This window comes from Streptomyces sp. NPDC088350 (genome assembly GCF_044753545.1).
GTDB lineage: Bacteria > Actinomycetota > Actinomycetes > Streptomycetales > Streptomycetaceae > Streptomyces.
Map to the genome: position 1 here is coordinate 169,840 of NZ_JBIVNL010000004.1, position 57,671 is coordinate 227,510.

46 protein-coding genes and 1 tRNA gene (2 of these 47 only partly in view) are annotated in these 57,671 nt (G+C 71.2%); 23 read left to right on the forward strand and 24 right to left on the reverse strand.

Annotation, left to right across the window (positions count from 1 at the left end; all coding sequences use genetic code 11):
• Positions 1–154 carry the 5' portion of a DUF397 domain-containing protein gene (locus ACIQBL_RS14645; RefSeq protein WP_401941086.1) on the reverse strand. Its footprint begins 71 nt before the window's first position, so the window shows 154 of its 225 coding nt (coding positions 1–154); its start codon is at positions 152–154; the stop codon falls past the left edge of the window.
• Positions 151–1,020 (reverse strand): helix-turn-helix domain-containing protein, encoded by an 870-nt coding sequence (locus ACIQBL_RS14650; protein ID WP_401941089.1) that lies wholly within the window; start codon positions 1,018–1,020, stop codon positions 151–153. Before ACIQBL_RS14650 ends, ACIQBL_RS14645 begins: the two co-directional genes overlap by 4 nt.
• Before the next feature lie 147 nt (positions 1,021–1,167).
• On the opposite strand from ACIQBL_RS14650, the gene ACIQBL_RS14655 reads away from it, so the two are divergent.
• From ACIQBL_RS14655 to ACIQBL_RS14685, 7 genes are all read left to right on the forward strand, one after another.
• Positions 1,168–1,656 (forward strand): ATP-binding protein, encoded by a 489-nt coding sequence (locus ACIQBL_RS14655; protein ID WP_401941092.1) that lies wholly within the window; start codon positions 1,168–1,170, stop codon positions 1,654–1,656.
• 172 nt (positions 1,657–1,828) lie between these two features.
• Positions 1,829–4,156, forward strand: coding sequence for an McrB family protein (locus ACIQBL_RS14660; RefSeq protein ID WP_401941094.1), 2,328 nt, complete (start codon positions 1,829–1,831; stop codon positions 4,154–4,156).
• 197 nt (positions 4,157–4,353) lie between these two features.
• Positions 4,354–5,649, forward strand: a complete 1,296-nt coding sequence (locus tag ACIQBL_RS14665; protein ID WP_401941097.1) for an McrC family protein — start codon at positions 4,354–4,356, stop codon at positions 5,647–5,649.
• Positions 5,650–5,761: 112 nt separating this feature from the next.
• Positions 5,762–7,405 (forward strand): TIGR02677 family protein, encoded by a 1,644-nt coding sequence (locus ACIQBL_RS14670; RefSeq protein ID WP_401941099.1) that lies wholly within the window; start codon positions 5,762–5,764, stop codon positions 7,403–7,405.
• Complete coding sequence (locus tag ACIQBL_RS14675) at positions 7,398–8,618, forward strand: TIGR02678 family protein (protein WP_401941103.1); 1,221 nt, start codon at positions 7,398–7,400, stop codon at positions 8,616–8,618. The genes ACIQBL_RS14670 and ACIQBL_RS14675 overlap by 8 nt, the downstream gene beginning before the upstream one ends.
• A complete protein-coding gene (locus tag ACIQBL_RS14680; protein WP_401941105.1) occupies positions 8,615–12,820 on the forward strand; it encodes a TIGR02680 family protein in 4,206 nt (1,401 codons plus the stop codon). The genes ACIQBL_RS14675 and ACIQBL_RS14680 overlap by 4 nt, the downstream gene beginning before the upstream one ends.
• A gap of 28 nt (positions 12,821–12,848) precedes the next feature.
• Positions 12,849–14,117, forward strand: a complete 1,269-nt coding sequence (locus ACIQBL_RS14685; protein WP_401941108.1) for a TIGR02679 family protein — start codon at positions 12,849–12,851, stop codon at positions 14,115–14,117.
• 263 nt (positions 14,118–14,380) lie between these two features.
• Here the strand turns inward: ACIQBL_RS14685 and ACIQBL_RS14690 are convergent.
• Positions 14,381–14,453, reverse strand: a tRNA-Arg gene (locus ACIQBL_RS14690).
• A gap of 323 nt (positions 14,454–14,776) precedes the next feature.
• On the opposite strand from ACIQBL_RS14690, the gene ACIQBL_RS14695 reads away from it, so the two are divergent.
• The 7 genes from ACIQBL_RS14695 (at position 14,777) to ACIQBL_RS14725 (ending at position 23,816) form a co-directional block, all read left to right on the forward strand.
• Positions 14,777–16,384 carry a dynamin family protein gene (locus ACIQBL_RS14695; protein ID WP_401941110.1) on the forward strand — a complete coding sequence of 536 codons (1,608 nt, stop codon included), beginning with the start codon at positions 14,777–14,779 and terminating at the stop codon, positions 16,382–16,384.
• Between the two features lie 3 nt (positions 16,385–16,387).
• Positions 16,388–18,418 (forward strand): GTPase, encoded by a 2,031-nt coding sequence (locus tag ACIQBL_RS14700; protein ID WP_401941113.1) that lies wholly within the window; start codon positions 16,388–16,390, stop codon positions 18,416–18,418.
• Positions 18,419–18,617: 199 nt separating this feature from the next.
• The gene (locus ACIQBL_RS14705) at positions 18,618–19,121 is read left to right on the forward strand and encodes a single-stranded DNA-binding protein (protein WP_401941115.1); all 504 of its coding nucleotides are present in this window, start codon (positions 18,618–18,620) and stop codon (positions 19,119–19,121) included.
• Between the two features lie 270 nt (positions 19,122–19,391).
• Positions 19,392–20,807, forward strand: coding sequence for a Cys-Gln thioester bond-forming surface protein (locus ACIQBL_RS14710; protein WP_401941118.1), 1,416 nt, complete (start codon positions 19,392–19,394; stop codon positions 20,805–20,807).
• Positions 20,808–21,071: 264 nt separating this feature from the next.
• Positions 21,072–22,736, forward strand: a complete 1,665-nt coding sequence (gene ettA / locus ACIQBL_RS14715) for an energy-dependent translational throttle protein EttA (protein WP_401941119.1) — start codon at positions 21,072–21,074, stop codon at positions 22,734–22,736.
• Positions 22,737–22,740: 4 nt separating this feature from the next.
• Positions 22,741–23,151, forward strand: a complete 411-nt coding sequence (locus ACIQBL_RS14720; protein WP_401941121.1) for an acyl-CoA thioesterase — start codon at positions 22,741–22,743, stop codon at positions 23,149–23,151.
• Positions 23,148–23,816, forward strand: coding sequence for a hypothetical protein (locus tag ACIQBL_RS14725; protein ID WP_401941123.1), 669 nt, complete (start codon positions 23,148–23,150; stop codon positions 23,814–23,816). The genes ACIQBL_RS14720 and ACIQBL_RS14725 overlap by 4 nt, the downstream gene beginning before the upstream one ends.
• A 35-nt stretch (positions 23,817–23,851) precedes the next feature.
• Here the strand turns inward: ACIQBL_RS14725 and ACIQBL_RS14730 are convergent, their stop codons facing one another.
• Complete coding sequence (locus ACIQBL_RS14730; protein WP_401941125.1) at positions 23,852–24,256, reverse strand: globin; 405 nt, start codon at positions 24,254–24,256, stop codon at positions 23,852–23,854.
• Positions 24,257–24,341: 85 nt separating this feature from the next.
• Here ACIQBL_RS14730 and ACIQBL_RS14735 point away from each other — a divergent pair, with 85 nt between their 5' ends.
• The gene (locus tag ACIQBL_RS14735) at positions 24,342–25,307 is read left to right on the forward strand and encodes a methyltransferase domain-containing protein (RefSeq protein ID WP_401941127.1); all 966 of its coding nucleotides are present in this window, start codon (positions 24,342–24,344) and stop codon (positions 25,305–25,307) included.
• Positions 25,308–25,319: 12 nt separating this feature from the next.
• Here ACIQBL_RS14735 and ACIQBL_RS14740 read toward each other — a convergent pair whose 3' ends face one another.
• From ACIQBL_RS14740 to ACIQBL_RS14805, 14 genes are all read right to left on the reverse strand, one after another.
• Complete coding sequence (locus ACIQBL_RS14740) at positions 25,320–27,350, reverse strand: FHA domain-containing protein (RefSeq protein WP_401941129.1); 2,031 nt, start codon at positions 27,348–27,350, stop codon at positions 25,320–25,322.
• 61 nt (positions 27,351–27,411) lie between these two features.
• Entirely contained in the window at positions 27,412–28,758 is a 1,347-nt protein-coding gene (locus tag ACIQBL_RS14745; protein ID WP_401941131.1) for a VWA domain-containing protein, read from the reverse strand.
• Positions 28,759–28,857: 99 nt separating this feature from the next.
• A complete protein-coding gene (locus ACIQBL_RS14750) occupies positions 28,858–30,210 on the reverse strand; it encodes a PP2C family serine/threonine-protein phosphatase (RefSeq protein ID WP_401941134.1) in 1,353 nt (450 codons plus the stop codon).
• Positions 30,211–32,757 carry a tetratricopeptide repeat protein gene (locus tag ACIQBL_RS14755; RefSeq protein WP_401941136.1) on the reverse strand — a complete coding sequence of 849 codons (2,547 nt, stop codon included), beginning with the start codon at positions 32,755–32,757 and terminating at the stop codon, positions 30,211–30,213. It abuts the gene before it with no gap.
• A gap of 26 nt (positions 32,758–32,783) precedes the next feature.
• Positions 32,784–34,112 carry a hypothetical protein gene (locus ACIQBL_RS14760; RefSeq protein WP_401941139.1) on the reverse strand — a complete coding sequence of 443 codons (1,329 nt, stop codon included), beginning with the start codon at positions 34,110–34,112 and terminating at the stop codon, positions 32,784–32,786.
• Between the two features lie 62 nt (positions 34,113–34,174).
• Positions 34,175–35,236, reverse strand: coding sequence for a glutamate ABC transporter substrate-binding protein (locus ACIQBL_RS14765; protein WP_401941141.1), 1,062 nt, complete (start codon positions 35,234–35,236; stop codon positions 34,175–34,177).
• 14 nt (positions 35,237–35,250) lie between these two features.
• A complete protein-coding gene (locus ACIQBL_RS14770) occupies positions 35,251–36,696 on the reverse strand; it encodes a hypothetical protein (protein ID WP_401941143.1) in 1,446 nt (481 codons plus the stop codon).
• A gap of 185 nt (positions 36,697–36,881) precedes the next feature.
• Entirely contained in the window at positions 36,882–37,853 is a 972-nt protein-coding gene (locus tag ACIQBL_RS14775; protein WP_401941145.1) for an N-acetylglucosamine kinase, read from the reverse strand.
• Positions 37,844–39,109, reverse strand: a complete 1,266-nt coding sequence (locus ACIQBL_RS14780; RefSeq protein WP_401941148.1) for a 6-phospho-beta-glucosidase — start codon at positions 39,107–39,109, stop codon at positions 37,844–37,846. Before ACIQBL_RS14780 ends, ACIQBL_RS14775 begins: the two co-directional genes overlap by 10 nt.
• A gap of 7 nt (positions 39,110–39,116) precedes the next feature.
• Positions 39,117–40,010, reverse strand: a complete 894-nt coding sequence (locus ACIQBL_RS14785; protein WP_401941150.1) for a carbohydrate ABC transporter permease — start codon at positions 40,008–40,010, stop codon at positions 39,117–39,119.
• Between the two features lie 3 nt (positions 40,011–40,013).
• Entirely contained in the window at positions 40,014–40,982 is a 969-nt protein-coding gene (locus ACIQBL_RS14790; RefSeq protein WP_401941152.1) for a carbohydrate ABC transporter permease, read from the reverse strand.
• Positions 40,983–40,989: 7 nt separating this feature from the next.
• A complete protein-coding gene (locus ACIQBL_RS14795) occupies positions 40,990–42,327 on the reverse strand; it encodes an ABC transporter substrate-binding protein (protein WP_401941153.1) in 1,338 nt (445 codons plus the stop codon).
• An 82-nt stretch (positions 42,328–42,409) separates the two neighbouring features.
• Positions 42,410–43,621, reverse strand: a complete 1,212-nt coding sequence (locus ACIQBL_RS14800; protein WP_401941156.1) for an ROK family protein — start codon at positions 43,619–43,621, stop codon at positions 42,410–42,412.
• Between the two features lie 191 nt (positions 43,622–43,812).
• Positions 43,813–44,646 carry a hypothetical protein gene (locus tag ACIQBL_RS14805; protein ID WP_401941159.1) on the reverse strand — a complete coding sequence of 278 codons (834 nt, stop codon included), beginning with the start codon at positions 44,644–44,646 and terminating at the stop codon, positions 43,813–43,815.
• Between the two features lie 351 nt (positions 44,647–44,997).
• Between ACIQBL_RS14805 and ACIQBL_RS14810 the strand changes: the two genes are divergently transcribed.
• Positions 44,998–45,462 carry a hypothetical protein gene (locus ACIQBL_RS14810; protein WP_401941162.1) on the forward strand — a complete coding sequence of 155 codons (465 nt, stop codon included), beginning with the start codon at positions 44,998–45,000 and terminating at the stop codon, positions 45,460–45,462.
• A 597-nt stretch (positions 45,463–46,059) separates the two neighbouring features.
• Positions 46,060–46,371: a hypothetical protein gene (locus tag ACIQBL_RS14815; RefSeq protein ID WP_401941165.1), complete on the forward strand. Its 312-nt coding sequence runs from the start codon at positions 46,060–46,062 to the stop codon at positions 46,369–46,371.
• 21 nt (positions 46,372–46,392) lie between these two features.
• Here the strand turns inward: ACIQBL_RS14815 and ACIQBL_RS14820 are convergent, their stop codons facing one another.
• Both ACIQBL_RS14820 and ACIQBL_RS14825 read right to left on the reverse strand, forming a co-directional pair.
• Complete coding sequence (locus tag ACIQBL_RS14820; protein ID WP_401941168.1) at positions 46,393–47,028, reverse strand: Uma2 family endonuclease; 636 nt, start codon at positions 47,026–47,028, stop codon at positions 46,393–46,395.
• A gap of 179 nt (positions 47,029–47,207) precedes the next feature.
• Positions 47,208–48,302, reverse strand: a complete 1,095-nt coding sequence (locus ACIQBL_RS14825; protein ID WP_401941170.1) for a mechanosensitive ion channel family protein — start codon at positions 48,300–48,302, stop codon at positions 47,208–47,210.
• Positions 48,303–48,625: 323 nt separating this feature from the next.
• Between ACIQBL_RS14825 and ACIQBL_RS14830 the strand changes: the two genes are divergently transcribed.
• Entirely contained in the window at positions 48,626–49,162 is a 537-nt protein-coding gene (locus ACIQBL_RS14830) for an HNH endonuclease (protein ID WP_356017467.1), read from the forward strand.
• Positions 49,163–49,261: 99 nt separating this feature from the next.
• On the opposite strand, the gene ACIQBL_RS14835 is transcribed toward ACIQBL_RS14830, so the two are convergent.
• The 3 genes from ACIQBL_RS14835 to ACIQBL_RS14845 are packed head-to-tail and all read right to left on the reverse strand — an operon-like array spanning position 49,262 to position 51,848.
• Positions 49,262–50,623 carry an ABC transporter permease gene (locus ACIQBL_RS14835; RefSeq protein WP_401941173.1) on the reverse strand — a complete coding sequence of 454 codons (1,362 nt, stop codon included), beginning with the start codon at positions 50,621–50,623 and terminating at the stop codon, positions 49,262–49,264.
• Positions 50,620–51,318: an ABC transporter ATP-binding protein gene (locus tag ACIQBL_RS14840; RefSeq protein WP_401941175.1), complete on the reverse strand. Its 699-nt coding sequence runs from the start codon at positions 51,316–51,318 to the stop codon at positions 50,620–50,622. The genes ACIQBL_RS14835 and ACIQBL_RS14840 overlap by 4 nt, the downstream gene beginning before the upstream one ends.
• Positions 51,315–51,848 carry a PadR family transcriptional regulator gene (locus ACIQBL_RS14845; RefSeq protein WP_401941178.1) on the reverse strand — a complete coding sequence of 178 codons (534 nt, stop codon included), beginning with the start codon at positions 51,846–51,848 and terminating at the stop codon, positions 51,315–51,317. Before ACIQBL_RS14845 ends, ACIQBL_RS14840 begins: the two co-directional genes overlap by 4 nt.
• 182 nt (positions 51,849–52,030) lie before the next feature.
• Between ACIQBL_RS14845 and ACIQBL_RS14850 the strand changes: the two genes are divergently transcribed.
• The 3 genes from ACIQBL_RS14850 (at position 52,031) to ACIQBL_RS14860 (ending at position 54,892) form a co-directional block, all read left to right on the forward strand.
• On the forward strand, positions 52,031–52,342 hold the full coding sequence (locus ACIQBL_RS14850; RefSeq protein ID WP_401941181.1) for a hypothetical protein: 312 nt from the start codon (positions 52,031–52,033) through the stop codon (positions 52,340–52,342).
• A complete protein-coding gene (gene malQ / locus ACIQBL_RS14855) occupies positions 52,343–54,562 on the forward strand; it encodes a 4-alpha-glucanotransferase (protein ID WP_401941183.1) in 2,220 nt (739 codons plus the stop codon). It begins immediately after the preceding gene.
• Between the two features lie 66 nt (positions 54,563–54,628).
• Positions 54,629–54,892, forward strand: a complete 264-nt coding sequence (locus ACIQBL_RS14860) for a hypothetical protein (protein ID WP_401941185.1) — start codon at positions 54,629–54,631, stop codon at positions 54,890–54,892.
• 77 nt (positions 54,893–54,969) lie between these two features.
• Here ACIQBL_RS14860 and ACIQBL_RS14865 read toward each other — a convergent pair whose 3' ends face one another.
• Complete coding sequence (locus ACIQBL_RS14865) at positions 54,970–55,464, reverse strand: MarR family winged helix-turn-helix transcriptional regulator (RefSeq protein WP_401941186.1); 495 nt, start codon at positions 55,462–55,464, stop codon at positions 54,970–54,972.
• Positions 55,465–55,570: 106 nt separating this feature from the next.
• Here ACIQBL_RS14865 and ACIQBL_RS14870 point away from each other — a divergent pair, with 106 nt between their 5' ends.
• Complete coding sequence (locus tag ACIQBL_RS14870) at positions 55,571–56,509, forward strand: EamA family transporter (protein ID WP_401941189.1); 939 nt, start codon at positions 55,571–55,573, stop codon at positions 56,507–56,509.
• Positions 56,510–56,528: 19 nt separating this feature from the next.
• Positions 56,529–57,671: the 5' portion of a sigma-70 family RNA polymerase sigma factor gene (locus ACIQBL_RS14875; RefSeq protein WP_401941192.1), read on the forward strand. The gene runs 192 nt beyond the window's last position; 1,143 of the gene's 1,335 nt are visible here — the first part of the coding sequence; its start codon is at positions 56,529–56,531; its stop codon lies off the right edge, out of view.

The window sequence follows — 57,671 nt, forward strand, 5'->3', positions numbered from 1 at the left end:
GGCCGGGGTTCTTGGAGTCCCGGACGGCCCTTGCGCCGTTGGGGAGTTGGGCGACCTCGACGCAGTTGCCCTCTCCGCCGCTGGCTGACGCCTTGTGCCATACGGCCGTGGTCAGATCGACGGCGTACAGATCCGACTTGGAGTAGTCGCTCACTTGCGTTGGTTCTCCTCGATGCGAGAGATCAGTGCCAGTGAATCATCGGTCGGCAGCGCCGCCGCGACGATGCGTTCGAAGGCGTCGGCGAAGGTTCGAACGTCGCCGACGCCCTCAACGTAGGACGAGCCGATGAGATTCTCCAGTAGTACTACGTCCGGCATCGGCGGAGGAAAGGCGACCAGGCTGAAGCCGCCGACGTTGCCGGGGTGCGGAGTGGCGTCGAGCGGCATCACCTGAAGTGTCACGTGCGGCATCTCGGCGACGTCCAGCAGGCGTCGTAGCTGCTCGCGCATGGTGGTGGGCCGGAGCACGAAGCGCTGGTGCAGTGCCGCCTCGTGGATCACGGCCCAGAGCTTCAGTGGGCCGTCGGGCCGGGTGAGGACGGCTTGCCGGGCTTGGCGTACCTCAGCCAGCGCCGCGACCTCTTCCGGCGTGCGGGTGATGGCGTTGGCCGCGATGCTCTCGCGAGCGTAGGCGGCGGTCTGCAAGAGCCCGGGGATGAGTAGCGGCGCGAACTCGCGAATGCCGTCGGCGTCCGACTCAAGCGAGATGTAGTCGGCGTAGGAGGGGGAGACGATGCCGCTGTAGGTCTGCCACCAGCCTTGTTTGCGCGCGCCCTTGGCCAGAGCCTCCAACGCTTCCACGACGTCGGCGTCCACTACTCCGTACGCCTTGAGCAGGGGCGCCACTTCGGCAGGGCGAACGTAGCCGTTCGCGGTCTCGATCCGCGAGAGCTTGGGGCCGATCCAGCCCATCGCCTGCGCGGCGACATCAAGGCTGAGGCCGGCGGCGTTGCGGTACTGCCGCAGGGCTTGGCCCAGGCGTCGGCGGCGAACAGTGGGAATCGGGCGCGCATTTGGCATGGCGGCAGCATGACACCGTTCGGAGGCGACATCGACGGGAGTGAAGAGGCGATCATGCAATTCGGGTGACAAGGTTGCGAATTACTTCGTTGGTCCGTCGCGCTGAAGTCAAGTCGAAGCACTCAGAGTGCAAACGGCCGACTGGACATGCCTGCGTGCGCAAGGAGGCGTCATGCACCCCACCCCAACCCACCACCCCACCACCCCGCCACCCCCGGTTTCTACCTCCGCCCCCGCCCCCAGGGCTTCGCCGCCCACATCTGCGCCTCGTCCTCGAACCTGCGCGCCGTAAGGGAGTTGACCCGCACCGAACTCCTCACGCAGGGCCTCGCCCCCGGCGTCGTCGACTCCGCGCAGCTCGTCCTGTCCGAGCTGGTCGGCAACTCCGTACGGGCCTGCGGGGACCACGTCCCGCTCGTCGCGGAGGTGTACGTGACGTCGTACGGCATCGCGCTGAACGTCCACGACCCGGACCCCGGCGTGCTGCCGAGGCGGCGTGCGATCCCGCTCGACAGCGCGGAGGCGGAGGGCGGGCGGGGGCTCGGGCTCGTCGACCTGCTCGCGCCGGGGTGGCATGTGCGGTGCGCGGCGATCGGGAAGCAGGTGCGGTGCCGGGTGCCCGCCGAGGAGCCGTGAGCGGAACCGGCCGACCCGCGACGGTGATGTCCGGAAGCGCACCGTTCCTCCGGGGCGGCAATGACACCGGACGTGTGTTGTCAGTGGCGGCGGTTAAGTTGGAGGCGCTGGAGTCGAGCTGTTCGGGGAGCCGCGTGGGTGGCCGGTCGTGGCCCACGGGGAGGGGGATGTCATGAGTGCCGTCATGGAGTTGAGCGCGCGGTCGGTGTACGCCGCCATGCAGGTCCTGCACCGGCTGCCGGCCGGGCACGGGCTGACCTTCGCCGAGGTGTGGGAACGGGTGCAGGAGATCGATTCCACTCTGAAGGCGGAGTGGGACGAGGAGTTCCCGGACCTCGCCACCAACGCCCGGACGAAGTTGCGGTACGACAGCATCAACCTCGTGAAGGCGGGCTGGCTCCGTAAGACGGGCCGGAAGTGGTGGCTGACCGGGCCGGGGCGCCAGGCGTTCACCGCGTACGAGGGTGACAAGGACGCGCTTCTGGCGCGCGCCTTCGAGCGGTACGGGTACTGGAGCACCGAGCGCGCGGCCTTCAACCAGGCGGCGGAGTTGCTGGAAATGCTGCCCGACTCCAGTCAGTGGGTCGCGACCGCCGACCTCGCGGCAGCCATCGGGCTGGAAGAGGAACCGCTGCGGGCCTGGATCCAGGCCGGCCGGACACACGGCTGGCATCTCGCTCTGGGGCAGGACGGAGAGGTGCCCGAGCAACTTGAGCTGACGGAGGGCGAATACGACGAGTGGCGCATCCTGCTGGAGGAGAGCCGTGTCTACGACCTCGCGGCCTCCGGCGGGCGGGCCGTGCGAGCGAAACTCAATCGCCAGTTGCCGACCGATCAGCTGGCCGAGCTGGTGGCCGAGCAGGGCACCGCACCAGCGAAGACCGAACCGCCCCGTCGCGCCTGGCTGATCCGCGGCATGGATCTCGCTGGGGCGCCTCTGATTCGCTCCCTCTGGAGGGACAAGGGCGTCTGCACCCTCTCCGCGGACCGTATCCCCACCCTCGGGCAGGTGACGGATCCGGAGGAGATCCGCGAGATCGTCGACACCTACTACTTCGATCTGAGCCAGGCCCGTCGGAGCGAGACCGCCACTTCCTTCCAGGCGTTCCTCTCGCGGATGCGGCCGAACGACATCGTCATCACGACCGACGGCGACCGCATCTACCTCGGCGAGGTCGGGGAGGGCGAGGTGACGCAGACGGCCACCGGCGACGGGACGGTACTGCAGCGTCCCGTGGAATGGGCCAACCTCAAGGACAAGAAGCCGCTCACCCTCGACGACCTGCCCCGCCACCTCACCGGCCCCCTGGGCAATCCGAACGCAGGCCTGCTGGAGATCTCGGAGTTCACCGCGGACCTGGAGGTCCTCCTCGACGAGGACCCCAGCCGGACCCCGAGCGGCGCGGTCGCCGACGCCGAACTCCCGGACGCCACACAGGAGCTGGCGGACAAGCTGACCATGCCGGATACCGAGTGGCTCCAGGAGTGCGTGGAACTGCTGCGTGACCGGCCCCAGTTGATCCTCCACGGCCCGCCCGGCACCGGCAAGACGTACACCGCCCTTGCGCTGGCCCGCCATCTCACCGGCGGACGTGAAGCCAACATCCGGTTGGTGCAGTTCCACCCGGCCTATTCCTACGAGGACTTCTTCGAGGGCTTCCGGCCGCGTGCCGTTCCCCTCGCGGCGAAGGAAGGCAAGGAGGACAAGAAGGGGGCGGCCGGTTCGCGCACCGGGCACGACCGTTCCCCTGGCGGGTCGACTGACGGCCGGGGCCTGTCCGACGCCGGTTCGGGCATCGTGTTCGACCTGGTACCGGGGCCGCTGAAGACGCTCGCCGAGAACGCCGAGGACAGCAGGGGCGAGACGTTCGTCTTGGTCATCGACGAGATCAATCGTGGACACCTCGCCAAGGTCTTCGGTGAGCTGTACTTCCTGCTCGAATACCGCAAGGAGTTCGTGCACCTGCTCTACGGCTCGGACGAGGGTCACCGCTTCCGGCTGCCTCCCAACCTCGTCATCATCGGCACGATGAACACCACCGACCGCTCCATCGCCCTCATGGACGCGGCCATGCGTCGGCGCTTCTCCTTCATGGAGCTCCACCCGGCCCGGGAGCCGGTCAGCCTCTTCCTGGCGGAGTGGCTGAGGCGGAAGCAGCTCCCGCCCGACGCCGCCGTTCTGCTCGACGCCCTCAACGCCCGTATCGAGCGGGTCCGGCTGGACGACCGGGACTTCCGGATCGGCCCCTCCTACTTCATGCGGCCCGCCATGTACTCCACCCCGAAGGGGCTGGAGCGGGTCTGGAAGCACCAGATCCTCCCGCTTCTCACAGAGCTCCACTGGGGCGACGATGACGTGGACGTGAAGGCCGAGTACGGCCTGGACGCACTCCGGGAAGCGACGGGGCTGACCACGGAGACAGGTGACACGGACACGGACCGCGCAGTGCGGGCCGCGACGCTGAACGGCGTCCCGGCAGCGCCGGGAGCGGCGGAGTGACCGCTGTGGGAGACGACGCGCGAGCCGCCCTCGTGGTCGCGGAGACGGCGGAGGTCGTCCGACCGGGCGCCCCGCCGCCCACGACGCCTCCGCCCGCTTCCGGGACCCCGTCCGTACCGGACCCACGCCGTCCTCGGGGTGCGTCGCGTCGCGCATCCCCGGTGCCGTCGGCGAGCCCCTCGACGCCGACCCGTCCCATGGGTACCGGGCGCCCAACAGGCAGACGCGCACTCCAGTCCGTCGACGTCAGGGAGGGCGCGGGCTGGCACGCCTGGCCGCTGACCGACGCCCAGGTGGACACCCTGAGCACGACGGAAGCCCGGAAACTCGTCCACATCCGTCCCGCTCGGGACCGCCGGGGCGGCGCACGCTGGGAGGTCCAGGCCAGACGAACCGTCGGAGCCGTCAGACTCGGCCAGGGCGACGGCATCGTCGTCCTGCGCATCGCCCCGAAGATCACTGTCGGCCGGCTGCTGTACCTGCTGGCCCATGCCCAGGACAGACGACTGCGCTGGCAGCCCGACCCCGTCGACGCCTCTGTCCGCAGGGACCTGTTCCCCGCGATCGCGACACTCTTCACCCGCGCCGCCGAACGGGCCCTGCACGCCGGTCCGCTCTCCGGCTACAGCGGCCGGGAGGACACCGCGATGATGCTGCGCGGCCGGCTCCGTGCCGCCGCCCAGCTCCGTCGTCGCCCCGGCCTCGCCCTGCCACTGGAGATCGCCTACGACGAACACACCCCCGACATACCCGAGAACCAGCTCCTGCTCGGCGCCGCCCGTCGGCTTGCCCGCCGGGCGGACGTTCCGCCCGTCCTGCGTGCCAAGTTGCGCCGACTCGACACCCGGCTCGAAGGCGTCACCGCGCCACCACCCGGCGCCCCCGTGGCCGCCTGGACACCGAACCGGCTCAACGCCCACTACGTTCCCGCGCTGCGGCTCGCGGAGATCGTTCTGCGAGGGGCCTCGTTCGAATACGAGGACGGTCGGCCCGTCAGCGTGGATGGGCTGCTGTTCAACATGGAGAAGGTCTTCGAGGACTTCCTCGCGAACACCCTCGGCGTGGCCCTCGAACGGTACATCGGTGGACGCAGCCAGCCTCATCCGCGCACCCACCACCTCGACGACGCGAACGAACACATCCTGCTGCCCGACCTGGTACACCGGCTCCCCGGGGCGGACGGCGGCCTCCACCCCGCGATCGTCGTGGACGCGAAGTACCAGGAGGGAGTCAAGCGCGAGAACCTCTACCAGATGCTGGCGTACTGCACCTGCTTCGGACTGGCCGAGGGGCACCTCGTGTCGGCGGCGGGCGACACCGACGGCCCGCCCGTACGTGTCCCCGTCCCCGGGGGCGCTGTCACGCTCCACCGGCACGTCCTGGACCTGAGGCTGCCGTACACCGAACTCGCCGCCGGAGTCGACGAACTGGCCCGGACGATCGCCGCGGCCCGGACGACCACCCCGCGGCCCCGGGCGAGGGCGGTGACATGACCGGCGTACGCGCGCGTAGGGGTCGTAATCAGGACAGCTCGCCGGTGGCCACCCACGGGATCCGGCCATTCGGGCGTGGCCGTACCCGGGCCGCGAGGACCATGGACGTGCCATGACGTCCCCAGCAGCCGGTTCCGAAGGACACGCCGATCGCGCGGACGGTGCCGCGCGCGCCGACTACGGCCCCTTCGCGCACCTCACCGTCCCCAACACCGCCCTCTACCGCTGTGTGATGCGGGTGTTCACGGAGGCCAAGGAGCGCTTCGCGGTGCACCTGCGGCCGGAGGACGTGTACGCGGCGCTGGCGGTGCCCGAGCGGCCCTCGGACGTCGACGCCCTGACCAAGGCGCTGGACAGCCTGGCCGACTGGGGCAACCTCCGCGCCGACCCGGACACGGCCCGGGTCACCACCCCTGAGGACTTCTACCGCAAACGCTTCATCTACCAGCTCACCCAGGCGGGAGAGGCCGCCGAGGTCGCGCTGGGAACGTACGAGACGACACTCGGCAGGCGGGGCGAACTCCAGGCAGTGGCGCTGCACGACATCGTCGGCCAGCTGCACGTCCTGCTCGTCATCGCCGCGCAGGACGAACCCGATCCGGCGAAGACCCACCTCACGCTGGTGGCACTCACCGAGCGTTTCACCGCCCTCGCCGACAACGCGCGCGCCTTCATGGGCTCCCTGCAACGCACCATCGACCTGCACGGCGTCGAGGTGGACGCCTTCCTCGCCTACAAGGACCGCCTGATCCAGTACCTGGAGCGGTTCATCCAGGACCTGATCACGCTGGGCGGCCGGATTGCCTCGCTCATCGGGACGCTCGACGAACAGGGCGGTGTGGAAACGCTGTTGCGCCTCGCCGCGGCCCGGGAGGCCGTCGACGCGGCTCCCGGCGAGACGGAGGCGGCCGAGGAGGAGGCGTACCGGCGCTGGCGGGTTCGCTGGCGCGGGCTCACCGACTGGTTCGTGTCGGAGGAGGGCAGGGAGTCGCAGGCCGGCCTGCTGCGCAGACGGGCGCTCGGGTCGATTCCGCAGCTCCTGTCCGTCGTACGCCAGTTGAACGACCGGCGGGCGGGACGGACGGACCGTTCGGCGGACTTCCGGGAGCTGGCCCGCTGGTTCGCCGAAGCCCCCGACGACGAGGCGCGGCACCGTCTGTGGCGGGTCGCTTTCGGACTGCATCCCGCGCGGCACCTGACCGTGGACGGCGACACCCTGGCGGCCCGCGAGGCAAAGCCAGTGCCCGCCGCCACCCCTTGGCGGGAGGCCGAACCGCTCCGCATCAGCCCGCAGTTGCGCCGCACCGGCAGCTATGAACGCCGTGGCAAGCCGCGCCGGGTGGCCGACCGGACCGAGGCCCGTCGGCAACTGGCCGAACTCGCCGCGCGGCAGGCCCGGCAGACGGCCGAGGCCCGCGCGGCGCTCGCCACCGGCGGCGAGACCCGGCTGTCCCGGCTCGGCGAACTGGACCCGACGGCCTTCGCCCTCTTCCTGCGGCTGCTCGGCGACGCGCTCTCGACCTGGCGCCCCGGCATGACCCGGACGGTGGCCACCAGCGGCGACGGCTCGATGGAGATCCGGCTGACCGCCCTCGACGACGGGAGCCGGGCCGAGATCCGCACCCCGGTCGGGGTGTTCCGGGGGCCGGACCATCTCGTGGAGATCATCGACCTGGCCGAGGTCCGCCGGCACGACGGCCCCGTGGACCGTACCCCGCCCGACGGCCCCGAGGACCCGGAGAGTTTCCATGGCTGAGCAGCTCGGCGAGGTACTGGAAGGCCAGCGCGCCGCCGACCTCCAGAAGGCGGCCCGCGCCCTGCTGAAGGAACCGCTGCTGACCGTCGACGGCCCCTACCCGGACGAGTTCCGTCTGGTCCGCCGGTACGAGACGGAGCTGCGCGAGTGGTTCGACCGTAACGTCGGCTGGTCCCTGCGGGTGGACGCGGAGGCCGCCCGGCTGCGCAAGAATCCGGGTGCCCTCACCGACGCCACCCACCCGGCCCGCGAGCCGAGCCGTGCGGCTCTGCCCTTCACCCGCCGCCGCTATGTCCTGCTCTGCCTCACTCTGGCCTCGCTCGAACGTGGCGAGACACAGGTGGCCCTGGGCAGGCTCGCCGAGCAGGTGGTGCTGGCCGCCGCCGACCCTCATCTGGCAGCCGCGGGCATCACGTTCACCCTGGAACGCCGGGACGAACGCCTCGACCTGGCGGCCGTCGTACGGCTGCTGCTGCGGTGCGGAGTGCTGCGCCGGGTGGCCGGCGACGAGGAGGCGTACGTCAACGGGGCGGGTGACGTGCTCTACGACGTGCAGCGCAGGGTGCTGGCCGGGCTGCTCTCGACCCGCCGGGGGCCGTCCATGGTGACCGCCACCGGCCTCGACGACCGGCTGACGGAACTGACCGCCGAGGCCGCGCTGGACAGTGACGAACTCCGGTTCCGGGCGATCCGCTGGAAGCTGACCCGCCGCCTGCTCGACGACCCCGTGCTCTACTACGACGAGCTGACCGAGGACGAGCTGACCTACCTCACCAGGCAGCGCGGGTTCCTCACCGCACGCATCACTCAGATGACCGGACTTGTCCCCGAGGTGCGCGCCGAGGGCATCGCCATGGTCGACCCGCTGGACGACCTCACCGACGTACGCATGCCGGAACAGGGCACCCGCGGTCACATCACCCTGCTGCTCGCCGGACACCTGGCCGCACGCGAGGGACACGTCGGCCTGGCGGAACTGGAGCGCAAGGTGCGTGAACTGGCCGTGGAGTACGGGAGTTTCTGGTCGAAGTCGGCCAAGGAGCCCGGGTCCGAGACCGAGTCGGTCGCGTGGGCCGTCGAACGGCTCATGGCCCTCGGGCTGGCGACCCGGACGGCCGACGGAATCATGGCCCGGCCCGCCCTGGCCCGCTACGCGGTCGGCGTCCCGCAGGTCAGGGAGAGCGGAAGCCGCGATGGCGGAGGCCGCCGGTGACCTTCCAGCCGACCGCCCATCCCGTCTCCTCTCCGACGAAAGGCCCGCCGGTGACCGCACTGCCCACCCCCGCCCCCGGCCGGTGGCGCCCTCTGCGCATCGGACTCGTCGACCTCTTCCACTACGACGTCGAGGAGTTCTGGTTCCACGACGGCAGACTCCTGCTGCGCGGTAACAACGGCACCGGCAAGTCGAAGGTGCTGGCCCTGACCCTCCCCTTCCTCCTCGACGGCGACCTCTCGGCCCGCCGGGTGGAACCCGACGGCGACCCCGGCAAACGCATGGAGTGGAATCTGCTGCTCGGCGGGGAACACCCGCACCCCGAGCGGCTCGGTTACACCTGGATCGAGTTCGGCCGCCGGGACGAGACGACCGGAGAGGAACACTTCTGCACCCTGCTGTGCGGAATGAAGGCGGTGAGCGGGCGGGGCATCGCCCGGCACTGGTTCGCCGTCACCGACCAGCGCGTGGGCCCCGGGCTCGGCCTCCTGGACGCCACGGGAACCGCGCTGTCCCGGGACCGGCTCGCCGAGGCCATCGGCGCGCACGGGATGGTCCACGACACGGCCAAGGCGTACCGCAGGGCCGTCGACGAGACCCTCTTCGGCCTGGGCGAGAGGCGCTACGGCGCACTGGTGGACCTGCTGATCCAGCTGCGTCAGCCGCAGTTGTCCAAGCGGCCCAACGAGGCGGCGCTCTCCCGCGCGCTCACGGAGGCGCTCCCGCCCATGGACCAGGCGGTGATCGCCGACGTGGCCGAGGCGTTCCGGTCCCTGGACGAGGAGAAGGAAGAACTGCGGGCGGCGAGTGAGGCGGAGCGGGCGGCCACCGCCTTCCTCGACCACTACCGGCGTTACGCGCGCGTCGCCGCCCGGCGACGGGCCCGGCTGCCCCGCAGCGAGCACGCCCGGTATGAGCAACTGCAGCGCGACCTCACGCACGCGCACGCCGACCACGAACGTGCCGTAGCGGACCGGGCGGTGGCCGAGGAGAGGTCCGGGGCGCTGGAGGAGCGCATCGCCCGCCTTGCCGCGCAGGAAGCGGCACTGCGCGCCGGACCTGAGATGCGTGACGCGCGGGCACTGGAACAAGCGGCGGCCGACGCCTCTCGTACCGCCGCCGAGCGAGTCCGGGCCGACGAGGACCTCGGGCAGGCCGAGGCCGCGCATCGTCGTGCCACGGCCAGGCTGGCCGCCGCCGGGAACCGGCAGGCCGCCGCCGAGCGGGCGCTGACCGGCCTGCGCGACCTGATCGAGGAGACCGCCCAGGCCGCCCGCATCGCCGGCCCGCTCGTGCCGGAGGGTGCCACCGAGGCCGAACTGCGCCGCACGACCGGGGAATCGGCCGACCGTCGACGCCGCACGGTCGAACACCTGGAGCAGCTCACGGACCGTGTGGACCGGGCGGAGGCCGAACGCCGGGCGGCGTCGCGCCGGGCCGACGAGGCACAGGAGGAGGTCGTGCACAGTGGCTTCCGGCAGGCAGAGGCCGAGGAGAACGCCGCAGGCCAGGGACAGGCACTGATCGATCGTGTCCGCGCCCACCTCGCCGGTTGCCGGGAACTGTCGGTCCCTGATCTCCCCGGATTGCTGGACGGCCTCCAGGACTGGGTGGTCACGCTGGACGGCCCCAACCCCGCTCGTGCCACCGCGGCCGGGGCCCACCGGGCCCGTGCCGCGGAATTGGCCGACCACGGCGCCGAACTGAGCCGCCAACGTGCCGAACTGGCGGACCGACAGACACTGTTGGAGCGCGAGCTGGCCTCCCTTGGGCAGGGCGGACAGCCTGTTCCCGAACCGCCTCGCACCCGCACACCCGGTGTGCGGGACCGGCTGGACGGAGCACCGCTGTGGCGGCTCGTCGAGTTCCACGACACCGTCGAAGACCGCGAACGAGCGGGTCTGGAAGCCGCGTTGGAGGCGTCCGGCCTGCTCGACGCCTGGGTCCGACCGGACGGTACGGCGGTGGCGGCAGACGGCCACGACGTTCTTCTGGAGCCGAACGCGGCTGTCTTCGGACCGAGTCTCACGGATGCGCTGCGTCCGGCGGTGGACCACGGCGAGGGGCCGACGGCCACCGTCGGCGAGCCGGTGGTGCGACGCCTGCTCGCCGCGATCGGCCTGCTGCCGAGCGGTGGTGAACCACCCGAAGCCCGCGTCGCGGGAACCTGGGTCTCCGGTGACGGCCGCTTCCGGTCCGGCGCGCTGACCGGAAGCTGGACCAAGCCTGTCGCCGAGTACGTGGGCGAGGGTGCGCGGGAAGCGGCCCGACGGTCACGCATCGAGGAACTGCACGTGGAACTGACTGCTCTGGGCGAGCGGACGGAGGCGGTACAGGACGCGCTGCGGGCGATGGACCTGCTCCGCCATACCCTCGACGACGAACTGGCGTCCTTCCCCGACGACGACGCCCTGCGCACCGCCCACGCGCTCGTCGCGGCGGCCGTGGATGCCACGCACCGGGCACGCGCGCGGCACGAGGAAAGGACCCGGGACTTGGCCGAGGCGATCCGCGGTGCCGAAGCGGCGACGGCGGAACTGACCGCCACCGCCGCCGAAGTCGGGCTCCCCGCCGGCCGGGAGGCCCTGGCCGCCGTACAGCGATCCCTCACCGAACTCGCCACACTGCTGGCCACGTTCTGGCCCGCGCTGCGGGAGCGGGCCGAAGCCGAGGGGGCCGTCGCCGCCGAGCGGATGGAGAGCGATCGGGCCGCGGAACGGACCGCCGAACTCGCGGCGCGCGCCGGTGAGGCCATCCGCGCCGCAGACACGGCCGACGAACGCCATACGACCCTGCTCTCCACCGTGGGCGCGGCGGTCGCCGAACTCCAGCGACGTCTCGCCGAGACCGCCGCGGAGACGCGAACCTGTACGGACGGCCTGAAGGCCGCCCGGCAGGACTGGACCGACGCCGACCGGCTCGCCAGTCACGCCGAGGGCCGCACCGAACAGCTCGGCAAGGACCTGACCGAGGCGATCGCGGCTCGGGAACGGGCCATCGCCGCCCTGCGCCGCTTCGCCGCGACCGGAGTGCTGGACGTGGCCCTGCCGGGTACCGACGTCCCCGAGACGGACAACGAGGCCGGGGTCTGGGCGGCCACACCCGCGATCGCCCTGGCCCGAGCCGTCGAAGCGGAACTCTCCGGCGTCGACGACTCGGACGGTGCCTGGGAGCGCGTACAGAAGCGGCTGAGCGAGGAGTTCGCCAGGCTTCAGGACGCCCTGTCCCGCAACGGGCACAGCGCCTCCGGGTATCCGAGCGAGGACGGGATGCGCGTCGACGTCGTCTACCAGGGGCGCCGGCGAGCCGTCCCCGAGATCACCGAGGCGCTCGCGGCGGAGGTCGAGGAGCTGACCCGGATCCTGTCCGCGCATGAGCGCGAGGTCCTCGAAACGCACCTGATCACCGAGGTCGCCGGTACCCTCCAGGAGCTGATCGGCGCCGCCGAACGGCAGGTGCGGGCCATGAACGCGGAACTGGAGGAACGGCCCACCTCGACCGGGATGAGACTGCGGCTGGTCTGGCGGGGCTCCCGCAAGGCGCCTCAGGGGCTCGCGCAGGCCCGTGAGCGGCTGCGGCAGTCCGCGGATGCCTGGTCTCCCGAAGACCGGGCGGCGGTCGGGGAGTTCCTCCAGGCCCAGATCGCCCGCCAGCAGGCCGACGGCAGTTCCGGCAGCTGGCTGGAGGACCTGACCGCCGCGCTCGACTACCGTGCCTGGCACGAGTTCGGCATCGAGCGGCAGCAGCACGGCAAGTGGGTCCCCGCCACCGGACCGGCCTCGGGCGGGGAACGCGTACTCGCCGTGTCCGTACCCCTGTTCGCGGCGGCGTCCTCGCACTACGCGAGCGCGCGGGCACCGTACGCTCCCCGGCTGGTCACGCTCGACGAAGCGTTTGCCGGAGTGGACGACGACTCCCGCGCCAAGTGCCTCGGCCTGCTCCACGCCTTCGACCTCGACGTCGTCATGACCAGCGAACGCGAGTGGGCCTGCTATCCGCAGGTTCCGGGCATCGCCATCGCCCAGCTCTCGCGAGTCGACGGGATCGAGGCGGTCCTGGTCACCCGCTGGGAGTGGGACGGGACTGAGCGTACGCGTGGGATGGAGCCGGATAGTGCCGGATCAGAGGCGATGGCGGCGGTGGACGACGGCGAGCGGTGGGCGGCCGTCGGCGGGCAGGCTCAGGAATCGCTGTGGACATGACTGAAGCCGTGGGCGTTAAGCGGTGGCCATGACAGAAGACGCCGAGCGGCTACCGGCAGGTGTCGACGAGGAGCGTCTGGGGCGCCTCTTGGGCGGTCCGGAGGTGTCCTGGCTCGTCCAGCGTGTCCGACACCGTATGGCCCGCGAGAAGCCGCTCACTGGCGCGTCCACGCTCACCGCCCCTACGGATGCCCAGCGGCGTGCGGCCGAGCGCCTGCTGGGACGCGGTTCCCGCGAGGGCGGGTCACTGACCGTACGGCTGGAGGACGTGGACGCGGTGTTGCGGCGCTCCGGGGTGAGCCCGGACGGTCTCGCCGCCGCCGTCGTCACCCTGACCGGCCCGGTGGATCCGATCGGCGAACAGAGGGCCAGGGAGGCCCGAGCATGGGAGCAGGCATACGCTCCGCTGCGGCTCCTCGGACCTGACCTTGCGGAATGGGCGGCCAGGGTCACCGGCAACGGTCAGGTACGACGACTCGCCCGTACTCCGCAATCCGCGCGTTTCCTCCTGGAGAACGCCGTCAAGGCGCTTGACGCTCTGCCCGCCGACCCCGCCGTGTCCGTCACGGCTTTCGCGGCACAGATCCTAGGAGACGCCCATGCTCTGGACGACGGAAAGCCGTTGACGACCGTTGTGCGGTCCGCGGTTCACGCGTGGACCGGGCTTGAGGAGGAGAAGGGGACTCGTCGGCAGAGAGAGGTCTGGGCCGCGGTTGGGCTCCTGAAGGACGACGTGTCGTCGACCGTTCTCACCCTCAACCTTCGTGGAACACCGGCCCTGGACTGGATGGCGGACATGGGGGAACCCGTGGTCCTCACCCTGCGCCAACTGGTTCGTCAGCCGATGGCACCGACAGTTGTCGGCGAGCGGACCTGCCCACAGCTGATTCGCGTCTGTGAGAACCCGGCCGTCCTCGCGGCAGCGGCGGAAGCGTACGGGCCGGAATGCCCACCCATGGTCTGCGTTCAGGGTCAACCGTCCGCCGCGGCACTCACTCTGCTGCGCCGGATGTACGACCAGGGCACAACCGTCCTGTACCACGGAGACTTTGACTGGGGTGGCCTGCGCATCGCCTCGACACTGCTGCGGAGCATTCCGTGGTCTCCCTGGCGTTTCACGACCGCCCACTACCGTGCTGCGGTCGCTTCCGGTCTCAGTTCGTTGGACCTGACCGGAATACCGACCGACGCGCCCTGGGACCCGCCTCTCGCGCAGTCGCTTGCCGAACTGGGCGTCCGCATTGAAGAAGAGACTGTCCTTGACGACCTCTTGGGTGATCTCAAGCCAGTTCGCTGAGATGGAGAGAACAGGGCAGGCGCCGCTTTGACGCCTGCCCGATGTTTTCCCAATGGGCCGCCAGAATGGCTCTGACCAGGCATTACTCGCCCGTAGACGGTGACTGGCTGTGGAACGACTCCCGAACCGGGGGACGTATGGGGGACGGGGTGCTCTGATTCAGGGGTATGAATCAGAGCAAAACGGCATCCCTGGCAACGAAAAAACCCTTCACGGCTGATCTCGCGAAGGGTTGGAAAGTGGCTCTGACCTGCAAAAATAGGCGCCCCCGGCAGGACTCGAACCTGCGGCCAAGCGCTTAGAAGGCGCCTGCTCTATCCACTGAGCTACGGGGGCCGGGTGTGGTGGCCTCGGTCGTGGTGTGCCCGGGTGTGGGCCGGTCCGTGACGTTGCCGGGGACAAGGATAGGGCTCCCGGGTCCTTGTCCCTGTTGCTTCCCCTCCGTGGCTCGATGTGGAGGTTCGGTGAAGCGGTCCTGATAATCGCAGGCAGGTACGAATCGTGCATCGCTTTTGGCATCCGGCGCCACGGGTGTTGTGCACTCGTTATGCCTGGACTGTGCCCATGCCCCAGTCATCCCTTCCGTCCGTTGTGTTCTGTCGGCGCGCAGGCATGCGCATATGCTTCAGAATTCCCCCAAAATTGGGCATTCTTCACATGTGGTGACCTTGGACGTACGGCCTCAGCTGCTCGACGCACTCTCCGCCCTGCGCGACCGTGTCGCCGCCGCACGCTTCCCGCTGCCCCTGGCGGGGGCTCCACGCGCGCGTGCCAACCGCGACGAACTGCTCGCCCAGCTCGACGACTATCTGGTGCCCCGCCTGAAAGAACCCGAAGCACCCCTGCTGGCCGTCGTCGGCGGCTCCACCGGCGCGGGGAAGTCGACGCTCGTCAACTCCCTTGTCGGACGCCGGGTCAGCGAGGCCGGCGTGCTGCGGCCGACGACCCGCACACCGGTGCTGGTCTGCCATCCGGAGGACCATCACTGGTTCAGCGGGATGCGGGTACTGCCCGACCTCACGCGCGTGTGGGTGCCCCATCAGGACCCGGGGGACGAGTTGCTCCTCCCCGGGGAGGACGGCACGCGGGTGCTGCGGATCGAGACCGCCGACACCCTCCCGCGCGGAATCGCCCTCCTGGACGCCCCCGACATCGACTCCCTGGTGGCCGACAACCGGGTGCTGGCCGCCGAACTGATCTGCGCGGCCGACATCTGGGTCATGGTGACCACCGCCGCCCGCTACGCCGACGCCGTGCCCTGGCACCTGCTGCGCACGGCCAAGGAGCACAACGCGACCCTGGTCACCGTCCTCGACCGGGTGCCCCACCAGGTGGTGTCCGAGGTGTCGCGACAGTACGGCGCCCTGCTCGCCAAGGCCGGACTCGGCGACGTACCCCGCTTCACGGTGCCCGAACTGCCCGAATCCGCCTGGGGTGGGGGGCTGCTTCCGGCCAGTGCCGTGGCGACACTGCGGAGTTGGCTCGTCCAGCAGGCCCAGGATCCGGGGGCCCGGCAGGAGTCCATGGCGCGTACGGCCTACGGAGTCCTCGACTCCCTCAAGTCGCGGATGCCCGAGCTGGCCGGCGCCGCCGCCGCCCAGTACGCCGCCGCGCTGCGGCTCACCGCCGCCGTCGACGGGGCGTACGACAGCGAGCACGCGCGTGTGCGGGGGCGGTTGCAGGCCGGGGCCGTGCTCGCCGGGGACGCGTTGAAGCGCTGGCGCGCCTTCCCGCTCGACTGCTCCGCCGGTGAACTGCTCGACGCCCTCGCGGAGAGCCTCGCCGCACTCCTGCTGTGCTCCGTCACGGCCGCCGACGAACGCGTGGACGACGCCTGGCGGCGCGAACCGGCCGCCGGCGCCCCCGAACTCACCGACCGCGATCCCACGCTGGAGAGCGCCGAGCACCGCATCGGGATGGCCGTACGGCGGTGGCGGCGCGAGCTGGAGGAGTACGCCGAGGAGGAGGTCGCCGACCTCGACCGGAGCATCGCGCCCGATCCCGAGGTCGTCGCCGCTCTCGTCGCCACCGCCCTGCTGGGCGGCCGTAGGGCGCGGTCCGCGGGCGAGGGGCTCGCCGAGCGGATCGGGGCCCACGGCGCGCTGCGGCTGCGGGACCGGGCCGGGCGGCTGCTCAACGACCATCTGGACCGGGTCGTGCACACCGAACGCGAACGGCGGCTCGCCCCGCTCGACGCCCTGGACGTGCACCCCGAACCCCAGGCCGAACTCATCGCCGCGCTGTCCGTACTGCAGAAGGAGAGGTGACCGGTGACTGCCGTCACTGACCAGGACCACACGGACGAGATGGATCACGCCGATCCCTCCCCTGTAGAGGGCGGTTCAGAGGAATCCTCAGTGAACCGTCTCCCCGTAGAGGACGCGGAGGACGTGGATTCCGTACGACTGGAGGAGGCGGGTGACCTGGAGGACACCGACGGCCACGCGCGCGTGTCGACCGACGCCGGCACCTCCAGTCCGGCGGACACCTCCAGTCCCGCGGACACCTTCAGCCGTACGGAGTCCAAGGCGTCCGCGGACCCGGCGGACCCCGAGGAATCGGCCGGCTCCTGGGACGACGGGCTGATCGCGCGGCGGGTCAACGAGACCACCGCCGCGCAGCAGGCCGCCGCCCTGGAGAGCAGGGCCTCCCGCGCGCAGGCCGCGCACACGGCACACGCCATGCAAGCCGCCCACGTACCCGCCCCGTTGGCGTACGACGGGCCGCTACGGTCCCGTCTCGACGCGCTGCGGGAGCTGGTCGGACTCTCCAGGACCCGGCTCGACAGCGGGACCCTCGCGGAGGCGGGGCGGGTGCTCGACGAGGCGGCGGCGCGGCGCAGGCTCTCCGGGCAGCACACCGTCGTCGCCATCGCGGGCGCCACCGGCAGCGGCAAGTCGCAGCTGTTCAACGCGCTCGCCGGAGTGGCCATTTCGGAGACGGGCGTACGACGGCCCACCACCGCCGCGCCCATCGCGTGCAGCTGGAGCGACGGCGCGGCCACCCTCATCGACCGGCTCGGCATCCCGGGACGGCTGCGCCGGCGTCCCCTGCAGAGCGCCGAGATGGAGGCCCAGTTGCGCGGGCTCGTCCTGGTGGACCTGCCCGACCACGACTCGGCGGCCGTGGCGCACCGCGAGCAGGTGGACCGGGTTCTCGCGCTCGTCGACGCGGTCATCTGGGTCGTCGACCCGGAGAAGTACGCCGACGCGATCATCCATGAGCGCTATCTGCGGCCGATGGCGGGCCACGCGGAGGTCATGTTCGTCGTCCTCAACCAGATCGACCGGCTCCCCGGGGAGGCCGCCGACCAGGTCCTCGACGATCTGCGGCGGCTGCTCGACGAGGACGGGATCGCCCTGGGGGAGTACGGCGAACCCGGCGCGACCGTGCTCTCCCTGTCCGCGCTCACCGGGGACGGCATCCCCGAACTGCGCGAGGTTCTGGGCCAGTTCGTGGCGGATCGTGGAGCCGCCGCACGGCGAATCTCAGCCGATGTCGACGCCGCCGCGTGGCGACTGCGGCCCGTCTACGCCACCGGGCGGCGCACCGGGCTCAGCGAGGAGGCGCGGGACGAGTTCGCCGCGCGGCTCGCGGACTCGGTGGGCGCCACCGCCGCCGGTGAGGCGGCCGAACGCGCCTGGCTGCGCAACGCCAACCGCGCCTGCGGCACACCCTGGCTGCGGCTGTGGCGCTGGTACAACGACCGGCGCGAACCCATCACCGGCCGGCTGCCGGTCCGCGCGCAGGCGGACGAGGAGGCCACGGCACGCCAGCGCGTCGAACAGGCGGTCCGCACGGTCGCCGACCGGGCCTCCGGCGGGCTGCCCGCGCCCTGGGCGCAGGCGGTGCGGGAGGCGGCCGTACGCGGGGCGCAGGGGCTGCCCGAGGCGCTGGACGAGTTGGCGGCGCGGGCCGGGCTGCCCGTGGGGCGGCCACCGCGGCCGGGCTGGTGGCCGGCGGCCGTCCTCGCGCAGGCCTCCATGACGATCCTCCAAGTCGTCGGCGGACTGTGGCTGTTGGGCCAGATCATCGGGTTCATGGCACCGAATCTCGGGGTGCCGGTGCTGCTGATGGTGGCCGGCATCATCGGCGGCCCGCTCGTCGAGTGGAGCTGCCGGATGGCGGCCCGCGGACCCGCCCGGCGCTACGGCCTCGACGCGGAGCGGCGACTGCGGGAGGCGGCGGCGGGCTGTGGACGGGCGCGGGTGCTCGATCCGTTGGCCGCGGAGCTGCTGCGGTACCGGGAGGTGCGGGAGCAGTACGCGCGGGTCACGGGGGCGGGCGTCGGCGGCGGGTGAACGGCGGGCGTCGGGGCCGGGTGAACTTCGGTCCGAACGTCGTTCCCTCGTGCGGGTGATAAGGATTTCCACAGGTGGGCGGTGGTCCACAGCGCTCAGCGGGCCCGGCTCGGCGGAGGCAGTCTGACTGCAGCCGTACGGGACGGGCCCGTACGCGTTTCCGCCCGGCCCGCGTGGCCGGGTGAGGGAGGGGTGCGCGATGAACGACACCACGATCTGCGCGGTCGGGAATGTGGCGACGCAGCCGATGTACCGGGATCTGGCGGCGGGACCGTCGGCACGGTTCCGGCTCGCGGTGACCTCGCGGTACTGGGACCGCGAGAAGAACGCGTGGACGGACGGCCACACCAACTTCTTCACGGTGTGGGCCAATCGCCAGTTGGCGACGAACGTGGCGGCGTCGCTGTCGGTCGGGGATCCCGTCGTCGTCCAGGGCCGGTTGAAAGTGCGTACGGAAGTGCGCGAGGGACAGCCGAACTGGTCCTCGGCGGACATCGACGCGGTGGCGATCGGCCACGACCTGGCGCGCGGGACCTCGGCGTTCCGGCGGGCCAACAAGGCGGAGACCGCGGCCTCTCCGCCCCGGCCCGAGCCCAACTGGGAGACACCGACAGGGGATTCCGCCGCCGATTCCGCCGTCGATTCCGCCGCGCATTCCGTCTCCTCCGGCCAACAGCGCGCGGAGCCGCTCGTGGTGACGTGATGTCAGTGAATGCCCCGAGCTGATCGAACTGCGGCTTATCGATGAATGCGCTCCGAACGACCTGGTGGATTTGTCGATAAGCCCTGCTCGCAAGCGATCTTGGGGATAACGATTCCGAGTCGGATCGGTTATCCGATGACCCGACTGGAGAACGGGGTCCGCCCGCGTCCCTAGGATGCCGGGCATAGCTCGGGCACAGCTCCCGGCGCTTTGATTCTGCTGGTGGGACCGCACCCCCACGTCGACGGGTCCTGCTCGAAGGGGAATTCCGTGTCATCTGCGTTGTCTGTGTTTTCCGCGCTGTCCCTGCGCGGCCGGGGCGCCGTGCGCTTCGTCGCCGCGACCTGGGCGTGCGGGCTCGTCGCCGCCGGAGTGCTGGCCGGTGCCGGCCCGGCCTTCGCCGACGAGACACCGCAGACCCAGGGCGGGGCGACGGCCACCATAGGCGGGCTCAAGACGTACGGCGAGGCCGTGATCCACGCGGCCGGCGGCGACCAGCAGGTCTCCGCGGGCCTGTTCGAGATGTCCGTGGACGGCGGCGGCACCCTGCAGACGTACTGCGTCGATCTCCAGAACCCCACCCAGCGGGACGCCAAGTACCACGAGACCGCGTGGAGCGGCACCTCGCTGGGCGCCAACAAGAGCGCGGGGAAGATCAGTTGGATCCTCCAGCACTCCTACCCGCAGGTGAACGACCTCGCGGCGCTCTCCGCGAAGGCCGGCACGACGGGGCTGACCGAGCAGGACGCGGCGGCCGGTACGCAGGTGGCGATCTGGCGCTACTCGGACGGCGCCGACGTCGACGCGGTCGACCCGCAGGCGGAGAAGCTCGCGGACTATCTGGAGAAGAGCGCGCGTGACGTCGCCGAGCCGAAGGCCTCACTGACGCTCGACCCGCCCGCGGTCTCCGGGCACCCCGGCGAGCGGCTCGGCCCGGTGACCGTGCACACCAACGCGAACGGGGTGACGGTGACGCCGCCCGCGGACACCGCCACCACCGGCGTGCGGATCGTCGACAAGGACGGCAAGGTCGTCACGTCCGCGGCGGACGGCAGCCAGGTGTTCTTCGACGTACCCGCCGACGCGGGAGCCGGGTCGGCCGAGCTGACCGTGCAGGGCTCCACCACCGTCCCCGTCGGCCGGGCCTTCACCTCCGAGAGCAGAAGCCAGACGCAGATCCTCGCCGGTTCCAGCGAGTCGACGGTCTCCGCCGCCGCGAGCGCGGACTGGGCGAAGACGGGCGCCATACCGGCACTGTCGGCGCAGAAGAACTGCGCCGAGGGCGGTGTGGACATCACGGCGGCCAATCAGGGCGACGAGACGTTCACCTTCGAGCTGATGGGCGTCGAGCACGGTATCGACGCCGGGAAGTCCCGGACGGTGACGATCCCGCTCCAGGAGGACCAGGCGTACGACTTCACGATCACGGCGCCGAACGGCTACGAGAAGCGGTTCACCGGAGTACTCGACTGCCGGACCCAGAGCGACGCGGGCGGTGACGTGACGCAGACGCTCAGTGAGCCGAGTCCCGCGACGGTGGGCGGCACCACCGTCGACACGAACCTCGCCGAGACGGGCGGCTCCGGCATCACCCCGATGATCACGGTCGTCGCCCTCGGCCTGGTCGGCATCGGCGCCACGACCCTGGTCCTGCTCCGGGACCGGAAGCCCGGCCAGCAGGGCTGAGCGCTACCGGTACCGGTACCGGTACCGGTACCGAACACCGTCGACACCGCAGCCCCGGGCCGCGACGACCCCGGCGTACGGGTGCGGATACGGAGCAACGGGTTCGCGTACTGGCCGCGGAACGGCACTCCGGGCAAGCCGGCCCAGCGGCGAACCCCCAGCTCATGGCTGCCCCACCCATACGCGTTTCCCCCGGGGGGTGGCGGTCAGGCAAGATGGGTTACATCTGCCCACTCCAGATTTCAAGCTGCCGGACGGTTTCTCTTGGCTGAGTACATCTACACCATGCGCAAGACGCGCAAGGCGCACGGCGACAAGGTCATCCTTGACGACGTGACGCTGAGCTTCCTGCCCGGCGCGAAGATCGGTGTGGTCGGGCCGAACGGTGCCGGTAAGTCCACCGTTCTCAAGATCATGGCGGGCCTTGAGCAGCCCTCCAACGGCGACGCCTTCCTGTCGCCGGGTTACAGCGTCGGCATGCTCCTCCAGGAGCCCCCGCTCGACGAGTCGAAGACGGTCCTGGAGAACGTGCAGGACGGCGCCGCCGAGATCATGGGCAAGCTCAAGCGCTTCAACGAGGTCGCCGAGCTGATGGCGACCGACTACTCCGACGCCCTGCTCGACGAGATGGGCAAGCTCCAGGAGGACCTGGACCACGCCAACGCGTGGGACCTGGACACCCAGCTGGAGCAGGCCATGGACGCCCTGGGCTGCCCGCCCGGCGACTGGCCCGTCACCAACCTCTCCGGTGGTGAGCGCCGCCGCGTCGCGCTCTGCAAGCTGCTCCTCGAAGCCCCCGACCTGCTGCTCCTCGACGAGCCCACCAACCACCTGGACGCCGAGTCCGTCCAGTGGCTGGAGCAGCACCTCGCGAAGTACCCCGGCACCGTCGTCGCCGTGACCCACGACCGGTACTTCCTGGACAACGTCGCCGAGTGGATCCTCGAACTCGACCGCGGTCGCGCCCACCCCTACGAGGGCAACTACTCCACCTACCTGGAGAAGAAGGCCTCCCGCCTCAAGGTCGAGGGCCAGAAGGACGCCAAGCGCGCGAAGCGTCTCAAGGAGGAGCTGGACTGGGTCCGCTCCAACGCCAAGGGACGTCAGGCCAAGTCCAAGGCGCGTCTGTCGCGCTACGAGGAGATGGCCGCCGAGGCGGACAAGATGCGGAAGCTGGACTTCGAGGAGATCCAGATCCCGCCGGGCCCGCGCCTGGGCTCCATCGTCGTCGAGGTCAACAACCTCTCCAAGGCCTTCGGCGACAAGGTCCTCATCGACGACCTCTCCTTCACCCTGCCGCGCAACGGCATCGTCGGCGTCATCGGCCCGAACGGCGCCGGCAAGACCACCCTCTTCAAGATGATCCAGGGCCTGGAGACGCCGGACTCCGGTTCCATCAAGGTCGGCGACACCGTCAAGATCTCCTACGTCGACCAGAGCCGCGAGAACATCGACCCCAAGAAGTCGCTGTGGGCCGTCGTCTCGGACGAGCTGGACTACATCAACGTCGGCCAGGTCGAGATGCCGTCCCGCGCCTACGTCTCCGCGTTCGGCTTCAAGGGCCCCGACCAGCAGAAGCCGGCCGGCGTCCTGTCCGGCGGTGAGCGCAACCGCCTCAACCTCGCGCTCACCCTCAAGCAGGGCGGCAACCTGCTCCTCCTCGACGAGCCGACGAACGACCTCGACGTCGAGACCCTGGGCTCGCTGGAGAACGCGCTGCTGGAGTTCCCGGGTGCGGCCGTGGTCGTCTCCCACGACCGGTGGTTCCTGGACCGGGTCGCCACGCACATCCTCGCCTACGAGGGTGACTCCAAGTGGTTCTGGTTCGAGGGCAACTTCGAGTCGTACGAGAAGAACAAGGTCGAGCGGCTCGGCCCGGACGCCGCGCGTCCGCACCGCGCCACCTACAAGAAGCTGACCCGGGGCTGATCTCTTGCGCCACATCTACCGCTGCCCACTGCGCTGGGCGGACATGGACGCGTACGGCCACGTCAACAACGTGGTCTTCCTCCGCTACCTGGAGGAAGCCCGTATCGACTTCCTGTTCCGCCCGGAGAAGGACTTCAAGCAGGGCTCGGTCGTGGCGCGCCACGAGATCGACTACAAACGCCAGCTCGTCCACCGGCACCACCCGGTGGACATCGAACTGTGGGTCACGGAGATCAGGGCGGCGTCCTTCACCATCGCCTACGAGGTGAAGGACGGCGACCAGATCTACGTCCGCGCCGCCACGGTCATCGTGCCCTTCGACTTCGAGGCACAGCGCCCGCGCCGGATCACCGCCGAGGAACGGGAGTTCCTGGAGGAGTACCGGGACGACGAGGAGGAGGCCGTCGCCGCATGACGGTCCTCCACCTCGCCGACGAAGGGGAGACGGCGGATTTCGCGGCCTTCCTCTCCCGGCTGCTCCACTACGACCGCGGAGCGGCGGTCCGCCTCCAGGCGGCCGGCACGGCACTCGCCGTCTTCGGCCGTCCCCCGTCCTTCGAAGTCCTCGCCATCCGCGCGGTACGCCTCGCCAAGCCCTACGAGAACGGCCTCGACGTCACGCTCGACGTGACCGTCTCCGCCGGTGAACTCCTGGAACTGCTCGACGAGTCGGCGGCCACGGCCGGCGTACCGGCCGCCGTGACCGGCCCGCCGTGGGCCGGGGTACTGCCACCGCGCGGCGGCTGGACCCCCGAGACCGGCCTGCCGGAACCGCAGGCACTGAGCGGGATGATCGCGGCCGGAGTCGCCGAATTCCGGTCCCGCACCCAGGAGTTGACCCCCGAGGGCCGTACGCGCGCCGAACTCGACCGCATAGGGCGGGAGATCTGGTCCCGCACGGTCGGCGACACCTCGCTGCCGGTGCGTGCGGTCCACGCGGCCCACTCGCTCGGATTCCTGCGCCCCGGCGGCGAGTCGGGCCTCTTCTCGTCCGGCGCGTGGCTGCGCCTGCGCACCCCGTACGGCTCGATCGCCGTACGCAGGGCGGGAGTCGGCGCACTCGGTGTCAGCGTGCGCTGAGCGTGCTGCCGAACTCCCCGCACGGCAAAAGGTGTTCAGCCCGCCGTGTTCACCATCGAAGCGGCGGCATACGTCAGGTAGTTCCACAGGGTGTGCTCGTGCTCCTCGGACAGTCCGAGTTCGTCGACGGCGACCCGCATGTGCTTCAGCCACGCGTCGTGTGCGGCCTGGTCGACCTGGAAGGGGGCGTGGCGCATGCGCAGGCGCGGGTGGCCGCGGTTGTCGCTGTACGTCGTCGGTCCGCCCCAGTACTGCATCAGGAACAGCGTGAGACGCTCCTCGGCCGGGCCCAGGTCCTCCTCGGGGTACATGGGCTTCAGCAGCGGGTCCTCGGCGACGCCCTCGTAGAAACGGTGGACGAGCCGACGGAAGGTCTCCTCCCCGCCGACCTGCTCGTAGAAGGTCTGCTCCTGAAGCGTGCCGCGCCGAATCTCTTTCACGCTCCCATGGTCTCAGACGGGGTGACCCAGGACTCCGGACTTAGGACCGCTCGCCTCCCGCCCCCCACCGCAGGACAGTGGACGTATGACCGCGCACGCTCTCGACAAGGATCTGGACGCCGTCGCCGACTCCGCGCGGGCGGAGCTGGTGCGGGTGATCGCGGTGAGCGGGGCCTGGGACGCGGAGCCGGGGTGGCGGGCGGTGTTCGAGGCGGTGCCCCGGCATGTGTTCGTGCCGTACTACTACGTCGGTGTCGTAGGCGGATACGAGCGGCTCTGGCGGGACAGTCCCGACCCGCGCACCCGGGAGCGCTGGCTGCGCGGGGTGTACGCCGACGCGCCGCTGGCCACGCGGATGCGGGACGGGGAGTTGGTGTCGTCCAGCAGTCAACCCTCGTTGATGGCGCGGATGCTGGTCGAGCTGGGGGTGGAGGACGGCGACCGGGTGCTGGAGATCGGCGCCGGTACCGGTTACAACGCCGCGCTGCTCGCCCACCGGCTCGGCGACGACCTGGTGACCACCGTCGATCTGGAACCCGAGATCACCGAGTCCGCGCGCAGCCATCTCGCCGACGCCGGGTACCGTCCGGCCGTCGTCACCGGCGACGGCACCCGAGGAGTCCCGGAACAGGGCCCCTACGACCGGATCGTCGCGACCTGCGCCCTGCCGACGATCCCGCACGGCTGGCTCGCCCAGTGCAGCCCTGGTGCCCGCATCCTCGCCCCGCTCGCCACCGGTCTGATCGCGCTCACCGTGCGGGACGCGGAGCACGCCGAGGGCGCCTTCCTGAACACGGCCGCCTATTTCGTGCCGCTGCGTGGTGCCGAGCCCAGCCCGGCGGAGGAGATTCCGCACCGGGCCGGCGACCACGAACTCTTCCGCTTCCTGCTGACCCTCACCCACGGCAGCCTCGCACCGCAGGACGCGCGCGAGCTGTGGGAGCGCGAACTCCGGCCCGGCCGTGAGCGCTACGGCGTCACGGTCGCCGGCGGGCGGGTGTGGGCGTGGCTGGACGATCCGGAGGGGCCGTACACCTGGCCCCTCCGCTGACCGGTCCCGGTCTCAGCCGCGTCGTACGGTGATCGTCGTCCAGGCGCCGACGTGGACCCGGTCCCCGTCCTGCAGCGGCACCGGGACGAAGGGCTGGATCGGCTCCTCGCCGCCGTTGACCGTCGTACCGTTCGTCGAGTTCTGGTCGACGACCGCCCAGCTGCCGTCGGGCTGCTGGACCAGTACCGCGTGCTGGTGCGAGACGCCCGGGTCCTCCGGCGGGACCGACAGGTCGATGTCGGGGGACTCTCCGGTGGAGTGCCGGCGGCGGCCGATGGTGATCTGGTTGCCGATGAGCTGGCGCTGCTGCTCGGGGGAGTACGCGGGCAGGTTGAGACCCGCGGCCTCCGGGCCCGAGCGCTGCATCATCGCCATGAAGTACTCGCGGTCCGGGCCGATCGTCGCCAGCCAGGTCGTCGGCTGCTGCTGGTACGCCGGGCGGGGCGGGGGCGGGGCCTGGGTCGCACCGGGCTGCGGGTAGCCGTAGCCGCCACCGCCCTGACCGGGACCGCCGAGGCCCCCTGGGCCACCGGGACCGCCCGGGGAGCCGGGGGTCGGCGGGGAGATCACCCAGTCGTCGTCACCGCCGCCGAAGGACGGGCCGCCCTGCTGCGGACGGCTCGTCTCCTGCGGGAACCCGGGCGGGGCCGGGGGCGCGGACTGCTGGAACGCCTGCGGGGCACCGCTCGTCCGGCCGGGGCCCGCGGACGGGGTCGGGCCGGGCGGCGGCGGGATCGGCCGCGACGGGTCGGGGCCGAAGTTGGAGGGACCCTGCGGGTTCGGGGGCTCGTTGCCGAACGGTCCGGGCGGACCCTGCCGCTCACCGCCGAAGGCGCCGGGCCGGCCGCCGCCGAACTCGCCCTGGCCGGGGCGCTCGTTGCCGAACTGGCCGCCGGGACCGGGGGGTTGCTCGTTGCCGAACGGGCCGGGACGACCGGACGCCTCGTTGCCGAAGGTTGGGGGCGGGCCGGAAGGATCATTGCCGAACGGCCGCGAGGGGCCGCCCGGGTCGTTGCCACCGAAGGGCGCGGGACCTCCACCCGGACGTTCCGCACCGAAGCCCTGCGAGCCGCCGGGGCCGCCGCCTGGGCGTTCCCCGCCGAAGCCTTGCGACCCCTGGCCACCAGGACCACCGGGTCCGCCCTGGCGTTCCCCGCCGAAGCCCTGTGGGCCGCCGGGGCCTCCGGGCCCGCCTTGCCGCTCGTTGCCGAAGCCCTGTGCGCCCGGGCCGCCGGGACCACCAGCGCCGCCGGGGCCGCCCTGCCGCTCGCCACCGAAGCCTTGCGCGCCCGGGCCGCCCTGACGCTCACCGCCGAAGCCCTGCGCCCCCTGACCGCCGGGGCCACCGGGTCCGCCCTGGCGTTCCCCGCCGAAGCCCTGTGGGCCGCCGGGGCCACCGGGCCCGCCTTGCCGCTCGTTGCCGAAGCCCTGTGCGCCCGGGCCGCCGGGACCACCAGCGCCGCCGGGACCGCCCTGACGCTCGCCGCCGAAACCTTGGCGCTCGCCGCCGAAGCCACCAGGGCCACCGAGACCGTTCGGCCCGCCAGGCCCTCCTGGCCCGCCAGTCGCACCGGGACCACCCTGCGTACCGGGCGCACCGGACCGGCCCGTCGGCTCGCCGCCGAACGGGGGTATCGGCTCCGCCGGGCGGTTCACCTGCGAGGGGCGCGAACCCTGGTACTCGTAGGAGTCACCGCCGAACGTCGGACCGGGCGGCGGCTGCTGGAAGCGGGCCGCCGGGCTCGGGCCGGGGTTCGAGGGGCGCGGGGCGGCCGGGGTGTACGAGGTCGCCGTGTTCGTGAGGAAGTTCCACCGGCACTCCTCGCAGAACGGCGCGCCGCCCTCGCGGGGCGTGCGGCACTGCGGGCAGAGCTCCGCCTCGGCGGACGGGTTCGGCCGGCCGCCGGGCGCGGGCGGCGGGAAGCCGTAGCCGCCGCCGGGGGGCGGGGGAGGGGGCGGGGGTACGGTACCGGCCAAGCGGTGACCGCAGACCTCGCACCAGTCGTCGGAACCCGACTGGTGTCCGTTCGGGCAGGTCGGCATGTCGGCGCGTCCCCCTTTCTCACAGGGTCAGGCTTGGTCGAACCAGGTCGTTACGGCTAGGTCACTTCTTTACACGAACAGTCTTTGTGGACCGTGTCTCGAGAGTCATCTCGTCGGCCTCCGCGACCTTCGCCTTCAGTCGCACAGTACCCGCCGCGGCATCGACCACGTCCACCACCTTCGCAAGCAGTTTCGCAGTATCCGCGTTTCCGGAGACGCTGGCGAGCTGAACGGCCCGTCCCAGTTTGGCCGTTGCTCCATCGATGTCGCCTGATTTGCGGAGATCGAGACCTTGTTGGATGACTTGCGCCAGTTCGGCCTGGCCGGTGTAGTGGGCGACCTGGGGGTTGATGGACGTGGACGCCACCATGTCGTCGGTCCACACGGCCTTCACCAGGCCCTGGGCGCCCAGGTTCTGGGTGCTTCCGTCGGGCTGCGGGACGACCAGGGAGACCCGGGCGGCGAGCATCTCCTGGCCGATGCCGGCCTCGGGGACCTCGACGCACACGTGGTAGTCGCGGGACTCGTCCCCCCAGGATCCGGTGGGGTAGTCCCCGGCGCGCGGGCCCGCCTCGGTGCGGCGGTCGGTCAACTCCTCGACCCTGGGCGCGACTTGCTTGACGAACTTGATGGCGGTGCCCACCGGCGTCCACAGCCGCAGCGCGACGTCCGCGACCTCCTTGCCCATCGCCGTCTCCATCATCTGCGTGAAGTCGGCGGCGAGGTTCGCCGGGTCGGCGACGATGTCGGCGGTGCCGAGCAGCGCGGAGGCGATCCCTGTGACTTCTTTCACTTCCCAGTCGGTGCCGACGCCCCGCGCGTCACAGGTGAAACGTCCGGCGCAGGAGTCGAGGGCGGCCTTCAGGTCCTCCGGCGCCTCGTGCTCGTTGCGGCCGTCGGTGAGCACGATGCCGTGGCGTATGGAGACCTCCGCCGAGGACAGCAGCCGGTCGGCGAGCCGCAGCCAGGTGCCGATGGCCGTGCCGCCGCCCGCGCTCAGCTTGCGCAGCGCCTGCTTGGCCTGGTCGCGGGTCCGGGAGTCGGCGACCGCGAGTCTGCCGCCGCCCGGATAGACCTCCTTGGCGACATGCGTGCCGCCGATCACCGCGAAGTGCACCCCGTCGCGCAGGGTGTCGATCGCGGCGGCCGTGGCGTCCCGGGCGTTGCGCATCTTGGTCGGCGGGTAGTCCATCGACCCCGAACAGTCGACCATGATCGCCACGGCCGCGTCCGGGCCCTGACCGGCCGAGTACAGATGGGGTGCCGCGACCGGGCTCCCGATGGTGCCGCCGCCGGTCGAGGTCACCGTGACGATCGCGTTGACCTCGCGACCGCCCTCCGGCAGGTACTCGTTCTGGTACACGTCGACCGAGAACTGTGGCACGTTCGACTTCGAGAAATTGGCCATGCTCGCTCTGATCCCCCTCAAGTACCCCACCTGAATGGGGTGATAACTGTGTGCGGACCGGTCCCCACCGGTCCGAGGCCGCCCCCGTTTGATACGGCCTCAGCCGGATACTGCCCCCTGCGGCGGGGCCGGGAACGGCACGACGGCCACTGTTACGTTGTCGTGGCCCCCGCCGTCCAGCGCGTGGCCGACCAGAACCTGGGCGCTGTGCAGCGGGCGGAGCGCGGCGTCGAGGGGGACGACCTCGGCCATCTCCTCGGCGGACTCCGCGTAGTTCCACAGACCGTCCGTGCACACCACCACTACACCCGGCCGGTCCGGCTTGAAGGAAGCGGTGTGCGGCTCCAGTTCGTACGCGTCCGCGCCGAGCCAGCCGGTGATCGCGTGGGCGCGCTCGTCGGCGTAGGCCTCCGCCTCACTCATCAGGCCCGCGGCGACCATCTGCGCGGCCCACGAGTCGTCCTCGGTGAGCCGGGCCGGCGGTGAACTGCGGTCCACCGGGATCCAGTAGGCGCGGCTGTCGCCGACCCAGCCGATGACGAGCAGGGTCGGGGTGACGACGGAGCCGACCAGGGTGCAGGCCGGCGCGTTCTGGTGCGGGGCGTGCTCGCGGGCCGTCGCGGGCTCCTCGGCAAGGGAGTTGACCGCGTGCGAGGCCGCCACGATCGCCTCGTGCATCGCCGCCTGCGGATGCGCGCCCTGCGGCAGCGCGGCCAGCAGCGCCTCACCGGCCTGCCGCGAAGCGGCCAGTGACGCCGCGTCGGGCCGCGTCGCCGAGGACACCCCGTCGCACACGATCGCGACCAGCGCGGGCGCCCCGTCGGGCAGCACACACTGTCCTACGGCGAAGGCGTCCTCGTTGCGGTGGTGGCGCAGCCCCCGGTCGCTGACCGCCGCGAGCGGGCCCAACTCCTGTTCCATGTGGTCGCGTTCGCGGGGCTGGGCGTGCCCGCAGTTCTCGCAGTAGCCGTCCGGGTCCACCCGGCCCGACCGGCAGGCCACGCACACCTTGGTGCCCTCGGCCGGCGTCGGCAGGTCGGCGGCGACCCGCGGGTCCGGCGCCTGGAGGGGGTACTCGTCGGGCTCCGGCGGCCGGTCGAACCGTACGCCCGTGGCCGGGGAGACGGGTGAACCGGACGGCGGGAGCGGGGCGTTGGACGGCAGCGGGATGCCGCCGGAGTCCGTGCCGGGCAGGTCCGTCGGCAGATGGACCGTCGGCGGGCTCTCGGGGCCCTCCGGCTGGGGTACCACGGGCCAGTCCACGTCCGCGGCCTCCTCGGGCGGGAGCGGCACCACGCCGTTCATGGTGAGCGTCGGACGGTCGTCCGGCGGCGCGGGCACGGCGGACAGGTCGTATCCGCACGCACCGCAGAAGCGGTCGCCCGACTCGAGCGGCTCCTCGCAGCTCGGACACGTCGACAAGGCCTTCGGCTGGGGCATCTGCGACATCAACTACACCCACGTCCGGGGGCGGTAACGGTTGGCACGTTCCACCAGGTCGATCCTCTCCTCGCCGCCCCGCGCCAGCCGGGCCAGCGTGCGGTACGAACGCTCCAGGCCGAAGCGGAGTCCCCGCTCGTCCAGCTCGCTGCCGAGCAGCTCCCGCCGCGTAGGCGGCACGGAACCCTGGCCTCCGGAGAGTATCCAGTCGAGGGCGCAGCCGAGGACCTCGGCCGACAACCGCTCGCGCCGGACCGCGTCCAGACCGTATCCCTCCAGCGCTTCCACCTGCCCGGCGGCGGCCGTCAGATCGTCCAGGAACGGCGTGTCGCCGGCCGTCGCGGTCCGCTGCCGAAGCCGCGCCCGTACGGCGGCCACGCGCGCGGCCGTGTAGTGGATCGACGCCTCCGGCACCGACTCCAGCGTCCGTACGGCGCCCTGCCGGTCGCCGGTCGCGAGCTGGACGCGGGCCAGGCCGAACGCCGCGCTCACATAGCTCGGGTCGGTCGACCACACCAGGCGGTAGTACTCGGCCGCGTTGTCCAGCTGCCCCAGCACCTCCGCGCACAGGCCGAGCGCCAGCTTCGGCGCGGGCTCGCCCGGGAAGGCGTCGTAGATCGCGTCGAAGGACAGCGCGGCGGCCTCGTGGTCGCGGGTCGCCAGCGCGGACACGCCCCGGTACCAGACCACCCGCCAGTCGTCGGGCCGTTCGTCCTCCAGCTTCGCCAGGGCGTCCAGCGCGGTGTACGAGTCGCCGTTCTCCAGCCAGGCGCGGATCTGCCGCAGCCGGGTCTCCACGGACGGCGAGGGCGCGGACGCGAGGGCGCCGAGCAGTTCGGTCGCCGCGGTCGCCATCAGGCCCGCCAGGAAGCCCGCGTTGGGATCCGTCGGGTCGACGTGCGGGACGGGCAGGGCGAGCGCGACCGCGGGGGCCTCGACCGCCTTCACGATGCTCGGGGCGCTGCCGTTCAGGGCGTCCGCCGCGGCGGGCAGTGAGGTGGCGGCGGACAGACGTGCGGCGGGGAGCGCCGTGGACGCCACGGGCTTCTTCCCCGGCCGCGTCGCGCGCACCCCCAGCCGCGACACGTCCCCGTCCAGGGTCGGCACCAACTCCGTGTCCGTGACCTTCAGTTCGGGTCCGAAGAGAGTCGAAAGGGACGGGCGGGCCCGGCCGGTCTGCAGGGAGACGACCTCCCGCAGGACGCCCGTGAGCTGCTCGGCCATCTCCTGCGCGGAGGCGAACCGGCGGGCCGGATCGGGGTCGGTGGCGCGGACCAGGAGCCGGTAGAACGACTCGTAGCGGCGGAAGACCTCGATGTTGTCGGGGTCGGGCAGGGAGTCCACGAAGACGTTCGTGTAGCCCTGGAAGTCGAAGGTCATGACCGCGAGGGTGCGGGCGACCGTGTACAGGTCGCTCGCCACCGACGGGCCGACCTCCGCGACCTCGGGCGCCTGATAGCCGACCGTGCCGTAGATGGCCGACTCGTCGTCGTCCATTCTGCGCACCGCGCCCATGTCGATCAGCTTGAGCTGGTCCTCGGTCTGGATCGCGTTGTCGACCTTGAAGTCGCAGTACAGCAGGTTGCGGCTGTGCAGATGGCCGAGCGCCTCCAGGGCCTCGATGCCGTACGCGCAGGCCTGCTCCACCGGCAGCGGATCGCGCTTCCCGTCCGCCGTACGACGGTCGTTGGCGATCTCCTTGAGGGACTTGCCGCCGACGTACTCCATGACGATGTACCCGTCCAGCGAACCCGTCCGCTGGTCCAGGTGCTCCACGAAGTTGTAGATCCGCACGATGTTGGCGTGCTCGATCTCGGCGAGGAAGCGCCGCTCGGAGATCGCGGCGGCCATCGCGTCCTGGTCGCCGGTGTCGAGGAGGCCCTTGAGGACCACCCAGCGGTCGGAGACCGCGCGGTCCACGGCGAGGTAGACCCAGCCGAGACCGCCGTGCGCCAGACAGCCCACGACCTCGTACTGCCCGTGCACGACGTCACCGGCGGCCAGCTTGGGCGAGAACGAGTACGGGTTGCCGCACTTGGTGCAGAAGCCCTCCGTGCGCCCCGGGCTGTCGCCGCGGGACCGCCCCACCGGCGCCCCGCAGTCCGAGCGCGAGCAGAACCGCTTGCGCTCGGGCACCTCCGGGTTCTCCAGGACCATCTCGCGCGGGTCGGGCCGCGGCACCCCCGGCACCTGCACCAGGCCGACCCCGAGCCGGCCGCGGCTGGAGGTCCCCGACGACGAACCGGAGCTGCGCACCGACACCGAGCGGCTGGAGGACCGGCCCGACACCGAGCGCGAGAGCCGTCCCGACACCGAGCGCCGTGACTTCGCCGACTGCGACGACGTACGCGAACTGCGGCTGCTGGGACGGGAACCGCTCCCCGAACCCCGCGAGCCCCTGCCGCCGCCGGTCGTCCCGGTGGGCGGCGAGCCGATCGCGCCCTTCGCCGACACCACCGGCGCCAGACCGCACGTGTCGCAGTACAGCTCGCCGCCGCCCACGTCCTCGTACGAGCCCTCGCAGCCGGGCCGTTGACACTTCCGCTGTGCCTCACTCATGACCGACCCCGCTTCTCCCTCGTCACTCACGCGCCCGGCCCCCTCTGGTCCTCGGGACCGCCCTGCGGCTGCCGCGGAGCGCCGAACTGCTCGGCGGCGGCGTGCTGGTAGCGCAGCACCGCCTGCTCGGCGACGCGCAGGTCGCAGGGCGCGCTCCACAGCATGCGGCGCGCCGCGTCGTACCGCTCGATCAGCAGCGGGTCCTCCGCGAGGCCGTGCCGGGCGACCTTCGCCTTGTACGCGTCGAGGCGGCCACGCAGCTCCGCGCGGACCGCCAGCGGCTGGGTGACCGCGGTCAACGACTCGCGGGCGCGCAGCAGTTCGTCCTCCGCCTTCTGCTCCAGGGACTCCAGGAGCGGGGACAGCCGGTGCCACTGGGCGTGTCTGCGGTACTCGGCGGCCGTCGACAACTGCTCCTGGAGCACGGTCGGCGGTCCGCTGACGACCGGCACCTCCGTGGCGGCGATCTTCGCTAGGACCTCACCGCGCGCGGTGCGCGCCTCGGCGAGCGTACGGTCCGCGCGGGAGAGCACGTCCCGCAGCTTCACCAGCCGCGCCTCCGCGTCCTGCCGGACGGTGAGCACGGCGTCGATCTCGCGGCGCACGTCCTCCAGGGCGCGCGCCTCCCGGTCGTAGACCGTGGTGTCCGGCCGGCCGCCGCCGGGGGCCGAACTGCCCTGCGCCCGCACCCAGAAGGCCAGCGGGTCGGAGATGACCCGCTCGCGCAGTTCGGTCAGGGTGCTGGTGATGCGCTCCAGGTCGTCGCCCGCCGGGTGTTCGCCGGGGCGGACGCCGACGGAGTGGGCGAGCTGCCGGGTGCGCTGCAACTCCGCGGCCAGTAAATCGATTCGCGCGGGCAGCGCCGACCACACCGCGTCGGACGTGACGACCATGTCGAGCGAGGTCGCGTACAGGTCGTTCATCTCGTCGACCAGCGCGCTCAGCGAGAACTGGTGGCTCAGCTTGCTCGAACCACCCGTCAGCGTCGGGGCGTTGGCGGTCGCCGTGGTGGAACCGGCGACCGTGACGGACTCGCCGCGCAGCAGCTCGGTCAGCTCGACCAGGTCCTCACGGCTGGACCAGCGGCGCCGGGAGCGGATGCTCTGGGCGGCGCGGAACGCGTCCGTGTACGCGTCGAAGTACGCCCACAGCAGCGTGATCGACGCCTCCGCGGACGCCCAGCGCTCCTTGGTCGTGCCGGTCAGCTCGGCGCCTTCGAGGAGTCTGCGGCCCGCGTGGTCCTGCAGGGCGAGGAGCGAGGTCTCGATGGCCTCGTGCTCCGCGCCGAGCCGCGCCAGCGCACGGTCCACCTCGTCCCGGTCCATTACCGGCCCGGGGGGTCCCGTGACGCCCATCGATCACCTCTCGCTGCGTTGTGTTCCGTCGTGGTCCGTGTCGTCCGGTAGTTGATGGACCGTCACTTGTAGTGCGGCGTGGGCGGGTTGGCCGACTCCGAGTCCTTACCCAGGGTGGGCAGCAACCATTTCGTGTAGGACGCGCGCCAGCCGTCGGCGCTGGTGCGGTACGTCTCCAGTATTCGGTTGACCCGCTGCACCAGATCGGTGGCGTCCTTGTTCATGGCCACGCCGTAGTACTCGGTGGTGAAGGTGGTGCCCTTCAGCTCCACCGTCGGGTCCTGCGCGGCCTGGCTGGCGGCGAGCGCGCCGTCGGTCACCACCGCGTCCGCCTGGCCGAGCTGGAGCCGCACCAGGCAGTCCAGCTGGTTGGGGACGGTGTCCTTGATGTCGACGCTGGCGGGCAGCTTGCCGGCCGTCTTGTCCGCGTCCAGCCGGTCGTACGCCGTGGAGCCGGCCGCCGAGCAGACCCGCTTGCCGGCCAGTGTTCCGTTGTAGCCCGTGATGGTCGACGCCTTCGGGGCGAGGACCTGCTGGCCGGTGAGGAAGTACGGGGCGGAGAAGGCGACGTCCTTGAGGCGGGAGCAGTTGATCGTCATGGTGCGGACCACCATGTCGACGCGCTTGCCCTGGATCGCCGGGATGCGCTCGTTGGTCGGAATGGCCAGGAACTGGATGCTCTGGTCGGTGTAGGAGCCGCCGAAGATGTTCTTGGCGATGGCCGTGGCGAGGTCGATGTCGAAGCCCTCCAGGCCGCCCGAGGCGCTGTTCGGGTTGCGGTAGCCCCAGCGGTAGCTGTTCTGGTCGACGCCCACCCGCAGGACACCGCGGGCCTTGATGGCCTTGATCGTGTCGCCCTCGGCGTCCGACGGGGACGGGCTCAGGTTCTGGGCGGTGGTGTCCGTGCAGTCGTCGGCCTTGGCCTGGGTGCCCTGCACCGTCCGCTGTCCGCCGGGGCTGTCACCGGCCTCGCCGCGCGACTGGGTGAGCGGCAGCAGCAGGACGAACGCGACCGCGAGGACACAGACGACCGCCATGGCGCCCACCCCGCCCCAGCCCTTCAGGCTGGCCCGCAAGCGGCGCACAGCGCTCGGGCGGCGAAAAAAGTCACTGCGTGCTCGCATCGTCACGCCCCCTTTCACCGGTACTCCGACAGCCTGCGCCCGATGCCCAGTACGGCGCCGGCCGCGCCGAGCACCGCGAGCACCGCGGCGCCGGCGGTGAGGCCGGTCATCGCGTCCAGGCCGTCACTCGCGGACCGCCTGAACTCGTTCGTCTCGTGCTGCAGCGCCGTCTCCAGCGAGGCGTCCACGGCCTTGAAGCACTCGCCCGTCGCGTCGCTCTTGCCGATGACACCGTCGCGGGCCTCCTGGTAACGGCCCGCGTCGTTGTTCTCGCTGACCTTCTTGTGACGGGATATCCACACCGTCATGGAGCTGTTGGCGACCGCGACGGGCTTGCGGCCCGCGGAGTCGTCGGCGAGCGAGTCGGCCTGCTTCAGGCCCTTGCCCAGCTTGGCGATCTCCTGGTCGTACGCCCAGTCGTAGGCGTCCATGACCGTGCCGTCGGCGAGTTGGTGGGTCTCGGCGCCCCGGCTGACCAGGGTGAGGTTCTCGTCGCTGCGCGCCTTCAGGGAGGCGATGCGGGCGTCGTGCAACACGTTGAGCGATCTGACCCCGTGGTCGTAGGAGGCGTTGAGGCCCGCGCGGGCGACGGTGTGGCCGACGACCAGCCAGAGCAGGACGACCGCGGTGGTGGCGGAGGCGGCGACCAGGCCGTGGTTCAGGACCCGGTTCGTGCGCTGGTAGTTGCGCCGCTGGGCCCAGGCCAGGCCGCCGAGCGCGAGGAGCCCGAGGGCGATCGCGAACCACGGGTACGGCGTCGCGTTCCCGTAGTCGGCGCTCAGCCGCTCGTTCTCCTTCGTGTAGAGGTCCTCGGCCTTCGGGAGCATCTGCTTCTGCATGGTGTCGTTCGCGGCGCGCAGATAGGCGCCGCCCACCGGGAAGCCCTGCCGGTTGTTGGCGCGGGCCGACTCGACCAGGCCCTTGTACTCCGGCAGGAGTTCGTTGAGCTGTCTGATGGTGGTCGCGGACGACGAGCCCGGGTCCGTGTTGGCGGCGGCCGTGACGAGCTTCGCGGCGGCCGTCCTGATGTCCGCCTCGTACTGGTCGCGGGTCGCCTGGGTCTCCTGGAGGCCCGCCAGATAGCCGCTGGCCGCCATGGTGTTGGCGTCGGCGAGCGAGCGGTAGATGTCCGCCGCGTCCGAGCTGAGCGGCTGGCTGTGGTGGAGCACGTCGCCCGCGGCCGTCGCCCGGCTGTTGGTCTGCCAGGCGGTGACCGCGCCGAACGCGACCACGAGCACGGCCAGCAGCGCGCCGATGGCCCGCAGCCGGCCCGGCTCGGTGGTGGCCGCCGCGCGCAGCCGGTCGACACCCTCGGCGAGCGCCGTACGGCGCGCGGGTGCCGTGTCCGGCGTGCGCCGGGGCGCGGGCGCCCCCGACCGGCTCGGCTGCGGCGGCAGCACCGGCATCGTGGGCGCGCCGGAGCCCGGTGGCGCCGTGCTGCTCTTCGGCGGTTGTGTCACTGTTGACCTCCCCCAGGGTCATCCCGTCGCCGCAAGTATCGCCGCCAGGACTGACATTCCGCACCGGTCTTCACTGGATCTTGATCGGATCGCAGCGCGGCGACCGGATTTCCGGCACCACACAACGCCCCGCACCACCCCCCTGTCCATGAATACGCCGTGGGAATCTGTTCGGTTCCCGGGCGTCAGTGCTCGTAGTGGGCCCGCGCCCTGGCGTGCGCCTCGGCCGGTGCGCCCACATGATCCAGGCCCAGCAGGACGGACCCGAGGACCGGCCGCGCGGTGACGACCGTCGCCACCGCCTTGGGCGCCCGAGCGGCCAGCAACTCCCTTATACGGTCGTCCAGTTGAGGGTGCCGGGCGGCGAGGATGCTGCCGCCGAGCAGCACCGGCGCCTCCTCGTCGAGCAGGTCGAGCCGGGTCAGCGCGACCGTGGCCATCGCCACGACCTCCTCCGCCAGCCGGTCGACGATCGAGCGGGCGACCGGGTCGCCGTCCACCGCCGTCGCGAACAGCACCGGCGTCAGCTCGTGCCGGCGGTGGTGCGCGACGTGTTCGAAGTGCAGGGCCTCGATCAGGTCGTACATCGAGTCCAGGCCGAAGTACGCCGGGAGCGTACGCGCCAGGGCCGTGGGACCGCCGCGGCCGTCCTCGGCGCGGGCCGCGTGCCACAGGGCCTCCTCCGCCAGGCCCCAACCGCCGCCCCAGTCACCGGAGATACGGCCCAGCGCCGGGAAGCGGGCGGTGCGGCCGTCGGGGCGCATGCCGGCGCAGTTGATGCCGGCCCCGCAGACCACGGCGACGCCGCGCGGCTCGCGGATGCCCGCGCGCAGCACCGCGAACGTGTCGTTGCGGACCTCCGCGCTCGTGCCCCACGCGCGCGCGTGCAGCGCGGTCGCCAACTGCCGCTCCTCCACGGGGAAGTCGGCGTTGGCGAGACAGGCCGACACATGGTCGACCGCGCTCACGCCCGCGTCCGCGAAGGCGCGGGCGACGGCTTCCCCGAGGGCGTCCACGGCCGTGTCGATGCCCACGACCGGGGGCCGGAACCCGCCGCCGCGGGCCGTGGCGAGGATCTCTCCGTCGGCCGCCACGACCGCGACGTCGGTCTTGCTGTTGCCCGCGTCGATGGCGAGGACACTTGCGGTCAGGCCCACGCGAGGTGCTCCCGGTTGTGCGCGATCAGCTGGTCGGTCAGGGCTTCGGCGTACTCGTACTGGCCGATCAGGGGATGCGAGAGCAGCGCCCGGAACACCCGGTCCCGGCCGCCGCGCAGCGCGGCCTCCAGGGCGAGGTCCTCGTACGCCGTCACATTGGCCGTCAACCCCGCGTACAGCGGGTCGACTTCGGCCACGGCAAGCGGGGTCGGACCCTTCGCGCCGATCGCCGCCTGCACCTCGATGACGGCGTCGTCCGGCAGGAACGGCAGCGTCCCCCTGTTGTACGTGTTCACCACCTGGTAGGGACTCCCGCCCCCGCCGAGCAGCGCGGCGGCCAGGTCGACGGCGGCCTCGGAGTAATAGGCGCCCCCGCGCTTGGCGAGCAGCGCGGGCTTCTCGTCGAGGGCCGGGTCGGCGTACATCTTCAGCAACTCGCGTTCCATCTCCGCCACTTGGGAGGCCCGCGACGGCTTCGTACGGAGTTCCCGTACGACCTCGTCGTGCGCGTAGAAGTAGCGCAGGTAGTACGATGGGACGACGCCGAGCCGGTCGAGCAGCACCCGGGGCAGGCTCAGGTCGGCGGCGATGTCGTCGCCGAACTCGCCGAGCAGCTTGGGCAGGACGTTCTCGCCCTCGGGACCGCCGAGCCGCACACCGGTCTCCCAGGTGAGGTGGTTGAGGCCCACATGGTCGAGGTGCACATCGTTCGCGGTGACCCCGAGGAGCCCGGCGAACTTCCGCTGGAAGCCGATCGCCACGTTGCACAGCCCGACCGCCTTGTGGCCGGCCTGGAGCAGGGCGCGGGTGACGATCCCCACCGGGTTGGTGAAGTCGATGATCCAGGCGTCCGGGTTCGTACGGCGGACCCGTTCCGCGATGTCGAGGACCACCGGTACGGTCCGCAGCGCCTTGGCGAGGCCGCCCGCGCCGGTCGTCTCCTGGCCGACACAGCCGCACTCCAGGGGCCAGGTCTCGTCCTGCTCCCGGGCCGCCTGCCCGCCGACGCGGAGCTGGAGCAGCACCGCGTCGGCGCCCTCGACGCCGGCGTCCAGGTCGGACGTCGTGACGATCCTGCCGGGGTGCCCCTGCTTGGCGAAGATGCGGCGGGCCAACCCGCCCACCAGCTCCAGGCGTTCGGGCGCCGGGTCGACGAGGACCAGTTCCTCGACGGGCAGGGTGTCCCTCAACCGGGCGAAGCCGTCGATGAGTTCGGGTGTGTAGGTCGAGCCTCCGCCGACCACGGTGAGTTTCATACGTGGTTTAACCCTTCACTCCGGTGAGCGTGACGCCCTCGACGAACGCCTTCTGCGCGAAGAAGAACACGAGGATCACGGGGGCCATGACCAGCACGGTCGCGGCCATGGTGAGGTTCCAGTCGGTGTGGTGCGCGCCCTTGAACGACTCCAGGCCGTAACTCAGCGTCCAGGCACCGGGGTTCTCGGACGCGTAGATCTGCGGCCCGAAGTAGTCGTTCCAGGCGTAGAAGAACTGGAAGAGCGCGACGGCCGCGATGCCCGGCTTGGCCATCGGCAGGACGACCCGCAGGAGCGTCTTGAACTCGCCGCAGCCGTCGACCCTCGCCGCGTCCAGGTACTCGTTCGGGATGGTCATCAGGAACTGGCGCAGGAGGAAGATCGAGAACGCGTCCCCGAACGCCATCGGGATGATCAGCGGCCACAGGGTGCCCGAGAGGTCCAACTGCTTCGCCCAGAACAGGTACATGGGGATGATGACGACCTGCGGCGGCAGCATCATCATCGAGATGACCAGCATCAGGGACAGATTCCGGCCCCGGAAGCGGAACTTGGCGAGCGCGTACGCCACCGGGATCGACGACACGACGGTCAGGACGGTGCCGAGACCGGCGTAGATCAGCGTGTTCTTCCACCAGGTGAGGAAGCCCGGGGTGTCGAACACCTTGCGGTAGTTGCCCCACTCCCAGGTGTGCGGGATCAGGTCGCGGCTGAGGGCCTGGCTGTCGCTCATCAGCGAGGTCAGGAACACGAACACGAAGGGGAGCGTGAAGAAGAGGGCCGCGGCGACGCCGAGCGAGTGGACCGCGACCCACTCCATGAGCGCCTTGCGGCGGGCGACGCGCTCGGCGGGGGTCACCGGCGCCCGCAACTCCAGGGGCTTGTCCAGTACTTGGGCCATCGGTCAGTCACCTGCCAGGTTGAGGCCGCCCCGGCGCCGCATCAGGAACGCGGTGAACACCATCGACAGGGCGAACAGGACGAGTGCCACCACGCAGGCCGAGCCGTAGTCGAAGCGCTGGAAGCCGAGGTTGTAGACGAGCTGGGGAAGGGTGAGCGTGGACTTCTCCGGGTAGCCGGGCTCGAACTGCGTGCCCGCGCCCTGGATCACGCCGGAGGCGACCTTCCCGGCGATGAGGGGCTGTGTGTAGTACTGCATGGTCTGGATCACGCCGGTGACGACGGCGAACATCACGATCGGCGAGATGTTCGGGAGCGTGACGTACCGGAACCGCTGCCAGGCCGAGGCGCCGTCCAACTCGGCCGCCTCGTACTGCTCTTGGGGCACGTCGAGCAGCGCGGCCATGAAGATGACCATGAGGTCGCCGATGCCCCAGAGGGCGAGCAGGGTGAGGGCCGGCTTGGACCAGGTGGGGTCGTTGAACCAGCCCGGGGCCGGGATGCCGACCTTCTCCAGGATCGAATTGACCGGCCCGGTACCGGGGTTGAGGAGGAACGCGAACGCCATCGTGGCCGCGACCGGCGGGGCGAGATACGGCAGGTAGAAGAGCGTACGGAACACGCCCGTCGCCGTCTTGATCTTCGTGATCAACAGCCCGACGCCGAGGCCGAACACGACCCGGAGCGAGACCATCACCACGACCAGCCACAGGGTGTTGCGCATCGCGGGCCAGAAGTACGGATAGTTCTTGAAGACGTACGTCCAGTTCTTCGTCCCCACCCACGTCGGCGGCTTGAAACCGTCGTAGTGCATGAACGAGAAATAGACCGTCGAGATCAGCGGATACGCGAAGAAGACCGCGAAGCCGATCAGCCAGGGCGACATGAAGGCGAGTGTGCGCAGTGCCTGTTTCCGCTGCTTCGCGGCGAGGCCGGACCTGCGGCGCTTCGACACCAGGGTAATCGTGCTCATCCCGCTGCTACTTCGCCTGCGCGATGTCGGTGTCGATCTGCTTGGCCGTGCTCTTCAGGGCCGAGTCGAGGTTCGTGACCCTGCCGCTCTCGTAGTCGTAGCCGAGGTTCTGGATCGTCGTCAGATACACACCGCCGTTGATGGAGGCGGGACTTGTCGTCGAGTACTGGTTCGAGGCGATGTCCAGGAACGTCTTGAAGCGCGGGTCGTACTTCAGCTTGGGCGACTTGAGGGCGGCCAGCGTGGAGGGCACGTTGTGGATGCCGTTGGAGAAGTTCACCACCGCGTCCGTGTCCGTGGTGATGTACTTGACGAACTCCCAGGCGGCGTTCTGCTTCTTGCTGTTGGCGGCGATACCGGCGATCGTGCCGGTGATGTAGCCCTTGCCGTACTGGGCGACCTGGTCGTCCGGGACGGGCAGCGGGGCGACGCCGATGTCCAGCTTGGGATTGGCCGCCGCGGCCATGCCGAGCCGCCACTCGCCGTCGAGCTGCATCGCGACCTGGCCGGTGTGGAAGGGGTGCTTGTCGCCCCACTCGTCACCGAGCGTGGAGCGGTAGCTCTCCAGCTTCTTGAAACCGCCGAGTTCGTCGACGAGCTTCTTCTGGAGGGTGAAACCGGCCTTGAACGCGGGGTCCGTGGCGAGCGCCGACTTTCCGCTCGTGTCGAAGTACGTCGGCGAGAACTGCGCGAAGATGTGCTCGGTCGTGGTCTCCCAGCCGTGGTAGTCCGGCATGAACCCGAGCTGGGAGTACGTGTCGCCCTTGCTGATCGTCAACTTCTTGGCGTCGGCCTCGAATTCGGACCACGTCTTGGGCGGGCTGGTGATGCCGGCCTTCTTGAACTCCGTCTTGTTGTAGTAGAGCCCGTACGCGTCGCCCAGCAGGGGCGCGGTGCAGCGGTTGCCGTCGAACTGGGTGTACTCGTTCATCGCCTTCGGGAACGTCGCCTCCGCGTCGATGCCGTCCTTCTTGAAGAAGGGGTTGAGATCGACCAGGGCGCCCGACGAACAGAACTTGCCGACGTTGTTCGTGGTGAACGACGAGATCACGTCCGGTGCCTTGTCGCCGCCGGTGCGCAGCGCCTGGTTGATCTTGTCGTCGGTCATGTTGCCGACGACGTTCACATGGATGTTGGGGTGCGCCTTCTCGAAGCCGGCGACCAGCGACTTCACGGCACTCAGTTCGGAGGCGGCGCTCCAGGCGTGCCAGAAGTTGATGGTGACGTCCTTCGAGGCGTCGTCTGAGGCGCCGGAAGAGGACTGGCCGGTACAGGCGGTCGCGAGGAGGGCGATGGAGGCGGAGGCGGCGAGGGCGGTGGCCGCTTTCCGGGATATTCCGGGCATGGTGAGGTCTCCCAAGGGCGGGGCGGGGTGGATGCGAGGAGGGGGAGGGGTGGTGCGAGGGGGGAGTACGGGGGTGCGGGAGTCAGCGCGAGGTGTCGAAGACCTCGTCGCGGGTGGTTGCCAGCGCGCTCTCCAACGCGCCGCGCAGCACGGGGTGTTCATGGACGTCGCCGACGACGAGCCGGGGCCGCGACGCCGCCAGCTCCTCCAACTCGGCCTGGACGAGGGCGCGCAGGGGTTCGCCGCCCGCGGTCAGCGATCCACCGCTGAGGACGACGAGTTCGGGGTCGAGCACGGAGACGAGCGAGGCGAGACCGGTCGCGAGGTGGGTCGCGTAGATCTCCAGGAGCTGCCGCTGGGGCCCACCGGTGTGGTCGGCGGCGGTGGCGACGAGGGCGGCGGCGACCTCGGCGTAGGGACCCGTCGGGATCTCGGTGATGCCGAGTTCGCGGGCGAGTTGGGGCAGGGCCTGCGAGCCCGCCAGTGCCTGGTAACCACCGCTGTTGGCCTTGGTCACCTGGCGGACCAGGGGTGCGCCCGGCACCGGCAGGAAGCCGACCTCGCCCGCGCCGCCGGTCCAGCCGCGGTGCAGCCGGCCGCCGAGGACCAGGGCGGCGCCGAGACCGCCCTCGTTCCACAGCAGCACGAAGTCGCCGTGCCCGCGGGCCGCGCCGAGCCGCTGCTCGGCGATGGCGACGAGGTTGACGTCGTTCTCGTACTCCACCGGCATCGGCAGCGCGGCGGCGAGTTCGTCGAGGAGGGCGGGGGAGTGCCAGCCGGGCAGGTGCGAGGCGTAGCGCAGCCGGCCGGTGTTCGGGTCGAAGGCGCCGGGGGTGCCGATGACGAGGCGGTGGATGTCGTCGCGAGCGAGCCCGGCGGCTTTCACCGCACCGTCGAGGGCATCCGTCACCTGCCGTACGACGGGCTGGGCGGGGCGGCGGCCGGGAGTGAGCAGTTCGAACTCGCCCACCGTGCGGCCGGTGACGTCGGCGACGGCGGCGCGGATGCGTTCCGGCGTGACGTCGAGCCCGGCGGCGTGGGCGGCGCCCGGATTGACCACGTACAGCTGGGCGTTGGGGCCGGGCCGCCCCTCGCTGGTCCCGGTGGCGAGGACGAGCCCCGCCGCTTCGAGCCGGGCGAGCAGCTGGGAGGCGGTCGGCTTGGAGAGGCCGGTGAGCTTGCCGATCCGGGTACGGGACAGCGGGCCGTGCTCCAGGAGGAGATCGAGGGCGGCGCGGTCGTTCATGGCGCGCAGGACGCGGGGAGTGCCCGGGGTACCGGAGGTTCCTGCCATGTCGTACGCCACCTGCCTCTCTGGCTTTCGAACTACCCAGCGTGTCATGTGATCACTGTTAGGAAAGTTTCCTATTGGGTGGGAGGAACGTAAGCCCGGGGCGAAGGGGGCGTCAATAGAGACCGCCCCCGAGGCAACAGACTCGTTACCTGCGGGGGCGGTGGGGGCGTGCTGGTGTTACCCGGCGCGTCCTACTGGACGTCGATGTAGTCACCGGCGGCCGTGGCCGCGCCGGTGGTGGAGGTGCCGGCGAAGACGTAGCGGAAGTAACCGTCCTTGGACGCCTTCACGGTCGTCTTCAGCGCGCCACCGATGCCGGAGGTGACCGTCTTCACCGTGGTGTAGGTACTCGAACCCTTGGCCCGGAACTGCAGCGTGGCCGGCTGCGAGACGTACCCGGAGTACTTGCCGGTCTCCCAGTTCGCCCGCGTCAGCGCGCCGGTGACCGTGATGGTCCTGCCCTTCTTCACCGGCTCCGGCGAGGCGTTGGCGGTGACCTTGGCGGCGCGCTGCACCTTGACCTTGCCCTTGTTGCCCCAGGCCGCGAAGTCGGAGGACGCGCTGATCTTGTCGTCCGAGTCGTCGAGGTCGTAGGAGGAGCGGACGTAGAAACCGGCGACGCTCCAGGTGGTCGCGTCGGCGGCCTCGTACAGGCTGTCCTCCGGGTCGACCGTGATCGTGTCGGAGCAGGACTCGGTGACCGTGGTGTCCGTCGTGGCGGTCGTCGTGCAGGTCGGCGCGAGGGTGCCCTCGATGTCGTTGTCCATGCCGGCGAGTCCGCCGCGGTAGAGCATGATCCCCGCGAACGTCGTCTTGTTGTCGATGACCAGGTCCGACGGCCGCGTCAGCGTGTACGTGACGGGCACCTTCACCGCCGCGGTCGTCCCTACGACGATCGCCTTCCCCTTGTTGACCGTCACACCGGCGAACACCAGATCCGGCGTCGCGGCCTGCGCGAGCGGCGCGGCGAGACCGGTCAGGGCCAGGGCGCCGGTCAGGGCGGCGCAGATGGCGAGTTTCCTCATTCTTGTCCCCACATTCGAAACGGACCCCTGGGCGTTGCGCTCCAGAACAAGGGCCCGTCGTGGGGCGACCTTAAGCATGAGGAGGCTGCGATGAAAATGAGAACAAGCTGTGAAGGTAATCGCGTCACGGGTTTATCACGATGGGCAAAGCCGCAGGTGGGAGCGGGTGGCGGGGATTCGGCTGATCTGCCGGAATTGCGATGCCTGTTGGGCGCGTTTCGGCCCCGCCGGCCCCCTTCCCGAGGCCGATTCGTGATGTGGACGGACCGGGCCTGCCAGCCGCCTCACAGATTCCTGACTTTTGATCAACCCCGTTTACGGGACATGGGGAACGGTGAGCGGGGTGCGGGCATGAGCGTGTTGGCCGAGTGCCGGCGGGAGACGGTGGGCGTGCTCGCCGTCAACGTCGTATGGGCTGTCGCGACACGGCCGTCGCTACGGCGACGAGCCCGCGCGGCGGGCATTCCTCTCACCCCGGACGTCCTCGCCCGCCGCCAGACACGCCAACTCCGCGTGCTACGGCCCTCCGTGGGCTGGTCCGACCGGATGCGCACGGAGTTGAAGGCGTCGGACCGCGCGTCCGTCACGGCGGAGAAGGGGCGCGAGGAGCTGTGGTTCCACTGGCGCCCGGGTCGCCGTAGGCACACGGTCTGGGGCTCGATCACCTTCGACGAGTCTTCGGGGACGGTCGTGCTGGACCTGCGCGAGGGGGCGGCCTATACGGGTGTCTCGGGGTTGCGGCGGGGGGCGTCCTTCGTCGCGCTGTGTCAAATCGCCGGGAAGTTGGGGCTGGTGGAGGGCGAGAGCCGGGGGTGAGGGTGTGGAGTGGGTGCGCGTCGGTCAGCGCAGGGCCGCGGTGAACTTCGTCCAGGTGGTGGGGGTCAGGCGGAGTATCGGGGCGTCGGGGGTTTTGGGGAGTTGGGCCGTCTTCACCAGGTGCTGCAACTGCGCGCGCATCACCTCGGGGCCGTCGACCTGCTGTCGATTTCGACTCCTCCAGCCCGTAGAACTCGCACAGCACCCGGATGTCGGGGGCCCGCGTGGCGAACGGTTGCCGAGTCCGTGCCCGGTGGGCGACACGGACCAGTTCGGGCGGGGATTACCGCTGGTCGGAGCCCTGTCCCAGCGCTGGGGATGGGAGCCCCGCTCGATCGGCAAGACCGTCTGTGCGGAGTGGGTGCTCGGGCCCGAGCCGGTGGCTGTCAATCCGCTCCCGGGTGTGAGGGAGGGGCAAACAGCCCACCCACCACCCCTCTCCACAGGCCGGGGTCTTTTCTAACCGCTCAACGAGTCAGACAACGGTTAGTTCAGCCCCCGGCTTCCGGCACACCCCCACTCGCTGACCCACCCACCGGCCGTCGGCTGACTGGCAGTGCTTCACTGGCCGCGCGGCGACAATGAGTGGGAGCACGGGTGAGCGAGCAGTCCTGGTACGGAGTCCGGTGTGTGTTCCGGCATCGCGAACTCGGGGTCTATGAGGAGCGGGTGACCCTGTGGCGGGCCCGGTCACTCGACGAGGCGATCGGGCGTGGGGAGGTGGAGGCGCGTGAGTACTGCGCGGACCTCGACAGCGTCGAGTACGTCGGGTTCGGTGAGGCGTACCGGATGGACGGCGAGCCGGGAGAAGGGGCCGAGGTGTTCTCCCTCATGCGGGAGAGCGGGTTGCCGACGGGTGGCTATGTGGGGCGGTTCTTCGCTACGGGGGCGGAGCGGACCGGAGAGTGAGGCGCACTCGTGGCCTCGACGTCAGCTCTCAAGGAAGGGCGTCGTGTCCAGAGTGGGGTACGGAGCCGGCAGCGGGAGGGGCTCGCCCAGGTCCACCTTCGACTCGGCGTCGTAGAACGCCTCGGTGGGGTCGTCGCCAGGGAGGACAGGCGTGGTGTAGCAGTGGGCCGTCTTCGTGTTGCGGTTGATCAGGACGTAGACCGGGACTCCGGCAGCCGCGTAGGCGCGGAGTTTCGGGCCGGTGTCCGTCTCGTGATTGGTGGAGGTCACTTCGCCGACCAGGGCGATCATGTCGATGGGGTACCAGCCCTTGTGGGTCCTGCGGTAGGACTCGTCGAGTTCGCTGGGCCTGCGACGACGGACGTAGAAGTCCGGGATGAGCAGGGACATCGTGATGCCGTCCTTGTGGGCCGCTCGGTAGCCGTTGCCCATGCCCACCAGGCGGTGTCCGGCGACACGGAACTGGAAGAACAGTTCCCCTGAGCCGTCGTTGTGATTGTCGTTCGGTGCCGGTGGCACGATGGCCATCCCCTCGACGTACTCGGGTCGAATCGGCGTCGCCGACGCCTTCTCGATCGCGATCAGCAGATCGATGGGGTCCTGTTGCGGCACGTCCTGCTGCGTCATGACCGGCTCCATGATGGGTTCGGCGCTCATCGATGCTTCTCCCTCGTCACGCTGCTGCCAGGCTACGCCCGTGCTGGGTGCCCCGGCAGAACTGTGGGCCGTCCGGTGGGCCTGTGACCTGGGATTCCACACGCATTCACTCGAACGAGTGTGCTGAACCGTTCCGCCCGCCCCCGTCCCCGTACACCCCTCCCGTACGCCCCCTACAACTACCGCGTCCCCGGCCGCTGCGAGGAAATAGGCGAAGTGGCCGCCACCTGAGGCGAGTCCGAGTTCGAGTACACCGACGGCGCCGCGACCGACTCCGTCGGGTCCGACTGGTCGTCGACCGGGTTCGCCGTCGCGCCGCCGACGATGCGGATGTTCGCCTCGTCGAAGGCGCGCTTGACGCGCCAGCGGAGTTCGCGTTCGACGCCGACCGACTTGCCCGGCATGGTCTTGGCGGAGAGGCGGACGACCATCGAGTCGATGAGGACGCTGTCGAGGCCGAGGACCTCGATGGGGCCCCAGAGCAGCTCGTTCCAGGGTTCCTCCTTGCTCATCTTCTCCGTGACCGCGTCGAGCGTGGCCTTCACCCGGTCCAGGTTCTCGGAGGCCTTGACGGTGACGTCGACGCCTGCCGTGGCCCAGCCCTGGGACAGGTTGCCGATGCGCTTGACCTCGCCGTTGCGGACGTACCAGATCTCGCCGTTGTCCCCGCGCAGCTTGGTCACGCGCAGGCCGACCTCGATGACCTCGCCGGAGGCGACGCCCGCGTCGATCTGGTCGCCGACGCCGTACTGGTCCTCCAGGATCATGAAGACGCCGGAGAGGAAGTCCGTGACGAGGTTGCGGGCGCCGAAGCCGATCGCGACGCCCGCGACACCGGCGGAGGCCAGCAGCGGGGCCAGGTTGATCTCGAACGTGCCCAGGACCATCAGCGCGGCTGTGCCCAGGATCACGAAGGACGCCACCGAGCGGAGGACGGAACCGATCGCCTGCGAGCGCTGGCGGCGGCGTTCCGCGTTGACCAGGAGACCGCCGAGCGCCGTGCCGTCCACCGACTCGACCGTACGGTTCATCCGGTCTATCAGCTTGGTGATCGCCCGCCGCACCGTCATTCTCAGCACCGCCGCGATCACCAGGATCAGCAGCACCCTGAGACCTATCGCCAGCCAGGTGGACCAGTTCTGCTCCACCCAGCTGGCGGCGTTGGTCGCGCTCTCCTGGGCGTCCTGGAGAGTGGGTACGGTCACCGTGGTCTCCGAGGGGCTCGGAGACGGCGACGGCGAAGCGGCGGCCAGTAGGACGGCGGACAAGGACACGGCAGGTACCTCCAGGTGCTGCGTCTGCCTCCGGCATGGTCCGACGGGGGAAAGGTCACGAATAGGTCACCGGGAGGGCAGGCCCACCACACTATCGGGGCAACGCGTGAGGATCGTTGCCGAGTTCACGGGAGAGGCCGTGCTCAGCGGGGAAAGAACAGGTGGGACGAACCCGCGGTCGTCCCGGGGATGAATCACATGTGGTCGAAAACACTCCCAGCCCGTTACCGGGACATGGTGGCGCTTCCACCAGGCATGAGGGGAGACTGACTACAGATCGTCCCGGCGCGAGCCACGCGCCGCCGACGCACAAGGAGGCATCCGTGCCGCATGTCCTGGTCCTCAACGCGTCGTACGAGCCACTCGGCGTCGTACCGCTCCGCCGCGCGCTCGTCCTCGTCCTGGAGAACAAGGCTGTCTCCCTTGAGGAATCCGGCGCCTATATGCACAGCGCAACCGTCACAGTCCCCGCACCCAGCGTGGTCCGGCTCAAGCGATTCGTGCGGGTTCCCTATCGGGGGCCCGTTCCTCTCACCCGGCGGGCGCTCTTCGCGCGCGACGGGGGCCGGTGCATGTACTGCGGTGGCGTCGCAACCAGCGTCGACCATGTCATTCCGCGCAGCCGCGGGGGCAAGCACGTCTGGGACAACGTGGTGGCGTCCTGCCGCCGCTGCAACCACGTGAAGGCCGACCGACACCTCTTCGAGATCGGCTGGCGGCTGCGCCACAAACCCGCCCCACCCACCGGCCTGGCCTGGCGCATCATCGGGACAGGTCATAGGGACCCGCGCTGGCTGCCGTACTTGCAGCCGTACGGCGCGGAGGACGCGATGGCCCGGATCGACGGCATCTCCGCCTGACGATCCGGGCCTTTGTGTACCCCCTGTACGGCGCTGTCCCCTGTACGGCGGTACGGAGTCGTCCGCCCCGGCAGCCCCCCGCGCTGCCGGGGCGGACGGTCATGCGTAGCGCAGCTCCCCGGGGCGTACCGAGCGGCGCAGCAGCGGCAGTGACGTGGCCGCCGCCAGCAGACAGGCCGCGTACACCGCGACCGGGACCAGCAGCGCCGTGTACGGCACGGGGACGGACGCATGCTCCGAGGCGGCGGCGCCGTACCAGACGCTGACCGTCAGGCCGCCCAGGCCCGCCACCGTGAGCGCGGGTGCCAGTGGCAGCGCGGTCTCCAGCAGGGTCGCCCGCGCGAGCACCGGGTACGGCACTCCGGTCGCCACCTGGGCGGCGAGTCCCCGGCGCCGGGTGGCGACGGACTCGGCGGTGCCGACGGCCAGCGCGCTCAGGACCAGGGCGAGCGCGAAGAGGAGCGCGAGGCCCACGAGGTTCAGGCCGTTCTCGTAGAACCCGATGTCCTCCGCGTACCGGTCCGCCCGGTCGTGCAGGACCGCGAGCAGCACCTGCCGTATCCCCATGAAGCCCGAGCCGACGACCGTCACCAGCAGGACCGCGGCATGCGTACGGGCCGCCGCCCACGGATCGTCGCGCAGCCGCTCCGCCGCGATCAGCACCGCCGGGCTCTGCGCGCGGGCGGCCAGGCCCTCCCCGAGCTGGCGGGCCGAGGCGCCGGTCAGCCACACCGCCACGGCACCGATCAGCAGGCACACGCCGAAGACCGTGAGCGGGGTGAGGGCGAACGGGAACGGCACGTCGTGGAAGGGGGTGGTCACGATGTACACCACCGTCAGCGCCAGCACCGTCGTCGCCACCCGGAACAGCCGCCCCGGACCCTCGGCCGGCCGCAGCCGTCGTATCCGCCCCAGGGGAGAGGCCACCACCCGGCGCAGCATCAGCGCGCTCACCGTCGCGCCCAGCACCGGCACTCCGACGGTCACCACGGTGATGCCCGCCCAGGCCAGGGGGACGGGGTTGTGCCACAGCCGCAGCAGGGTCGGCACGGAGACCGCCGTGGCCACCGCCGACCCCGCCAGACAGGCCAGACCCGACTCCAGCGCCGCGATCCGCCGCGTCTGGCCGGGCGTGGCCCCGGCGAGCCGCAGCGCGGCCAGCCGCCGGTCGCGGTGCACCGCGCCGACGCGGGCGCACTGGCCCAGAAAGCCGAGCACCGGGATGAACAGCAGCAGGAGTGCGGCGACCACACCGATCCGGGTACCGGGGTAGTCGAGCAGCCCGCCGCCCACGGACACGTGGTGGTGTCCCACCAGCGGCAGCAACGTGGCGACGACCAGCCCGAGGCCGGTCGCCGGCGCCGCCCCGACGGCGGTGAGCAGGACGCGCCACCACTCCCGGCGGTCGGACCCCCGGGTGAGCAGCCAGGCCAGCCGGAGATCGGCCGTCAGCGTCCTCATGCCGGCACCCCCGCCGTCGCCACAGCCCCGTCCGCCAGCCGGATCTCGCGGTCCGCGTACGCCGCGGTCTGCGCGTCATGGGTGATCAGCAGGACCGCCGTACCGGACTCGCGGGCCGAGCCGATCAGGGCCGTCATCACCTGCTCGCTCGCCAGGGAGTCCAGGGCGCCGGTCGGCTCGTCCGCGAAGACGACCCTCGGGCCGGTCACCAGGGCCCGGGCGAGAGCCACCCGCTGGGCCTGGCCGCCGCTCAGCTCGCCCGGCCGCAGTTCGGCCTGCCCGCGCACCCCGAACCGTTCCAGCCACTCACCGGCCCCGGCACGGGCGTCCGCCCGCGAGGCGCCCGCGAGCAGCAGCGGCAGCGCGACGTTGTCCACCGCCGTCAGCTCGGGTATCAGCTGGCCGAACTGGAAGACCACCCCGAACTCGGTGCGCCGCAGCTCGCTGAGCCGCTTCTCGGGAAGTTCGTCCAGGCGCTCCCCGCCATACGTCACCGTCCCCGCGTCCGGGCGGACGATCCCGGACAGGCAGTGCAGCAGCGTGCTCTTTCCGCTGCCGCTCGTCCCCGTGACGGCGAGGATCTCGCCGACGCCCAGTGCGACCGAGGCGCCGCTCAGCGCCCGGGTCCTGCCGTGATTCTTGGCGAGGTCACGGGCCGCGAGCAGCGGCACCGCGTCGTCCCCCTGGTTGCTCATGGTGTGTCGACCTCCGCGGTCAGAGTGGTCAGCCGGGCCGCCGTCGTCGCCATCCAACGGAGGTCCGCGTCAAGGTGGTTGAGGGCGTAGTCCGCCGAGAGCACGGTCGCCAGGTCGGTGCCCTTGGCGGTCTTGACCGCCGTGAGTTCCCGCATCCGCTCCATATGGGCGGCGCGTTGGGCCCGGAGATACGCCTCCGGGTCGCCGCCGGCCAGGATCGAGACGACGACCTTGGCGAAGATCTCGTTCGTCACGAAGGGCGCGGGCGGCGCGATCTCCCGCGCCCACAGGGCGAGTTCACGCGAACCGTCGGCGGTCGAGCGGTACGTCGTGCGCTCCGGGCCGCCGGCCGAGTCGGTGCCGTCGATCTCCGCGAGACCGTCCCTGACCAGGCGTTGCAGGGTCGTGTAGACCTGCCCGTACGCCAGGGGACGGGCCTGCGGGAAGCGTTCGTCGTGCCGTCGCTTGAGGTCGTAGCCGTGGCTCGGTCCTTGGGCGAGCAGGCCCAGCAGGATGTGGCGGGTGCTCATGCCGCTCAGTATGCACTGGATACATGTACTGAGTGAATAGTGATCAGCCGGGAAAGTGCGGGGAGTGCGGTGCGGGAGTGGCTGCGGTGCCGCCCTTACCCCAACCTGGAGGTCTGTCGTCGCGCCCGCTGGGTAGGGCTGCGGTAACCCGCCCGTCGCCCGTACCCGACAAGGAGGCCCCCGTGGCCGCAGCATCGGCATCACTTCCGCGCCCGGCCCGCTCCAAACGCACCGCGGAGCCGTCCGCCGACCTCGCACCCGGCCTGTTCTTCGTCGACGCCGAGGGAGCCTGGGCCGAGACCCCGCTGACCAGCGAACCGCCGCTGGCCGACGCCGAGCCCCTCACCAGCGAGCCCCCGCTCGCCGACACCGCCCCGCTGACCAGCGAGTCCGCCACGATGGACGCCCCGCTCACCAGCGAGTCCGGCACGCTCGCCGACCCGATGAGCAGCGCCTCCGCCGCGTTCGCCGGCCCGGACCCGACGAGGCCCTAGATGACAGCGCCCCAGCCGTCCGAAACCCTCGGCGAGGACCTGTCCCACCTCGCCGAACTGCACGGCGTCGCCACCGCCTACCGCCCCTCCCCGGACCGCGCGGTCCCGGCCTCGCCCGGCGCGGTCGTCGCCGTCCTGGCCGCCCTCGGCGTCGACGCGAGCACCCCGCAGGCCGTCCGCGCCGCGCTCGCCGCCCGCCAACAGGAGCTGGCCGAACGGCTGTTGCCGCCGACCGTTGTCGGCCGGCCCGGCAGCACGCCCGCCGCGCTCGACGCGCTGCCCGAGGGCACCCGGCTGCACATCGAGACCGAGCAGGGCGAGACCCGGACCGGCGCCGAACAACTCCCGCCCGGCGTCCACCACTTGACCGCCACCGCACCGGACGGCCGCAGCGCCGAGGCCCATCTCCTCATCGCCCCGGACCGGTTGCCCACGCCCACCGGACGGTCGTACGGGCTGATGGTGCAGGTCTACTCCCTGCTCTCCCGGCACTCCTGGGGCATGGGGGACCTCGGTGACCTGGGTGAGCTGACCGCCTGGGCCGGGCGGGCGCTGGGGGCCGGATTCGTACAGGTCAACCCGTTGCACGCGGCCGTACCGGGCGCGCCCACCGACCCGTCGCCGTACCGCCCGTCCTCCCGCCGCTTCCCCGACCCGGTGTATCTGCGGATCGAGGACATCCCCGAGTTCGCGTATGCCGAGGAGGACGAGAGGGAGAAGCTGCGCGGGCTCCTCGAACGGGCCGCGCGGCTGCGTGAATCCGTCCTGGAGAAGGGCGCGTTGATCGACCGGGACGCCGTGTGGGAGGTGAAGCGGGAGGCGCTGGAACTCGTACGGGAGGTCCCCCTCGGGCCCGGACGGCGGGCCGCCTACGTCGACTTCCTCGCCCGGGAGGGCGAGGCGCTGGAGGACCACGCCACGTGGTGTGCGCTGGCCGAGGCGCACGGTTCCGACTGGCACCGCTGGCCCGCCGCCCTGCGCGACCCGCGCTCACCCGAAACCGCCCGCGCCCGCGCCGAGTTGATGGACCGCGTCGACTTCCACTCCCGCCTCGCCTGGCTCACCGACACCCAACTCACCACCGCCCAGCGGGCCGCACGGGAAGCGGGCATGCCGGTCGGGGTCGTGCACGACCTCGCGGTCGGGGTGCATCCGGACGGCGCCGACGCCTGGGCGCAACAGGAGTACTTCGCGTCCGGCATGTCGGTCGGCGCACCCCCGGACGCCTTCAACTCCCTCGGCCAGGACTGGGGGTTGCCCCCCTGGCGCCCGGACCGCCTCGCCGAGTCCGGCTACGCCCCGTACCGCCGCCTGCTCCGTGCGCTCTTCCGTTACGCGGGCGCCCTGCGCATCGACCACGTCATGGGCCTGTTCCGGCTCTGGTGGGTCCCGCAGGGGCAGCCCCCCACCGAGGGCACCTACGTCCGCTACGACGCCGAGGCCATGCTCGCCGTCCTCGCGCTGGAGGCCTCGCGCGCCGGGTCGGTGGTGATCGGCGAGGACCTGGGGACCGTAGAACCGGGTGTACGCGAGACCTTGCAGGAGCGCGGGGTGCTCGGCACGTCGGTGCTGTGGTTCGAACGGGACTGGGAGGGCGACGGCCGTCCGCTCGCCCCCGAGAAGTGGCGGGCCGACTGTCTGGCCACCGCCACCACCCACGACCTGCCGCCCACCGCGGCCCGGCTCACCGGCGAACACGTCGAACTCCGCGACCGGCTCGGCCTGTTGACCAGACCGGTGGAGGAGGAGCGGGTCGAGTCCGCCACGGACGTCGGGGAGTGGCTGGCCCTGCTCTCCCGGCTCGGCCTCTTCGAGCAGGCGCCGGGCGGCGGCCGGCCCGCGTCGGAGGAGGAGGCCGAGATCCACGCCGTCCACCGCTTCCTGCTCCGCACCTCCGCCCGCATGATCGGCGTCTGGCTCCCCGACACCGTCGGCGACCGCCGCCCGCAGAACCTGCCCGGCACGTGGGACCAGTACCCGAACTGGCGCCTTCCCGTCGCCGACGCGGACGGGCGCCCCGTGACGCTGGAGGAGCTGGCCGCGTCCCCGAGGCTGCACGCGCTGGTGGATGTGCTGCGGGTGGGGCTGGGGGCGGGGACGACGGCAACGGGGACGGGGACGGCAACGGGGACGGGGAGCAGCCCGGAAACGGGCTCGGAAGCAGGGGCGGAAGCGGGCGCGGAAGCGGGCCCAGGGGACAGCGCGGAAGGGGGTCCGTGAGGCCCCCGCGCCCCATACGGCACCCCCGGGCGCGCGGCTCGTTCGGGCGTTCGCTACTTTTGCTGTGTGGACAAGAAGAACGCCCTGCGCGCCGGTGCCCTGGCTGCCGGTACGACGCTGATGATGCTGCTCATGACGTCCCCCGCGCTCGCGCTCACCCGCGACGACGGTGACGACCCGGGTTCCGGCCTGAGCGTCGCCCAGACGCTGGGGCTCTATGTCCTGATCCCGCTCGCGCTGTTCTCGATCATCGCGGGCCTCGTCATGGCGCTGGACAAGTCCAAGGACCGCGCGCCGAAGGCCAAGGCCACCACCGGCACGAAGGCCTGACCCCACCTTTTCCGGAGGGCGCCCGCCTCACCCACAGCGGTGAGGCGGGCGCCCTTCGTGCGTTCTCGCGGGACGCGCTACCGCTCGGTCGAGGCCAGCAACCTCCGCAGCAGGTCGGCCAGTTGGCCCGCCTGCTCGGCGTCGAGGCCGGACAGGGCCGCCGTCTGGGTGGCGAGCCCGGAGCCGACCGCCTCGTCGATCAATGCCAACCCCTTCTCGGCCAGGGTGACTTGGAGGCCCCGGCGGTCGTGCGGGTCGGGGGAGCGGCGGAGCAGGCCGGCCCGTTCCAGTTTGTCGAGGCGGCCGGTCATGCCGCCGGTGGTGAGCATCAGCGTCGCGGAGAGCTCGCGCGGCGAGAGGGCGTACGGCTCGCCGGCCCGGCGCAGGGTCGCGAGGACGTCGAACTCGCCGCGCGAGATGCCGTGCGGCGCGTACGCCTTCTCCATGCGGTCGCCCATGGCCCGGGAGAGCCGGAAGATCCGCCCGAAGACCTCCATCGCGGCGGTGTCGAGGTCGGGCCGCACCGCCGCCCACTGCTCGACGATCGCGTCGACGGGGTCCTTGTCGTTCATGGGGTGAGTATCCGCCGGTCGGTAGGTCGCCCGCAAGAAAGCGGCTTGACAGTAAGTTGCTTGCAGCTAAGCTAATTAGCGGCAAGTTACTTATGAAGGAGATGGCATGAACCGCTCCACCACCATCGTCCTCACCGCCCTCGCCCCCGTCTCCTGGGGCACCACCTACGCCGTCACCACCCAGTTCCTCCCGCCCGACCGCCCCCTCTTCACCGGCCTGATGCGCGCCCTCCCCGCCGGTCTCGTGCTCCTCGCGCTGGCCCGCGTGCTGCCGCGCGGTGCCTGGTGGTGGAAGGCGGCGGTGCTCGGCGCGCTGAACATCGGCGCCTTCTTCCCGCTGCTGTTCCTGTCCGCGTACCGGCTCCCCGGCGGCATGGCGGCGGTCGTCGGCTCGGTCGGGCCGCTGATCGTCGTGGGCCTCTCGGCGGTCCTGCTGGGGCAGCGGCCGACGGCCCGGAGCGTGCTCACCGGTGCCGTCGCGGCCTTCGGCGTGAGTCTCGTCGTACTGAAGGCGGCCGGGGCGCTCGACCCCGTCGGCGTCCTCGCGGCCCTCGCCTCCACCGCCTCCATGTCCACCGGCACCGTGCTGACCAAGCGGTGGGGCGGCCCCGACGGCGTCGGCCCGCTCGCCCTCACCGGCTGGCAGCTCACCGCGGGCGGGCTGCTGATCGCGCCGGTCGCCTTCCTGGTCGAGGGGGCGCCGCCCGCGCTGGACGGGCGGGCGGTCGGCGGTTACCTGTACCTCGCGCTGGCGAACACGGCGATCGCGTACTGGCTCTGGTTCCGCGGCATCGGCCGGCTCTCGGCCACGCAGGTGACCTTCCTCGGCCCGCTCTCCCCGCTGACCGCGGCCGTCGTCGGCTGGGCGGCGCTCGGGCAGGCGCTCACGCCGGTGCAGATGGCGGGGATGGCGGTGGCGTTCGGGGCGACGGTGTTCGGGCAGATCGGGGCGCGTACGTCTCCTGTTCGCGTTCGGGCGGTAGCGTCACACGGGGAAGCCGTGACGGAATGCCGTGACGCGACACCCGTAGCGCAACGCTCGTGACGCAACGCCGGAGGCGCCCGTGGCCGAGGAATCCTGCCCCAGTTGTGGCAAGCCGCTCACCGCACGGGCGGGGCGGACCGGACGCCGGTCCGTGTACTGCTCCGCCGCCTGCCGGCAGAAGGCCTACCGGGACCGGCAGGGGAGCGCCGGGGCCGGTGTCGACGGGCTGATCAAGGAGATCGGCCGGCAGGTGGAGGAGCTGGTGCCGCAGCCGCCTTCCGTCTTCTACTCCGGCGTGACGGAACTGTCCTCGTCCGTCGCACGGCTCAGACGGGTGGCGCGTACGGCGCGGGACAGCGCTCAGGAATCCGTCACTCACGCACCCGTTACGGAAGTCACCGCCGTTACGGACGAAGTCCGCGCCGTCGCCGAAGTCCCCCTCGACGAGGGTGACTTCGCCGCCCTCGTCGAGTCCCACCGCCGCGAGATCCAGGTCCACTGCTACCGCATGACCGGCTCGTACGACGACGCCGAGGACCTGGTGCAGGAGACGTTCCTGCGGGCCTGGCGGGCCCGGGACACCTTCGAGGGGCGGGCCGGTGCCCGTACCTGGCTGTACCGCATCGCGACCAACGCCTGCCTGGACTTCCAGCGCCGTACGGCCCGACGCCCCCAGCGCTACGAACCGCTGCCCGGCATGAACCACGGCGGCGGGGAGCCACCCGCCCGTATCACCTGGCTGCAGCCCTACCCCGACGACGAGTTGCCCTCCGCCGAGCAGCAGCCGGAGGCCGCCGCGGTCTCCCGCGAGACCCTCGAACTGGTCTTCCTGGCCGCCGTCCAGCATCTCCCGCCGCGCCAGCGCGCGGTGCTGGTGCTGCGGGACGTGCTCGGGCTGACCGCCGTGGAGACCGGCGAGGCCCTCGACATGACCGTGGCCTCGGTCAACAGCGCGCTGCAACGCGCCCGCCCCACCCTGCGCGACCGGCTGCCCGGCCGGCGTGCGGACTGGACGGCCGACGGGCCCACCGAGCACCAACGCACCCTGGTCAAGCGGTACATGGCCGCCGCCGAACGCCTCGACCTGTCCGAGGTCGCCGCCCTGCTCAGCGAGGACGTCACCCTCACGATGCCGCCGAACCCGTTCTGGTTCACCGGCCGCGACGCGTTGCTCGAATTCCTCAGCGTCAGCCTCGATGCCAACTCGCCCATGTTCCTCGGT

Bases quoted from the DNA above. Each gene is read 5' to 3' on its own strand.
- ACIQBL_RS14650 (WP_401941089.1), bottom strand. From the start codon at position 1,020: ATGCCAAATGCGCGCCCGATTCCCACTGTTCGCCGCCGACGCCTGGGC.
- ACIQBL_RS14655 (WP_401941092.1), top strand. From the start codon at position 1,168: ATGCCTGCGTGCGCAAGGAGGCGTCATGCACCCCACCCCAACCCACCA.
- ACIQBL_RS14660 (WP_401941094.1), top strand. From the start codon at position 1,829: ATGAGTGCCGTCATGGAGTTGAGCGCGCGGTCGGTGTACGCCGCCATG.
- ACIQBL_RS14665 (WP_401941097.1), top strand. From the start codon at position 4,354: ATGGGTACCGGGCGCCCAACAGGCAGACGCGCACTCCAGTCCGTCGAC.
- ACIQBL_RS14670 (WP_401941099.1), top strand. From the start codon at position 5,762: ATGACGTCCCCAGCAGCCGGTTCCGAAGGACACGCCGATCGCGCGGAC.
- ACIQBL_RS14675 (WP_401941103.1), top strand. From the start codon at position 7,398: ATGGCTGAGCAGCTCGGCGAGGTACTGGAAGGCCAGCGCGCCGCCGAC.
- ACIQBL_RS14685 (WP_401941108.1), top strand. From the start codon at position 12,849: ATGACAGAAGACGCCGAGCGGCTACCGGCAGGTGTCGACGAGGAGCGT.
- ACIQBL_RS14705 (WP_401941115.1), top strand. From the start codon at position 18,618: ATGAACGACACCACGATCTGCGCGGTCGGGAATGTGGCGACGCAGCCG.
- ACIQBL_RS14725 (WP_401941123.1), top strand. From the start codon at position 23,148: ATGACGGTCCTCCACCTCGCCGACGAAGGGGAGACGGCGGATTTCGCG.
- ACIQBL_RS14735 (WP_401941127.1), top strand. From the start codon at position 24,342: ATGACCGCGCACGCTCTCGACAAGGATCTGGACGCCGTCGCCGACTCC.
- ACIQBL_RS14740 (WP_401941129.1), bottom strand. From the start codon at position 27,350: ATGCCGACCTGCCCGAACGGACACCAGTCGGGTTCCGACGACTGGTGC.
- ACIQBL_RS14745 (WP_401941131.1), bottom strand. From the start codon at position 28,758: ATGGCCAATTTCTCGAAGTCGAACGTGCCACAGTTCTCGGTCGACGTG.
- ACIQBL_RS14755 (WP_401941136.1), bottom strand. From the start codon at position 32,757: ATGAGTGAGGCACAGCGGAAGTGTCAACGGCCCGGCTGCGAGGGCTCG.
- ACIQBL_RS14760 (WP_401941139.1), bottom strand. From the start codon at position 34,112: ATGGGCGTCACGGGACCCCCCGGGCCGGTAATGGACCGGGACGAGGTG.
- ACIQBL_RS14765 (WP_401941141.1), bottom strand. From the start codon at position 35,236: ATGCGAGCACGCAGTGACTTTTTTCGCCGCCCGAGCGCTGTGCGCCGC.
- ACIQBL_RS14780 (WP_401941148.1), bottom strand. From the start codon at position 39,109: ATGAAACTCACCGTGGTCGGCGGAGGCTCGACCTACACACCCGAACTC.
- ACIQBL_RS14785 (WP_401941150.1), bottom strand. From the start codon at position 40,010: ATGGCCCAAGTACTGGACAAGCCCCTGGAGTTGCGGGCGCCGGTGACC.
- ACIQBL_RS14790 (WP_401941152.1), bottom strand. From the start codon at position 40,982: ATGAGCACGATTACCCTGGTGTCGAAGCGCCGCAGGTCCGGCCTCGCC.
- ACIQBL_RS14795 (WP_401941153.1), bottom strand. From the start codon at position 42,327: ATGCCCGGAATATCCCGGAAAGCGGCCACCGCCCTCGCCGCCTCCGCC.
- ACIQBL_RS14800 (WP_401941156.1), bottom strand. From the start codon at position 43,621: ATGGCAGGAACCTCCGGTACCCCGGGCACTCCCCGCGTCCTGCGCGCC.
- ACIQBL_RS14805 (WP_401941159.1), bottom strand. From the start codon at position 44,646: ATGAGGAAACTCGCCATCTGCGCCGCCCTGACCGGCGCCCTGGCCCTG.
- ACIQBL_RS14810 (WP_401941162.1), top strand. From the start codon at position 44,998: ATGAGCGTGTTGGCCGAGTGCCGGCGGGAGACGGTGGGCGTGCTCGCC.
- ACIQBL_RS14820 (WP_401941168.1), bottom strand. From the start codon at position 47,028: ATGAGCGCCGAACCCATCATGGAGCCGGTCATGACGCAGCAGGACGTG.
- ACIQBL_RS14835 (WP_401941173.1), bottom strand. From the start codon at position 50,623: ATGAGGACGCTGACGGCCGATCTCCGGCTGGCCTGGCTGCTCACCCGG.
- ACIQBL_RS14840 (WP_401941175.1), bottom strand. From the start codon at position 51,318: ATGAGCAACCAGGGGGACGACGCGGTGCCGCTGCTCGCGGCCCGTGAC.
- ACIQBL_RS14845 (WP_401941178.1), bottom strand. From the start codon at position 51,848: ATGAGCACCCGCCACATCCTGCTGGGCCTGCTCGCCCAAGGACCGAGC.
- malQ (WP_401941183.1), top strand. From the start codon at position 52,343: ATGACAGCGCCCCAGCCGTCCGAAACCCTCGGCGAGGACCTGTCCCAC.
- ACIQBL_RS14865 (WP_401941186.1), bottom strand. From the start codon at position 55,464: ATGAACGACAAGGACCCCGTCGACGCGATCGTCGAGCAGTGGGCGGCG.
- ACIQBL_RS14870 (WP_401941189.1), top strand. From the start codon at position 55,571: ATGAACCGCTCCACCACCATCGTCCTCACCGCCCTCGCCCCCGTCTCC.